55 protein-coding genes, 2 tRNA genes, 2 rRNA genes and 4 pseudogenes are annotated in these 49,094 nt (G+C 33.9%); 12 read left to right on the forward strand and 51 right to left on the reverse strand.

Going from position 1 to position 49,094, the window contains the following annotated elements; translation table 11 throughout:
- Nucleotides 1-43 precede the first annotated feature (43 nt).
- A pseudogene (locus JR053_RS00555) lies at nt 44-292 on the forward strand (transposase); the annotation flags it as partial.
- Nucleotides 293-509: 217 nt separating this feature from the next.
- Here JR053_RS00555 and JR053_RS00560 read toward each other — a convergent pair.
- The 3 genes and pseudogenes from JR053_RS00560 to ppdK form a co-directional block, all read right to left on the reverse strand.
- On the reverse strand, nt 510-1,544 hold the full coding sequence (locus JR053_RS00560; RefSeq protein ID WP_010404763.1) for an efflux RND transporter periplasmic adaptor subunit: 1,035 nt from the start codon (nt 1,542-1,544) through the stop codon (nt 510-512).
- A 257-nt stretch (nt 1,545-1,801) separates the two neighbouring features.
- A pseudogene (locus JR053_RS00565) lies at nt 1,802-3,173 on the reverse strand (hypothetical protein).
- A gap of 184 nt (nt 3,174-3,357) precedes the next feature.
- Complete coding sequence (ppdK, locus tag JR053_RS00570; RefSeq protein WP_010404758.1) at nt 3,358-6,012, reverse strand: pyruvate, phosphate dikinase; 2,655 nt, start codon at nt 6,010-6,012, stop codon at nt 3,358-3,360.
- Nucleotides 6,013-6,559: 547 nt separating this feature from the next.
- Here ppdK and fabG point away from each other — a divergent pair.
- Both fabG and JR053_RS00580 read left to right on the forward strand, forming a co-directional pair.
- Nucleotides 6,560-7,294 (forward strand): 3-oxoacyl-[acyl-carrier-protein] reductase, encoded by a 735-nt coding sequence (fabG, locus tag JR053_RS00575; protein WP_010404744.1) that lies wholly within the window; start codon nt 6,560-6,562, stop codon nt 7,292-7,294.
- Between the two features lie 95 nt (nt 7,295-7,389).
- A complete protein-coding gene (locus JR053_RS00580; RefSeq protein WP_007302562.1) occupies nt 7,390-7,725 on the forward strand; it encodes a TrbC/VirB2 family protein in 336 nt (111 codons plus the stop codon).
- A 1-nt stretch (nt 7,726) separates the two neighbouring features.
- On the opposite strand, the gene JR053_RS00585 is transcribed toward JR053_RS00580, so the two are convergent.
- The 36 genes and pseudogenes from JR053_RS00585 to carA form a co-directional block, all read right to left on the reverse strand.
- Complete coding sequence (locus tag JR053_RS00585; protein WP_010404741.1) at nt 7,727-9,016, reverse strand: M48 family metalloprotease; 1,290 nt, start codon at nt 9,014-9,016, stop codon at nt 7,727-7,729.
- A gap of 71 nt (nt 9,017-9,087) precedes the next feature.
- Entirely contained in the window at nt 9,088-9,732 is a 645-nt protein-coding gene (gene ribB, locus JR053_RS00590; RefSeq protein WP_007302560.1) for a 3,4-dihydroxy-2-butanone-4-phosphate synthase, read from the reverse strand.
- A 3-nt stretch (nt 9,733-9,735) separates the two neighbouring features.
- Nucleotides 9,736-10,230, reverse strand: a complete 495-nt coding sequence (greA, locus tag JR053_RS00595) for a transcription elongation factor GreA (RefSeq protein ID WP_007302559.1) — start codon at nt 10,228-10,230, stop codon at nt 9,736-9,738.
- Between the two features lie 9 nt (nt 10,231-10,239).
- Nucleotides 10,240-11,781 carry a F0F1 ATP synthase subunit alpha gene (gene atpA / locus JR053_RS00600; protein ID WP_010404737.1) on the reverse strand — a complete coding sequence of 514 codons (1,542 nt, stop codon included), beginning with the start codon at nt 11,779-11,781 and terminating at the stop codon, nt 10,240-10,242.
- Nucleotides 11,778-12,326, reverse strand: coding sequence for an ATP synthase F1 subunit delta (atpH, locus tag JR053_RS00605; protein ID WP_007302557.1), 549 nt, complete (start codon nt 12,324-12,326; stop codon nt 11,778-11,780). The genes atpA and atpH overlap by 4 nt, the downstream gene beginning before the upstream one ends.
- A gap of 38 nt (nt 12,327-12,364) precedes the next feature.
- On the reverse strand, nt 12,365-12,718 hold the full coding sequence (locus tag JR053_RS00610) for a YraN family protein (RefSeq protein ID WP_010404733.1): 354 nt from the start codon (nt 12,716-12,718) through the stop codon (nt 12,365-12,367).
- 11 nt (nt 12,719-12,729) lie between these two features.
- Nucleotides 12,730-13,158 (reverse strand): 50S ribosomal protein L17, encoded by a 429-nt coding sequence (gene rplQ / locus JR053_RS00615; RefSeq protein ID WP_010404731.1) that lies wholly within the window; start codon nt 13,156-13,158, stop codon nt 12,730-12,732.
- A 7-nt stretch (nt 13,159-13,165) separates the two neighbouring features.
- Complete coding sequence (locus JR053_RS00620; RefSeq protein WP_010404728.1) at nt 13,166-14,233, reverse strand: DNA-directed RNA polymerase subunit alpha; 1,068 nt, start codon at nt 14,231-14,233, stop codon at nt 13,166-13,168.
- A gap of 20 nt (nt 14,234-14,253) precedes the next feature.
- The gene (gene rpsK, locus JR053_RS00625; protein WP_006012273.1) at nt 14,254-14,640 is read right to left on the reverse strand and encodes a 30S ribosomal protein S11; all 387 of its coding nucleotides are present in this window, start codon (nt 14,638-14,640) and stop codon (nt 14,254-14,256) included.
- A gap of 24 nt (nt 14,641-14,664) precedes the next feature.
- Entirely contained in the window at nt 14,665-15,033 is a 369-nt protein-coding gene (gene rpsM / locus JR053_RS00630) for a 30S ribosomal protein S13 (protein WP_010404723.1), read from the reverse strand.
- Nucleotides 15,034-15,092: 59 nt separating this feature from the next.
- A complete protein-coding gene (locus tag JR053_RS00635; RefSeq protein ID WP_010404720.1) occupies nt 15,093-15,734 on the reverse strand; it encodes an adenylate kinase family protein in 642 nt (213 codons plus the stop codon).
- Nucleotides 15,731-17,059 carry a preprotein translocase subunit SecY gene (gene secY / locus JR053_RS00640; RefSeq protein ID WP_010404717.1) on the reverse strand — a complete coding sequence of 443 codons (1,329 nt, stop codon included), beginning with the start codon at nt 17,057-17,059 and terminating at the stop codon, nt 15,731-15,733. The genes JR053_RS00635 and secY overlap by 4 nt, the downstream gene beginning before the upstream one ends.
- A gap of 3 nt (nt 17,060-17,062) precedes the next feature.
- Nucleotides 17,063-17,533 (reverse strand): 50S ribosomal protein L15, encoded by a 471-nt coding sequence (gene rplO, locus JR053_RS00645; RefSeq protein ID WP_006012263.1) that lies wholly within the window; start codon nt 17,531-17,533, stop codon nt 17,063-17,065.
- Nucleotides 17,534-17,536: 3 nt separating this feature from the next.
- Nucleotides 17,537-18,049, reverse strand: coding sequence for a 30S ribosomal protein S5 (rpsE, locus tag JR053_RS00650; protein ID WP_010404712.1), 513 nt, complete (start codon nt 18,047-18,049; stop codon nt 17,537-17,539).
- 12 nt (nt 18,050-18,061) lie between these two features.
- Nucleotides 18,062-18,434: pseudogene (rplR, locus tag JR053_RS00655) on the reverse strand (50S ribosomal protein L18).
- Between the two features lie 5 nt (nt 18,435-18,439).
- Nucleotides 18,440-18,985: a 50S ribosomal protein L6 gene (gene rplF, locus JR053_RS00660; protein WP_010404706.1), complete on the reverse strand. Its 546-nt coding sequence runs from the start codon at nt 18,983-18,985 to the stop codon at nt 18,440-18,442.
- A gap of 16 nt (nt 18,986-19,001) precedes the next feature.
- Entirely contained in the window at nt 19,002-19,397 is a 396-nt protein-coding gene (gene rpsH, locus JR053_RS00665) for a 30S ribosomal protein S8 (RefSeq protein ID WP_007302546.1), read from the reverse strand.
- 22 nt (nt 19,398-19,419) lie between these two features.
- A complete protein-coding gene (gene rpsN, locus JR053_RS00670; protein ID WP_007302545.1) occupies nt 19,420-19,728 on the reverse strand; it encodes a 30S ribosomal protein S14 in 309 nt (102 codons plus the stop codon).
- A gap of 12 nt (nt 19,729-19,740) precedes the next feature.
- The gene (rplE, locus tag JR053_RS00675; protein WP_010404703.1) at nt 19,741-20,277 is read right to left on the reverse strand and encodes a 50S ribosomal protein L5; all 537 of its coding nucleotides are present in this window, start codon (nt 20,275-20,277) and stop codon (nt 19,741-19,743) included.
- A gap of 6 nt (nt 20,278-20,283) precedes the next feature.
- Entirely contained in the window at nt 20,284-20,601 is a 318-nt protein-coding gene (gene rplX / locus JR053_RS00680; RefSeq protein WP_010404700.1) for a 50S ribosomal protein L24, read from the reverse strand.
- A complete protein-coding gene (rplN, locus tag JR053_RS00685; RefSeq protein WP_007302542.1) occupies nt 20,601-20,960 on the reverse strand; it encodes a 50S ribosomal protein L14 in 360 nt (119 codons plus the stop codon). Before rplN ends, rplX begins: the two co-directional genes overlap by 1 nt.
- A gap of 18 nt (nt 20,961-20,978) precedes the next feature.
- Nucleotides 20,979-21,209, reverse strand: a complete 231-nt coding sequence (rpsQ, locus tag JR053_RS00690) for a 30S ribosomal protein S17 (RefSeq protein ID WP_010404696.1) — start codon at nt 21,207-21,209, stop codon at nt 20,979-20,981.
- Nucleotides 21,202-21,405 carry a 50S ribosomal protein L29 gene (gene rpmC / locus JR053_RS00695; RefSeq protein ID WP_007302540.1) on the reverse strand — a complete coding sequence of 68 codons (204 nt, stop codon included), beginning with the start codon at nt 21,403-21,405 and terminating at the stop codon, nt 21,202-21,204. Before rpmC ends, rpsQ begins: the two co-directional genes overlap by 8 nt.
- Nucleotides 21,406-21,416: 11 nt before the next feature.
- Nucleotides 21,417-21,830: a 50S ribosomal protein L16 gene (gene rplP / locus JR053_RS00700; protein ID WP_006012233.1), complete on the reverse strand. Its 414-nt coding sequence runs from the start codon at nt 21,828-21,830 to the stop codon at nt 21,417-21,419.
- Nucleotides 21,831-21,841: 11 nt separating this feature from the next.
- Nucleotides 21,842-22,462 carry a 30S ribosomal protein S3 gene (rpsC, locus tag JR053_RS00705; protein WP_007302538.1) on the reverse strand — a complete coding sequence of 207 codons (621 nt, stop codon included), beginning with the start codon at nt 22,460-22,462 and terminating at the stop codon, nt 21,842-21,844.
- A gap of 39 nt (nt 22,463-22,501) precedes the next feature.
- Entirely contained in the window at nt 22,502-22,852 is a 351-nt protein-coding gene (gene rplV / locus JR053_RS00710; RefSeq protein ID WP_007302537.1) for a 50S ribosomal protein L22, read from the reverse strand.
- Between the two features lie 9 nt (nt 22,853-22,861).
- The gene (rpsS, locus tag JR053_RS00715) at nt 22,862-23,146 is read right to left on the reverse strand and encodes a 30S ribosomal protein S19 (RefSeq protein WP_010404687.1); all 285 of its coding nucleotides are present in this window, start codon (nt 23,144-23,146) and stop codon (nt 22,862-22,864) included.
- 3 nt (nt 23,147-23,149) lie between these two features.
- Nucleotides 23,150-23,974, reverse strand: a complete 825-nt coding sequence (rplB, locus tag JR053_RS00720; protein ID WP_010404684.1) for a 50S ribosomal protein L2 — start codon at nt 23,972-23,974, stop codon at nt 23,150-23,152.
- 1 nt (nt 23,975) lies between these two features.
- A complete protein-coding gene (locus JR053_RS00725) occupies nt 23,976-24,263 on the reverse strand; it encodes a 50S ribosomal protein L23 (RefSeq protein WP_010404680.1) in 288 nt (95 codons plus the stop codon).
- The gene (gene rplD / locus JR053_RS00730; protein ID WP_006012216.1) at nt 24,260-24,874 is read right to left on the reverse strand and encodes a 50S ribosomal protein L4; all 615 of its coding nucleotides are present in this window, start codon (nt 24,872-24,874) and stop codon (nt 24,260-24,262) included. The genes JR053_RS00725 and rplD overlap by 4 nt, the downstream gene beginning before the upstream one ends.
- Nucleotides 24,875-24,876: 2 nt before the next feature.
- Complete coding sequence (gene rplC / locus JR053_RS00735) at nt 24,877-25,599, reverse strand: 50S ribosomal protein L3 (RefSeq protein WP_029237662.1); 723 nt, start codon at nt 25,597-25,599, stop codon at nt 24,877-24,879.
- A gap of 9 nt (nt 25,600-25,608) precedes the next feature.
- The gene (rpsJ, locus tag JR053_RS00740) at nt 25,609-25,929 is read right to left on the reverse strand and encodes a 30S ribosomal protein S10 (protein WP_012482004.1); all 321 of its coding nucleotides are present in this window, start codon (nt 25,927-25,929) and stop codon (nt 25,609-25,611) included.
- 14 nt (nt 25,930-25,943) lie between these two features.
- On the reverse strand, nt 25,944-27,116 hold the full coding sequence (tuf, locus tag JR053_RS00745) for an elongation factor Tu (RefSeq protein WP_010406834.1): 1,173 nt from the start codon (nt 27,114-27,116) through the stop codon (nt 25,944-25,946).
- Between the two features lie 77 nt (nt 27,117-27,193).
- A tRNA-Gly gene (locus tag JR053_RS00750) sits at nt 27,194-27,264 on the reverse strand.
- Nucleotides 27,265-27,268: 4 nt separating this feature from the next.
- A tRNA-Tyr gene (locus JR053_RS00755) sits at nt 27,269-27,350 on the reverse strand.
- A 109-nt stretch (nt 27,351-27,459) separates the two neighbouring features.
- A complete protein-coding gene (gene carA, locus JR053_RS00760) occupies nt 27,460-28,548 on the reverse strand; it encodes a glutamine-hydrolyzing carbamoyl-phosphate synthase small subunit (protein ID WP_010407192.1) in 1,089 nt (362 codons plus the stop codon).
- Nucleotides 28,549-28,746: 198 nt separating this feature from the next.
- Between carA and JR053_RS00765 the strand changes: the two genes are divergently transcribed.
- Together JR053_RS00765 and JR053_RS00770 are read left to right on the forward strand one after the other, a co-directional pair.
- On the forward strand, nt 28,747-29,463 hold the full coding sequence (locus JR053_RS00765) for an SDR family NAD(P)-dependent oxidoreductase (RefSeq protein ID WP_010407189.1): 717 nt from the start codon (nt 28,747-28,749) through the stop codon (nt 29,461-29,463).
- 132 nt (nt 29,464-29,595) lie between these two features.
- Complete coding sequence (locus JR053_RS00770) at nt 29,596-30,063, forward strand: hypothetical protein (RefSeq protein WP_010407187.1); 468 nt, start codon at nt 29,596-29,598, stop codon at nt 30,061-30,063.
- Between the two features lie 774 nt (nt 30,064-30,837).
- Here the strand turns inward: JR053_RS00770 and fsa are convergent.
- Nucleotides 30,838-31,482, reverse strand: a complete 645-nt coding sequence (gene fsa / locus JR053_RS00775) for a fructose-6-phosphate aldolase (protein WP_007302527.1) — start codon at nt 31,480-31,482, stop codon at nt 30,838-30,840.
- A 409-nt stretch (nt 31,483-31,891) separates the two neighbouring features.
- Here fsa and JR053_RS00780 point away from each other — a divergent pair, with 409 nt between their 5' ends.
- Nucleotides 31,892-34,066 carry a hypothetical protein gene (locus tag JR053_RS00780; RefSeq protein WP_416603238.1) on the forward strand — a complete coding sequence of 725 codons (2,175 nt, stop codon included), beginning with the start codon at nt 31,892-31,894 and terminating at the stop codon, nt 34,064-34,066.
- Nucleotides 34,067-34,427: 361 nt separating this feature from the next.
- Here the strand turns inward: JR053_RS00780 and JR053_RS00785 are convergent, their stop codons facing one another.
- From JR053_RS00785 to pstC, 3 genes are all read right to left on the reverse strand, one after another.
- A complete protein-coding gene (locus tag JR053_RS00785; RefSeq protein ID WP_010404622.1) occupies nt 34,428-34,769 on the reverse strand; it encodes a F0F1 ATP synthase subunit delta/epsilon in 342 nt (113 codons plus the stop codon).
- Between the two features lie 5 nt (nt 34,770-34,774).
- Nucleotides 34,775-36,211, reverse strand: a complete 1,437-nt coding sequence (atpD, locus tag JR053_RS00790; protein WP_029237661.1) for a F0F1 ATP synthase subunit beta — start codon at nt 36,209-36,211, stop codon at nt 34,775-34,777.
- A 94-nt stretch (nt 36,212-36,305) separates the two neighbouring features.
- A complete protein-coding gene (gene pstC, locus JR053_RS00795; protein WP_010404615.1) occupies nt 36,306-37,394 on the reverse strand; it encodes a phosphate ABC transporter permease subunit PstC in 1,089 nt (362 codons plus the stop codon).
- Between the two features lie 107 nt (nt 37,395-37,501).
- Here pstC and rpmH point away from each other — a divergent pair, with 107 nt between their 5' ends.
- The 3 genes from rpmH (at nt 37,502) to JR053_RS00810 (ending at nt 38,280) form a co-directional block, all read left to right on the forward strand.
- A complete protein-coding gene (rpmH, locus tag JR053_RS00800; protein ID WP_010404613.1) occupies nt 37,502-37,636 on the forward strand; it encodes a 50S ribosomal protein L34 in 135 nt (44 codons plus the stop codon).
- Nucleotides 37,620-37,997 carry a ribonuclease P protein component gene (gene rnpA / locus JR053_RS00805; protein ID WP_080589533.1) on the forward strand — a complete coding sequence of 126 codons (378 nt, stop codon included), beginning with the start codon at nt 37,620-37,622 and terminating at the stop codon, nt 37,995-37,997. Before rpmH ends, rnpA begins: the two co-directional genes overlap by 17 nt.
- A 73-nt stretch (nt 37,998-38,070) precedes the next feature.
- Nucleotides 38,071-38,280 carry a hypothetical protein gene (locus JR053_RS00810; protein WP_264374615.1) on the forward strand — a complete coding sequence of 70 codons (210 nt, stop codon included), beginning with the start codon at nt 38,071-38,073 and terminating at the stop codon, nt 38,278-38,280.
- 32 nt (nt 38,281-38,312) lie between these two features.
- Here the strand turns inward: JR053_RS00810 and JR053_RS00815 are convergent.
- The 3 genes and pseudogenes from JR053_RS00815 to JR053_RS00825 form a co-directional block, all read right to left on the reverse strand.
- Nucleotides 38,313-39,123, reverse strand: a pseudogene (locus tag JR053_RS00815) (IS66 family transposase); the annotation flags it as partial.
- 191 nt (nt 39,124-39,314) lie between these two features.
- Nucleotides 39,315-39,421 (reverse strand): 5S ribosomal RNA (rrf, locus tag JR053_RS00820).
- Between the two features lie 67 nt (nt 39,422-39,488).
- Nucleotides 39,489-42,253, reverse strand: a 23S ribosomal RNA gene (locus tag JR053_RS00825).
- A 331-nt stretch (nt 42,254-42,584) separates the two neighbouring features.
- Here JR053_RS00825 and JR053_RS00830 point away from each other — a divergent pair.
- Genes JR053_RS00830 through ruvX form a run of 3 tightly spaced genes read left to right on the forward strand, consistent with a single transcriptional unit; the run spans nt 42,585 to nt 46,013 of the window.
- On the forward strand, nt 42,585-43,655 hold the full coding sequence (locus JR053_RS00830; RefSeq protein ID WP_010404595.1) for a class I SAM-dependent DNA methyltransferase: 1,071 nt from the start codon (nt 42,585-42,587) through the stop codon (nt 43,653-43,655).
- 48 nt (nt 43,656-43,703) lie between these two features.
- Entirely contained in the window at nt 43,704-45,488 is a 1,785-nt protein-coding gene (locus JR053_RS00835; RefSeq protein ID WP_010404591.1) for a ribonucleoside-diphosphate reductase subunit alpha, read from the forward strand.
- A gap of 57 nt (nt 45,489-45,545) precedes the next feature.
- A complete protein-coding gene (gene ruvX / locus JR053_RS00840) occupies nt 45,546-46,013 on the forward strand; it encodes a Holliday junction resolvase RuvX (protein WP_010404588.1) in 468 nt (155 codons plus the stop codon).
- Between the two features lie 25 nt (nt 46,014-46,038).
- Here the strand turns inward: ruvX and ruvC are convergent, their stop codons facing one another.
- The 5 genes from ruvC to JR053_RS00865 form a co-directional block, all read right to left on the reverse strand.
- Entirely contained in the window at nt 46,039-46,527 is a 489-nt protein-coding gene (gene ruvC / locus JR053_RS00845; RefSeq protein ID WP_010404586.1) for a crossover junction endodeoxyribonuclease RuvC, read from the reverse strand.
- Nucleotides 46,528-47,355 carry a cytochrome c oxidase subunit 3 gene (locus JR053_RS00850; RefSeq protein WP_029237660.1) on the reverse strand — a complete coding sequence of 276 codons (828 nt, stop codon included), beginning with the start codon at nt 47,353-47,355 and terminating at the stop codon, nt 46,528-46,530.
- Between the two features lie 47 nt (nt 47,356-47,402).
- A complete protein-coding gene (locus JR053_RS00855) occupies nt 47,403-48,062 on the reverse strand; it encodes a TenA family protein (protein ID WP_139686591.1) in 660 nt (219 codons plus the stop codon).
- A gap of 15 nt (nt 48,063-48,077) precedes the next feature.
- Entirely contained in the window at nt 48,078-48,779 is a 702-nt protein-coding gene (locus JR053_RS00860) for a TenA family protein (protein ID WP_416603244.1), read from the reverse strand.
- A 93-nt stretch (nt 48,780-48,872) separates the two neighbouring features.
- Nucleotides 48,873-49,094: methionine adenosyltransferase domain-containing protein (locus JR053_RS00865; protein WP_416603246.1), on the reverse strand; the 222-nt coding region annotated here is incomplete at its 5' end.

Below are 49,094 nucleotides of genomic sequence, written 5' to 3' on the forward strand. Positions count from 1 at the left end.
GTCAGTTAATTCATGCCTGTCAGATCAAGTCTAAACTATTACATTTAAATATTCCGGCCCTGTAAGAAAGTTAATTTATACCACAAATCCTATTGAGGGACTACATAGACAGATCAGAAAATTTACTAAAACCAAGGGCTCATTTACTAGCACAAATGCCTTGTATAAACAGGTATATTGTGCTATAAAGAAGGCAGGAGAGAAATGGACTATGCCTATACATGATTGGGCTTTAACTATCTCTCAACTTGATATCTTTTTTCCTGGTAGGTTAAAAATCGAGTTGAACTAAAAATGCGATTTGACACAGTTTATTTAACACTCCCAAATCATATAAGATGATAGCAAAATTCCAAACGTAGCTCCACAGCAGTAAATGAAACCTGTTCAACTGTATCTGTTTAGGTGCATGTGAAACCAGTGCTTCCTTTCTTGTCATCCCAGCTTTCATAATGTCATTCGAGTAGCCCCTTCGGTGTCATTCAAGTAACTGACACTGAAGTTATGTCTTAAACCTTATCACCAGGCTTAACAAATAGATGGCCCAATGTTATTAACTTTATAGGCTTATCTTCGTTATTTACCACCACCCAAACACCATCGTTTTCATGATCAACAATTTCTATTGGTGTAAATACTACATAATTATTGTCATCAACAATCTTTATTCCAAGAACACCATCGTCACTTAAGCTTAAGGCCGAAGAAGGAATTTTATATGCAAATCTTTCACCTGAAGGGAGACTTACACTAGCAGTCAGTCCTTGCAAAGATATAATCTCATTATCAGTTACCTTTACCTCCACTCTATAAGATCCAGTTTTAGGCTCAGCAATTTTACTAATAAAACTCACTTCACCTACTAATTCCCTTCCGTCTAGCAAATTAATTTGCGCTGCACTACCCAGTTTTATTTTATTTACTTCATTTTCTGAAACATACAACACTACAAGAACCTGATCAAAATTAACTATGTCAGTTATCTTATGTCCAAGATTAACAAAATCCCCTTCATTTACGTTGATCTTATCTATATAACCATCAATAGGAGATTTAATCGCAGTGTTTTCTAAATCCAATTCTAGCCTTTTTAGGTCAGCTTTTGCACTCTGCAATGCAGTAAAAGCTGATTCCACTCTTATCTGTGCTCCATAGCCTTTTTTATTCAATTTTCGAGAGGAATCATACTCAATTTCACGCTGATTTAATAAAGCTTTGGCTTTCTCAACTTGTGCAACTCTGTCATAATCTTCTATCTTTAAAATTACATCGCCTCTTTTTACTTTTTCACCATCAGACAAATAAATAGCAATAACTTGACCACTTGTTCTTGAGACAAGGCTGACCCTATGCAAGGGATTTACCGTACCAGAAAAATTTAAATATACAGTGCGATTTTGTGGAGTATAATCCTGAGTTTTTACTGAAAAACTACTAATTGGATTATCACTATGAACCGCCTGATCTTTTTTTAAAAATGTACTGTTGATAAAAAACAGTAGAATAAGAGCAATACCAGAAACGATGATTACTTTGTTTCTCATCCTTAAACAGTAAAATTTATTGACCAATCTTGTTAGAAATAACTGCATAAGTTTTCGAATCAGAAGTGTAAGTATAACACAGCTATTGTCACTCTATAAATAGTTTTATATGAGCAAGTTTTCTTACAATAAATAAGTTTTTATTGCAAAAGTGCAATTTTTAATCAAATAAAAAAGTTGTGCATAAAATTTCCATCATATTATATGATGAAAATAAGAATATTGTAACAAAACTAAATATATATTTAAACAGAGCTTTAGCCCATCACTAAACCAACACCCAATTGCTCAACACTATCAATTTTAATTTGTAAAGTGCCCTTTATAAATTTATTAGCCTGGTCTGTACTCATAAAAACTGTATGTTTATTGGGCATTAATTTTTCCATATCTGCTCTATTTTTTTTATCTTGCAAATGAGGTTCGCAAATATAGCTATACTTTTTAAAATCTAGAAGTTTAGCAAAGCCATCACGATCATTCTCATGGTGAAAAGCAACATTTATACCTACTATTTCGTCCGTTTCTTGCAGCTTTCCATCTTTATCTATTTACCTGTGCCTTAGCAAGCGCAACTGTAGGCTTATGGCCATAATTTGCTCCAATAACCCTTCTTATTGAATGTTCTATTGCTATTTTTTGCACTTCAGGACTTTCATCAAACTCTTTCAAAAAATTAAGGTGTAAGTTAATATATTCAGAGTATTTCAATCTGTGTTTTTTATGTATAGTTGGTTTGTAGGACAGTTCATTTGTAGGTGACTTATAGTTTGCAAGAAGCAATTTTTGTTCATATTGCTCATTAAATTTCTTTATCTTTTCAAAATGTCTTTCATATTGAGTCAATCCATCTTTCCCTTTTTTCTCCATCCTTTTCAAGAATTCCTCTACTGGCTCTCGTTTGGCTAGATTAATTTTGCGTGTAAGCGGAATTTGTTTTTTCAAGCTAATCCAATATGGTAAGCAAACAACTTTCGCATCTTTCGAAAATAGACCTTCTAACTTTTTCACTGCATTGTATAAGTTTGCTGATTCTGGTTTATAATGCCCGCTATTATTGTCTATATAAGTTATTTTACCATTTACCACTTTCATTAAACCAGAACATAAAATCGGCTTACCGCCTGCAAGAGTTGAATGACGATAAGCCCATTCGCTTTTGTTAACATTAATATGTTCATGAGTTACTAATTTTCCATCAAGCGTGATAACATAAGCTACACAACCTTTTTTACCCTTACTAATTTTATCAGTTGTATCATATAATTTGCCCTCTAAGTTGTATAACTTAAGTTCCCCATCTTGCTCGCCAATAAATTTTCTTTGATCAAATTGTTCATCAGAGTTAAAATACTTAACCCTTGTATTAGTTCCAGGAATTTTTCTTCCTTCAACTCCAACTTCTGGAAACAAATTATATCGTGGAAAAAAATAAGTAAAATTATTCTCTATCCAATACAGAATCTTATTTATGATACCAAAAACTTTTCTATTACCTAAATCAATAGAGAGTTGCTGTTCCTTTGGTACTGCTAGATGATTGGACTTTGTACCAGACTTGCCAAATTCTTTGGCAGCATATTTAAACTTTTCTAGTAAATATTCCTTACGTTCTTTTGATATTGACATTTTTACCTCACTCACTATTATTTTATCCTATATTATTTTAGACAAAAAGTCAATCTTTCTTAAGATATTAAGAAAAGAAAAAGCAGCAGCAAAATAGCTAAACTGACTTAGATTTATCGACAATTTGAAAAATCATCATTCCGCTACTTGTTAGCGGAATCTATGTTCGCACAGTTAGTTATCGCTATTTACCCAACAAACTTATGCTAAGCTGTGCTGCCACTAATTTTGCAACCAGTACTCTATAAGGCGAGCATGACACATAATCAACCCCTGATTTGATGAAAAACTCTATGGACTGTGGATTCGCTCCATGCTCTCCACATATACCAAGTTTAATTTCTTTTCTGGTTTTTTTGCCCCTTTCGATAGCTATTCTGATTAATTCCCCTACCCCTTCGACATCTAGCACCTCAAAGGGATCGTTTTTGAATATGTTGCTTTCCTTATAAGAATCGAGGAAATTAACTGAATCATCTCGTGAAAGTCCCATAGTTGTTTGTGTTAAATCATTAGTGCCAAAACTAAAAAATTCTGCGTGTTTTGCGAGTTTGTCAGCAATAAGTGCTGCTCTTGGCAGTTCTATCATCGTTCCAATTGAATAGTTCACATCGAAATTTTCGGCTTCTTTCTTTATTAACTCGCATATCAGAATAAACTCTTTCTCACTCATGATAAAAGGAATCATGATTTCAGGTTTCACTTCTATCTTCTTTTCTTTCCTTAATTCACTTGCAGCACTGAGTATTGCCCTAATTTGCATGCCATATATTTCAGGATGAGAAATAGCAAGTCTACAACCTCGATGGCCAAGCATTGGATTTTTTTCTGATAACTGTGCTATTTTATTTTTTACTGATTCAACTGACTTATTCAGTGATTTGGCAATTTTCTCTATAATAGATTGATTGTGGGGCAAAAACTCATGTAGAGGTGGATCAAGTAAACGTATAGTAACCTCCCTGCCCTCCATAATAGAAAATATTTCTTTGAAATCAGACTTTTGCATTTCTTCGAGTTTATTTAATGCATTTGTCCTTTCATTTTCATCATCAGCTATTATCAACTTTTGAATGAATTCGATTCTATCACTAGCAAAAAACATATGTTCTGTGCGACATAATCCTATACCTTCTGAACCGAATTCTTTTGCAATTTTTGCATCTTTTGGAGTATCAGCATTCGCTCTCACCTTCACTGTTTTGATTTCATCTACCCAGTTAATTATCGTTTTGAATTCTTGAGATAATTCAGGCAAAATTGTAGGAAGAATACCAAGCATAACCTCTCCTGTTCCTCCATTGATGGTGATTGATTCACCTTTATTTACTTTTATATCCCCCATAGAAAGAAATTTTTCATCTTTATCAATATAAAGTCCATTTAGACTACAAATGCATGGTTTACCCATTCCACGAGTTACAACAGCGGCATGCGAGGTCATACCTCCTCGCGCTGTTACTATTCCACTTGCAGCATTCATTCCATTAATATCTTCAGGGCTCGTCTCTGATCTTACCAAAATTACTTTTTTACCCTGCTCTGCAGCTTTTTCAGCATCACTTGCACTGAATACTACATATCCAGAAGCAACACCTGGAGAAGCTGGCAGTCCTTTGCCTATTACTTCTTGATCGATTTTAACATCAAGAACTGGATGCAATAAATTGTCAAAAGTTTTTGGATCAATTCTCAATATTCCTTCCTCTTTTGTAATCACTCCTTCGTTTACCATATCAACTATTATGCGAATAGCAGCTTCGGCTGTGCGCTTGCCAGACCTAGTCTGCAAAATCCATAACTTACCGTCCTGTACAGTAAATTCGATATCCTGCATGTCCTTATTATGACTTTCAAGTTTTTCACATACCGCGCATAATTCTCGGTAGACACTTGGTAGCAACTTCTCCATGGTACTTTCTTGCTCCCCGTCAATTGGCATAGGAGTATAAACACCAGAAACCACATCCTCACCCTGAGCATTAACTAAAAACTCACCAAAAAGCTTTTTTTCTCCAGTTGAAGGATTACGTGTAAATACCACGCCGGTTGCAGAATTATCATTTAAATTACCAAAAACCATTGCTTGCACGTTGACCGCTGTTCCAAGGTTTTCAGGAATATTATGTATTCTTCTATAGGAAACAGCCCTATCATTTTTCCAAGAGGCAAATACTGCATTAACTGAGTTTAACAATTGCTCTTCAACGTTCTGCGGGAAATTTTTTCCTATTTTCTCACATACTATCTCTTTAAAATCATTAACAATTTTCTTTAAAACATTAACATCAAGATCAGCTAAGCTTTTTGCTCCACTCTTTTGCTGCTCATTATCAATAACATCTTGAAATAGGTGATGATCAAGCTGTAGTACAACATTGGAGTACATCATGATGAAACGGCAGTAGCTATCGTAAGCAAAACGTTCGCCACTTTTTTTTGCAAGCCCAACAACGGTTTCATCATTTAGACCAACATTTAAAATAGTATCAAGCATGCCCGGCATTGAATTCACACTACCAGAGCGTATGGAAACTAATAAAGGATTATTTGAATCCCCGAATTTACAACCGATGTCACTTTCGAGCATCGCCATGTAGTTTTTTATCTCGTTACGTAGATCACAAGACAATTCATTATCTTGACAATAGGCCTGACAAACAGCAGTGGAAATTGTAAAACCAGGTGGAACAGGAATGCCAATGTTACACATCTCTGCCAGATTTGCTCCCTTCCCTCCTAGTAGATTTCTCATTGCTGCATTACCTTCACAGTTGCTTTGGCTAAAGTAATATATTAACTTTTCTTGCATTTTTTTCGGATTTTCACTAATAAACATACTATACATACTATTCTAATAAATTTGTCAGGCAGGAGTAATAAATTTTGTAAAATTCAGCACAATTAAATAGCCTCTTTTCCTTTCATTCTAGTGTCCCTATTGTCATTCAAGTATTCTTTCCTGTCATCTCAATGACCTCTATGATGTCATTCCTGTTGGAGTATGAATGTAGCCTTATCTCACACTCCTGTCATCCCAGTGCCCAGACACTGGGATCCAGAAGACTGATCAAGTAATAAGAACTAGTCACGCGCTGGCTCTCTTAAATTACTTTAGCTATAAGTGTTAAGAAATTTACCAATCAAAAAAAGGCAAAAAAATCCACATGGTGCTGATTTTATTACTGTAATTGATAATGTGCTAACGCTTAAACGAAGCGTGTTTAGGCTGAATAGAAAAAAATAAAAAAAGGTATGCAGCCGCCATAATTTCGCCAATAAACACAAGATTTGTCAAGAATCTTCTATTAAATGAAAGTTATGAAAAAAATCTATTGCAAGTCTTTTAATATTCTGTTAAGAGCTGGGATAATATAAAAATTATCATGTTCGGATTAGAAGACAGGAAATTTCTGATTACTGGTGCATCAGGCGGAATAGGGCAGGCAATTGTAGAGGTTATGCATAAAGCCGGAGCAACTTTATGTATCTCTGGCACAAAAAAAGAAGTACTAGAAGAAGTTGCTAAAAAATATGAAAAAAACATTCATGTACTCCCTTGTGACTTATCAAATGCTGAGGAGGTAAATCAACTAATAAATGAAGCAGGTGAGTCGATGAAAGGCTTTGATGGGCTCATATGCAATGCAGGCATTACACAAGACAGTTTATTGCTGAGAATGACAGATGAAGCATGGCAAAAGGTGATTGACATTAATTTGAACTCCACGTTTAAGTTAAATAGAGAAGCATGCAGGAAACTGATTAAAAATAATTGGGGAAGAATTATAAATATTTCCTCAATAGTAAGTTTAACAGGCAATGCTGGGCAGGCAAATTATGCAGCTTCTAAAGCTGGAATGATAGCTATGAGCAAATCTATAGCAAAAGAAGTTGCAAGTCGCGGTGTAACAGTAAATTGCATTGCTCCTGGATTTATAGATACTAAAATGACTGAAGTTTTAAATGAAAAACAAAAAGAAAAAATATTAGATAACATTCCAATGAAAAGAATGGGAACAGGGAAAGAAATAGCAGCAGGAGTATTGTTTTTAGCAAGCGACGAAGCAAGATATATAACGGGGCATGTGCTTAACATCAATGGTGGGCTATTTATGTAGCAACACTTATTTATGGACAAACTATGAGTTTTACCCTAAAATAAATATATATATAAATTTAGATTCACACTAGTTTATTACTTGGAGGCAAAAGAATGAGCTATATAATAAAAAAATTTTTTAATGCTTTATGTATAGTGCTGTTTCTCTCTTTTTCAGATTACGCAAATGCTGCTACTGATATAGATGATACAACTGCCCAAGTAATATGCAATATTATTGGTTATATTTGGGGAATAGGTGGGCCACTTATGACTGTAGTCATAATAGGTGCAGCTTTGCTTGCAATATTTGGTAGAATGCCATGGCCAGCTCTCTTTGCCCTAGGTATGTTTTGTGGTGTATTTTTTGGTGCCAAAGCGATTATAATGAAAATTATACCCGATAGCATTAAACAAGATAGTATGTTGAGCAAGTGTGGGGAAAAATAACTTAAAAATCAGGATGTTTTTGTGTGTATTGTTCCTTCATGTCTTCAATCTGTAACAAATAATGACTGTCTTTCGGTAAAGTTTTAATAGCTAACTCAGCGTACTTCATAAATTTCTCTAAATTACCTTCAATACAAGCCTTTTTCGTCAAAGCAAAATAATACATTGCCATATCAGCGCTACGTTTATATGCAATACTTAAATACTTCCAGACAAAGGCGTTATTTGTTTCTACGTTTGCAACCTGCTCTAGGTAAAAAATTGCCTTCTCTATTTCACCGTGTAATAATAAAGTATGAGATAACGCAAGTTTCACTAAATAGTTATTCTTCTCAGATAAATATCTAAGTGATTCTTCATACATTTTTATTGCTTCACTTAAATTTCCAGCTTTGTATAACATCTCCGCTTTTAATTCATATAAATAAGGATCATTGCGTGACTCTTGAATCAATGAATTAACTTTAGTAATAGCCTCTTCGATCTTTCCTTGCCTATAGTGAATTACAGCATTTACATACTTAGAACTACCTTCATATTTATTAGATAACACATGAATAGGAGCAAAGAAAGAGTCTAGCTTTGCAACCATACGCTCAAACTTCAGCAATTTATCTGCAAGGATTGGTTTTATATTGTTTTTAACCTTATAATTCTGTACAGCAAATATACGCTTATCACTAAGTGGGTGAGTGCGGAAATACTCTTCAGTGTTTTCATGCTCAATACTCTTAAAATAGTCAAAAATCTCTTTCATACCCAAATTATCATAGCCAGATTCATCTAGGTATCTTAAAGCATAGCTATCTGCTACACTCTCTTGCTCTTGAGAATAGTTAAAAAACAACCTTGAACTAAGCGTTACACCACTAAGCAAGATTGCACTCGCAACCTGAGGGTTAATGACAATACTAGAAACTAATCCTACCATATAACTAACCATTGCTATTGATTGAAAATAACCTACAGCACTACTCATTTGTAATACATGACCAGCAGATATATGAGCAATTTCATGTGCTAATATACCAAGTAAGACATAAGGTTCAGTCGAATATTGTAAAAGCCCTAAATGAATGAAAATGCTATTATTGTTAATTACAAAAGCATTAATCGATCTATCATCAACTATAAAAACTTTTATTTTATCATTATCAATACCCGCAGCAGAAAATAAAGGTTGCGCTAGATCCTTAACTACCGCTTCCACTTCACTATCTCTAATAATACTAACAGAGTAAGCGCTATTACAGTATACGAAAAAAAATAGTAAAACAAAAAGCTTAGACATGGAAATTCCTTGTTTGTATAACTTTGAGGAATTTTATATTTTAACACTTAAACTATACGAATCTATAAACGCTAGTTTAAATTTTGAACGTAACTGATAAGTTTATCAATGGTAGTTAACTTAATATTATGTTGTTCAGCAAATTCAAGCAACTGGGGTAAGCGCATCATAGAGCCATCATCATTCACTAATTCACAAATAACTGCAGAATGATTACATCCCACTAACTTAGCTATCTCAACACTTGCTTCAGTATGACCAGCACGTTGCTCTACTCCACCCTCATGTGCAATGACAGGAAAAATATGACCGGGAGTTATAATGTCATCCTGAGTTCTATTTTTATCAATAGCAACATGTATAGTTTTTGTTCTATCCTCAGCTGAAACACCCGTAGTAATACCATAACGTGCATCAATTGATGTAGTAAAAGCAGTATGATTTTCACCAACATTTTTTTTTTCCATGAAACTAAGGCCTAACCTTTTCATGTGAACTTTAGTCATTGCTAAACAAACAATCCCTGTACCGTATCTAACCATAAAAGCCACATGTTCTGGCTCTAATTTCTCAGCTAATACAATCAGATCACCTTCATTCTCTCTGTTTTCATCGTCAACTAAAATGAATAATTTACCAGAACTAGCATCCCTCAATACATCTTCCACAGAAGAAATACCGGGTAGACTAATTGAAGGATAAGTTACTTGTACCATGATTTACTTAAACTCAATCTTAACTATTTTATACAATTTCTCTCCATTTGGCACTATCACTTCCACATACTCACCAACTTTTTTGCCAATTAAAGCACTACCGAGTGGTGAATCCGTAGAGATCAACTGCTTTGAAGCATCAGCTTCATACCCACCTACAATTTTATAAACATATTCTATTTCACTGTTATCATCACCGAGCATGCTTACCGTAACAGTTGCACCAAACATTACTGTATCACCAGACAAATTTTTTACTTCTATCACTTCTGCATGTGAAAGTTTACTTTCTACCTCAATTATGCGGCCTTCAATAAAACTTAATCTTTCCCGTGCTGCATGATATTCTGCATTTTCAGATAAATCGCCTTGATCACGAGCATCAGAAATAGCCTGTATGATAGAAGGTTTTTCTTCCTTTAATTTCTCAAGTTCGACTTGCATACTCTCAAAACCTTCCCTTGTAATAGGAAACTTGTTAACAATGGATGAAGTCATAATCACCACCTAAACGCAATTAAATTGAGTGACAAAATCACTCACAATACCAAGAATATCATCTTTTATATCATCATTCATGTCACCTGACAACTTTTTTAAAACTCCAGGGTGAACAGTTTGAAAATAATTGATAAGATCACACTCGAACCTATTGATGTTGCTCACCTGTACCTTATTTAATTGACCATACAGATTAGAAAAGATATACATAAGCAATACTTGCTCTTCTATTTGCATAGGTGAATACTGTTTTTGCTTTAATAATTCAATAAGGTATTTACCTTTGTTTAAGGACAATTGAACAGTAGCATCAAGATCAGAACCAAATTTAGCAAAGTCTTCCAGTTCTCTATATTGGGCCAAACTCAGCTTTATAGAACCAGCAACTTTTTTCACAGATTTCAATTGTGCAGCAGAGCCAACCCGAGAAACCGATAAACCTATATTCACTGCAGGGCGAAATCCTTTGTGAAACAATTCAGACTCAAGAAAAATTTGTCCATCGGTAATTGAAATCACATTAGTTGGAACATATGCAGATACATCACCAGCCTGAGTCTCAATAATCGGCAAAGCAGTCAAAGATCCCTGTCCTTTTTCATCAGACATTTTGGCAGCTCTTTCAAGCAAGCGAGAGTGTACATAGAATATATCTCCAGGATAAGCTTCACGACCAGGAGGACGTCTGAGCAATAAGGACATCTGCCTATATGCCACAGCATGCTTAGATAAATCATCATATACCACCAAGCAATGCATTCCATTATCACGGAAAAATTCTCCAATAGTGCAACCGGTATAAGGTGCTAAAAATTGCATAGGCGCGCAGTCAGATGCGCTAGCCACAACTACAGTTGTATACTCTAATGCTCCACTTTCTTTTAGCTTATTCACCACTTTTGCTACTGTCGAAATTTTTTGTCCAATAGCAACATAAACACAGTAAATTTTTTGATTTTCGTTTACCTCATCATTAATCTTCTTCTGATTGATAATAGTATCAATCGCAATAGTGGTTTTACCAATTTGTCTATCGCCAATAATTAATTCACGTTGCCCTCTACCTATAGGAATCAACAAATCTATAATTTTAATTCCTGTCTGCAGAGGTTCATGCACAGATTTACGGTCAATAATACCTGGCGCTCTAGATTCTATATACATTTTGTTCTTGGCTCTAATTTCTCCGCCATCGTCTATAGGATCGCCTAATGCATTTACAACTCTCCCTAATAATTCATGACCTACAGGCACCTGTACAACATCACCACTACATTTTACAACGTCCCCTTCTTTTACATCACGGTCATTGCCAAGCACAACTATTCCAGCTGTATCATGATCTAAATCAAGAACTATTCCTTCTACACCGCTTGCAAAAGATACCTTTTCACCAAACTTTGCTTTTTCCAGCCCATAGACCAATGTGATACCATCCGTTACTGAAATTACTTCACCTATATTTTCTCGTTTTATAGGATTATCAAATGTCTCAACCTTCTCTTTTATTATGTTTACTACTTCAGAGGCATTTATGCTATTCTTCATATACAATTCCTTATTTTCAACATTTCCATTTTACTCAAATCAACCAATCTATCCAAATAACTCTTAAGCGAAGCATCAATCACGTTAAAACCATACCTAACTACAAAGCCACCTAGTATAGAAGGATCAACCACATGACTGACTTTTATTATTTTACCAAGAAAGTTCAAAGATTCAGTAATTATTTTTATATCAGGTTTCTTTAAAATCTCTGCTGATTTTATAGTAATTTCCAATTCATTTTCACTTTCCCTTACAAGATTTAAGAATTTTTCTAATATAAGGATTAATAAACGGGAGCGCTTGTTTGCAAGTGTAACCATAATAAATTTGACTAAGTTTTCACTCAAGTTCTCCTTTATAGAAAGTATCGCTTCTTTTTTGTGCAAAAGAGAAACCATAGGATGAGATAGATACACAAAAACATCTTGATCTTTAAAAAAAGCTAACAAAAATTCTACTTCTTTTCTTATAATACCTAATCTGCTTCCTGAGACATGAAACAGTGCTCTAGCATAAGATGAAACTAAATTATTGTTTTTCATATTCAATTACCTGTTCTAGTAAATCTAAATTATTTTAGCTACCATTGTTCAATCCAAGCATTTTTTATATAAATAGGTCTTCTCCTTAAGGAAAGAAAACATAAATCATATCTGACTGAATAATCTAAAAAATCAAGATTTTTACTTAAGAAATATTTAGAAGAATTTATAATAGACTGACACTGAAAATGAGATATCGGTACTTCTTTTCCAAATAAACTTGTTTTAACTTCTATAAAAATCAGCTCCCTTTTTTTAGATACAATTAAGTCAATTTCACCCAACTTACAACGGAAGCGACGTTTTATAACATTATAGAATTTCAGCTTTAAATATATCGAAACTAACAATTCTCCAAAGTAACCTACAAAATAGCGTAACCTACTTACCATAAAAAGAATAATTAGCTTTGTGTAACTACTTTGCTTCCTTTTTTATTTTTACTATAAATCTCACCTTTTGCTGAAATATCTCTATCAACTAGCTCTATCACTGCCATTGGAGCGCAATCACCCTTTCGAGTACCAAATTTTATTATTCTAGAATATCCACCTTTACGGTCTTGATAACGATTAGCTAGAACGCTTAATAATTTATCAACTACTAACTTACTATTATGAAGACGTGAAAGCAAAAGCCTTCTACCATGTAAAGAATCGTTATTCTTAGCAATTGTAATAAACTTTTCCACATATGGACGAAGTGCTTTAGCCTTTGGTAAAGTAGTTACAATCTGCTCATGATTAATTAACGAGATAGATAGATTCTTTAACATTGATAACCTATGCTCGGTACAACGAGACAGTTTATTTTTCTTTATTCCATGTTTCATATACTACCTAATCCTCATCAGTATGTTGTTTAGCCAGTTCATCTATATCCTTAGGCGGCCAATTTGGTATATTCATACCCAAAGACAAACCTGAATTATTTAAAATTGCCTTGATTTCATTCAAAGACTTTCGGCCAAAATTAGCAGTTCTTAACATTTCAACTTCCGTCTTTTGCACAAGATCACCTATATAAGTGATATTTTCATTTTTCAGACAGTTATGAGATCTAACAGATAATTCCATTTCATCTACTTTACGCAATAGAACAGGATCATAGCCCAAATCTTTAGCACCACTAGACAAAGAAACCTGCGATTTTTTATAACTCATATCAGAACTAATAAAAGGCTGAAATTGCTCCTGTAATATTCTTGCAGCATAGTCAACAGCTTGACTTGGAGAGATTGTACCATCAGTTTCAATTGACAATATTAGCTTATCTTTATCAGTAACTTGACCAACACGACTATTCTCTACTCTATACGAAACCCTCTCGACAGGACTATATAAAGCATTAACTGGAATAAAACCAATTAAATCTTGTTCATTCATAAGCTTTAAAAATTCATTTTCTTTATATTTATTTACAGGAAGATAACCTTTTCCGCTAGCAACATATATAGTAATGTTAAGCTCCACATCTTGACCTAGTGTACATATCACCAAATCTTTATTAACAATAGAGCATTGGTCATCAGTTTCTATCATTCCAGCTAATACTTGACAAGGCCCTTTAGCGCTCAAATTTAAGCACTTATTAGACGTGTTATTTAACTTACATCTCAACATGCCCATATTTAATGCTATATCAGTTATGTCTTCCCTAACTCCCTGGATCGAAGTAAATTCATGATTCACGCCTTCAATTTTTATTCCATAAACAGCACTACCGCGAAGAGAAGACAACATTACACGCCTTAATGCATGACCCAACGTTAAAGCAAAACCACTTTCCAAAGGTTCTAGAACTATATCACTTTTTTTACTTGAATCACCTGATATTACCTTAATCGCATTAGGCTTAGTTAATCTATCTAAATTTCCAAAGAAAGAGACATTATCACTATAATACATACAAAAACCTTCCAAATATCCTATACTCTTCTTTTTTTCCTTAGTCTACACCCATTATGAGGTATCGCCGTTTTATCTGCAATTGAAGTGACAGTCAATCCACAATTCCGAAGTGCTTTAACTGCAGCTTCTGCACCAAAACCAGGACCACGAATTATTACAGAAACAACCTTCATACCAAATCTCTCTATTACTTTCTTCGCAGCAGAATCGGCAACCTTACCTGCAGCATAAGGTGTGGATTTTCTCGAACCAGAAAAACCACATGCACCAACAGAAGTCTGGTAAAGCGTATTACCACAAACATCAGTCACATTTACAAAAGTATTATTAAAAGTTGCACGAATATGGACAATACCAGTAATAAACCTTTTTGTATTCTTACCAACCGTTTTAACTTTTTTCATAAAAACTCACGATAATAACAAATTTTATTTTTTTCCAGCAATAGGCAATTTAGATCTGCCTTTACGAGTTTTAGCATTAGTATGGGTTCTTTGTCCCCTCACAGGCAAACCTTTTCTATGCCTTAATCCTCTATAGCAACCGATTTCTATTAAAGATTTTATATCCATAGCCACTTTTTTTCTGAGCTCACCCTCTATGACATATTTTTGCCTAATAAAACTACTAATTTTCTCTATATCTTCATCTTGTAATTCTGAAACACGCTTACGCTCATCAATTTTACAGCTACGACAAATTATATTCGCAGTAGTAATACCTATACCATGTATATAAGTTAATGCAAAAGGAATACACTTCTTCACCGGAACATTTATGCCTGCAATACGTGCCACTGATACCTCGATACTTTATTAATAATAACTCTTAATTTATACCATAAAACAACTTATAGTCAAATCAAATTACAAGAAATTTTACTTTCAATCTCTTGCATTACTCTATCAACACTCAAATTAGCGTTAATTGTTAACAACTTGTCCTTATAATACTCGCGCAAACCCTCTATCTGAGAATGATATTCTCTTATCCTCTTATTAATTGCAAGCATATTAGCATCATCAATTCTCTTCTCCAATCTCGTACTTTTACATTTAGCACAAGTAGTATCCTTAAAAGAAGATATACTATATATACTTTTACAATCCAAACAAGTAAGACGATCTTTTAATCTATCAATTGCAATATTATCGTCAAGCTGCAACTCAATTACAAGATCAACATCCCTATTGCATCTTTTTTGCAAAACTTGAGTTAAAAAATGAGCTTGATTTAAATTTCTTGGAAAACCATCTAACAAAAAATCACCATCTATTAATGCAAGCTGGTCACACAATAATTTACATATAACTTCATCTTGAATTAAATTACCAGATTCAACAGTATCCTTTATTCCTTTACCTAATTTACTCCCACTAGATATAATATTCCTTAATAAATCTCCTACTGAAACTAATTTAAAATTATACTTTGCTATTAACAAACTGGACTGAGTACCCTTACCAGAGCCAGGAGGACCAAAAATTGTAATAATCACTTTAGTCTCCTTGTTTTAGACTCATATTTCTTTATCCAACTATCGTACCTATTTGAAAAAACATAAGATTGTACTTGCATAATAGTATCAGTAATAACGTTAACTATAATCAGCAAGCTCGTCCCACCAAAAATAAATGGTATATCATAATGATACCTCATAATTTCAGGTATAGTACATATTACCACCAAATACGCAGACCCAATAAATGTTAATTTAAAAACTATATCTTGAAGATAATCAGAAGTATGTTTTCCAGGCCCTCTACCAGGAATAAAACCACCATTTTTCCTAAGAAAATCAGCATTTTCCTCTGGATTAAATATAAAATTGGTATAGAAAAAATTAAAAAGTACTATGAGTATTAAGTAAGTTATAATGTACATCACTTTATTTGCCATAAAGTAGTTTAAAATAAAATCAGCAATGGCATGACCTTTATAGAAATTTGCAATTGAAATAGGTGTTAATAGAATTGCGTTAGCAAAAATAGTTGGTATTACACCAGATAAATTGATCTTCAATGGAATGTAAGTAAAATCATCATTATGTAATTTTTTAAACTGTTTTTTGGGATATTGAACAATTACCTTTCTATAAGAAGATTCTGTAAAAATGACTAAAAGGAGCAGTAAAAAAAACAATGCTATAACAAAAAGGGTAATGAAAAACGACATACTACCATTTTTATTTAATGTTAGCAGAGATGATAAAGCATTATGTAATTCAGATGTTATGCCAGTAAAAATGATTAATGAGATACCATTGCCTATACCGCTCACACTGATCCGCTCACCAAGCCATATTAAAAATATAGTTCCACCTAAAAGGCTAAAGACACCTATAGTACGAAACATAATACCAGGTTCAACTACAACTAATACCCCTTCCCTATTCATTCTTTCTAACCCTATTAAGATCGTAATTGATTGAAAGATACAAAACACTATAGTCATATAGCGTATATAAGAGTTCATCTTTCGACGTCCTAACTCTCCTTCATTTTTAATTTCATTGATTCCTTTAACGGCAGAAGATAATAATTGCATAACTATGGATGCAACTATGTATGGCATAACGTTTAACGCCAAGATCGTCATTCTAGCTAAAGCGCCACCAGAAAATAAATTAAATACTCCAAAAACACCAGAACTCTCTTTTGGAAATATATCATTGATTATATCAAGATTAACTCCAGGAATAGGAACATAAGTGCCTAAACGATAACAAACTAAAGCCATTAGCGTAAAAAATATACGCTTTAGTAAATCACTTTTATATAACAACGTAGAATCCAAACTATTAAATGCAAATTTACTGCTCATGATTTACGATAGTATTTCTACACTACCACCAACTGAAGCTACAGATCTTTTTGCAGCTTCTGATGCAAAATCAACATGAAACACAAATTTTTCGCTTAATTTACCCTTATTAAGAAGTTTGATTTTACTTTTAACAGATCTGATAAAACCTAATTTATGCAGTAGCTCCTTATCTATGATAGAATCCTTGACTATTTTTTTAGCTTCCATTAAGCACTGTACATCACCAACATTAAATATAGAGTATAAGTTTTTGCGTATAGGCTTAAAACCTCTTTTAGGTAAACGAGTATATATAGACTGCTGTCCACCTTCAAAACCATTTATAGAAACGCCACTTCTCGCTTTTTGCCCTTTATGCCCCCTACCAGATGTTTTACCTTTACCACAACCAATACCTCTACCTAATAATTTAGGCTTCTTTTTCTTAGATAATTTGGTAAACACAGAATTTAATTTTACAGCATCATTCATACTTTACCTATTTCCAACTATCTCACTAATCTTTTTACCCCTCTTACCTGCCACTTGGCGAGGAGATAACATAACATCAAAAGCCTTAAATACTGCACATATAATATTATGGGGATCATTTGATCTAGTAGACTTAGCTACCACATCCTTTATACCTAATACCTCAAAAACCGACCTCATTGCTCCACCAGCAATAATACCTGTTCCAGTTCTTGCAGCTCTTAAAACTATCTCACCAGAACAAAATTTAGCTTTAATATCATGATGTAAAGTTCTACCTTCACGTAAGTACACCCTAATCATCGACTTCTTTGCAGCATTTACAGCTTTCACTCTTGCTTCAGCAACCTCTGCGTGTTTACCTATTCCACATCCTACCCTACCCTTACCATCACCAACAACAACCAAAGTTGAAAATGAAAATCTTCTACCACCTTTAGTAACCGTTGTTACCCTTCGCACTGAAACCAAAAGTTCTGATAAATCATTATTATTTTGTAAATTCTTTACAGCCATATTTAAAACCTTCTAAAATTTAAATCCAGAGCTTCTTAAAGCCTCAGCAAATTGAGAAATCAATCCTGTATACTTATATGCTCCCCGATCAAAGACGAACCGCTGCTGCAATTTTGTACTAGGCAGACGCTCAATCAATAAAGAAGAAACCTGTTTTATAGTTTCAGCATTGACCCTACCTTTACATACATTCCTAATTTTATCATCCAAAGTAGAAGCAGAAGCTAGGGTTATTCCTTTTGCATCGTTAATCAACTGAACGTAAAAATGTTTATTAGACTTAAATACGGATACACGTAAACGTCCAGCGCTCTTATCGAGCTTCGCTCTATTACGAAGTTTCCTTTTTTTCATAGCTACTTAAAAAATTATACAATCTTTTCATTTTAATTACTTCTTTTTATTTACAACCTTACGCAGCATAAATTTGCCTTTTATTACAATACCCTTACCTTTATAAGGATCATATTTTCTAATTTTGCATATATCAGAAGCCACCATATAGACTTTTTGCTTATCCATACCGCGAATCACTAAATGAGTTGGCTTTATACACTTAATCTCAACGTCTTTAGGCACTTTATACTTAATATTATGACTATAACCAAGATATAAAGTCAAATACTTATCATCACATTCTGCTTTATACCCCACACCATTAATCTCAAGATCAACAGAAAAATCATTAACCATACCGTTAATCATGTTATTAATATTACTTCTATAAGTGCCCCATATAGATTTTATTTTATCATAATCATCCCTGCCTTGATCAACAGAAAGTAACAATTGATTATCAACTATCTGACACAGAATGCCACTACACAAGTTCAGCTCTTTTTCTGCCCTAACACTTCTTATTAATACCCTACCATCATTATATTCAACTGAAAGATCAGCAGGAATATTGATAGGTGCGGCACCTATACGAGACATACATTTCTCCTATCATTTAAAATACACGACACAAAACTTCTCCACCAACTTTTAATCTACGTGCATTATAATCGGTCATCACTCCTTTCGGTGTAGATATAATAAAAATTCCAAGACCATTATATGCTTTAGAAATGTCCTTACACTTAGAATAATAACGACAACCGGGCTTTGATACCCTAGCTATATCATTAATCACAGGTGATTTATCATAATACTTCAACTGCACAACAAGCGAAGGGATACTATCACTCTCTTGCTTTTCATAATTAAGAATATACCCTTCCTCTTTTAAGATCTTCAATATAGAAGAATTCACTTTAGAGAATAGGACTCTTGTTTCCCTATGCATTGCCAATTGAGCATTACGTATTCTTGTTAAAAAATCACCAATACCATCAGATAACGACACTATTACACTCCTTATATCACATTTACCAACTAGATTTTGTAACCCCTGGAACTTGTCCAAAAGAACACAAATCACGTAAAACAATCCTACATAAACCAAATTTTCTATATACTCCTCTCGGCCTACCAGTTAAAGCGCATCTATTCCTAATTCTGATTTTAGAAGAATCTCTAGGCAATTTTTTAATCAGCTTACTTTGAGCTGCAAACCTTTTTGCAATAGATAAATCCTTATTATTCATTATAGATTTTAATTCTTCCCTTCTCTCCCTATATTGATCGCATAACTTTATTCTACGAAGATTCTTCTGTATCATGGATTTTTTTGCCATATATATTTTCTCTCAATTATCAAAAAAAGGGAATTTAAGAGCCAGTAATAATTCCTTTGCTTCCTTATCACTAACTGCACTTGTTATAATATTAATATCCATACCTCTAATTTTACTTATTTTATCATAGTCTATTTCTAAAAATGATATATGCTCCTTGATACCAAGGGAAAAATTACCATGACCATCAAATTGCTTCACACTAAACCCTCTAAAATCTTTTTCCCTTGGCAAAGCAATATATATTAATCTTTCTAAGAATTCATACATTTTATTTCTACGCAAAGTCACTTTACAACCTACAGTTGCACCTTTTCTAATTTTGAAACCAGAAATAGATTTTTTTGCAAAGGTTAACACAGGCTTTTGCCCAGCAATCAAATGTAGATTATCAAATGGCTCATTTATCGCTTTATTGTCCGTAGCAGCATCTCCAACGCCCATATTGATACACACCTTGACAAGTTTAGGCACTTGCATTACATTGCTGTAATTAAACTTATCCTTTAAGGATTTTACTATATTATCTTTATACAATTGTTTAAACATATCAACCTAATCTATCACTTCTCCAGAAACTTTTGCAAAACGCACTTTTCTACCATCTATAATCTTAAATCCTACTTTAGTTGGAGTTTTACACTTAGGATCCAATATTGCAACATTGGATACATCAATAGCTAACTCTTTATTCAATATACCACCACCACTACCAGCTCTTGGTTTAGTATGTCTCTTACACACATTTACGCCAGAAACAACTACTTTCTTTTTAGCATCACGTATTATAACTTTGATTACCTTACCAATTTTTCTCTTATCTTTACCAGTTAAAACTATAATATCATCACCACTTTTTATTTTAGCACTCATTATAAAACCTCATCAGCTAATGACATTATTTTCATAAAAGAACCAGATAACAACTTTTTTACTGGACCAAACACCCGAGTGCCAAGTGGTTCACCTTGATCATTAATTAAAACCACAGCATTGCTAGAAAAACGAATTACAGAACCATCAGATTTCTTAACACTATTTTTTACTCTAACAACAACTGCTTTATATACTTTTCCTTTTTCAACTTTACCTTTTGGGTTAATAGACTTAGTAGATATAATAATCGTATCACCTACAGATGCAGATTTCCTACCACCTAACAAGCCAATACAAAGCACTGCACGCGCACCAGAATTATCAGCTACTTCTAACAATGTATTTTTTTGAATCATATAAATACCTATTCCTTTTTAGCTATTGATAACAACCCATTTTTTAGTAACAGAAATAGGCTTATGTTCCTGTATTAAAACCCTATCTCCCTTTTTGCAACTATTATTCTCATCATGTGCTGTATACTTCTTGTATTTTTTAATAACTTTTTTATACAGCCTATCCTTATACACTTGTAACACCGAAACCTTTACAGTCTTATCAGACTCAGCATTAGTTACGACACCACAAAAAACCTTCTTAGGCATTTTTTCCCTCTCTCTTTCTTCTATTTAATACAGTTAGACTACGAGCTATGCTCTTTCTTATTAAGCTAAAACGCGAAAAATTGTTGCACTGGCCCAGCTTTTTTTGAAAAGCCAAATTAACAAATTCTTTCCTCAAATTCACAAGAAGTTCATGTAATCCTTGTGAAGATTCTGATTCAAATTTAACTATATCCATTGCAACTCCATTCAATTATGATTAGATATAAATTTACACTTCATAGGAAGCTTAGCAGTCGCTTTTTCAAGCGCCAATCTTGCTAAATGCATGGGAACATCACTACTAATTTCAAACAAAACCCTACCGGGCTTAGCTTTAAATACCCAAAATTCAACACTACCTTTCCCTTTACCCATACGTACATCTGCTGGCTTTTTACTAACCGGGGTATCAGGAAAAATTCTTATCCACACTTTACCAGAGCGTTTTAACGTTCTAGATATTACGCGCCTTGCAGTTTCAATATGCTTAGACTGAACCTTACCTACTTCCATAGCTTTTAATCCATAATCTCCAAAAGACAGCGTGCTACCACCCTTAGCATTACCCTTGATTCTCCCCTTAAATACCTTTTTATATTTACTCTTTTTGGGAACAAACATTTCAATATACCTTAACTACCAACATAAACCCAAACTTTAACTCCTATAATACCACATATAGTCTTCGCTTCACAAAAAGCATAATCTATATTAGCACGCAAAGTGTGTAAAGGCAAACGACCTTCTTTGTACCATTCAGTACGAGCTATTTCAGCTCCGCCAAGACGCCCAGAACAACTTACTTTAATACCCTCAGCACCCATCTTCAAACAATTTTGAATAGCTTTTTTCATCGCTCTTCTACATGAAATCCTTTTTTCTAGCTGATGTGTAATACTCCTTGATATTAAAACTGCATCTATTTCAGACTTTTTAACTCCTACTACATTCACTTCAACACTACTTTCTACTTTTTTAGCTATTTTTTGCTTTATCTTCTCAACATCCAAACCTTTCTTACCTATTATAACCCCAGGTTTAGAAGAATGTATTATTACAGACACTAAAGTAACTGTACGCTCTACAGTTACTTTAGAAATACCAGCATGCTTAAAGGATTCATTTATATAACTGCGAATAAATAGATCTTGATGCAATTTCTGTTTATAATCGTCCGTAGCACACCAAACAGAATCCCAGGTATTACTATTTATTTGCAATCTAAATACTTTAGGATTAACCTTCTGTCCCATATTTTTACACTTTCCTTATTAATTTTCCATTTCTATAAATCATACAATTTCTTTCAATTTTATAGTTATATTACTATAAAATTTGCTCATTCTATTAGCCCTACCCATAGCTTTTGGATATACTCTACGCAAAGTAAGTGACTTACCTATTAAAATTTCCTTTATATATAAATTATCAACGTTCAATCCATAATTATTTTGAGCATTAGCAATTGCAGAATTCAACACCTTCATTATAAAACCGGCAGCCTTTTTTTCACAAAATCTTAATTGTACATTAGCAAAAGAAACTTTTTTATTACGCACTAAATCAGCAACCAAATTTAATTTGCGAGGAGTTGATCTTAAAACCTTAGAACCAGCCTCAACTATTATATCCCTATTTTTCATATCAATTGCCTACCTTCTTGTTGCCTTTTTATCACCACCATGCCCAGTAAATTTACGAGTAGGTGAAAATTCACCGAATTTATGACCTATCATATTCTGATTATCAACACTAACAGGAATGTAATCTTTACCATTATAAACAGCAAATTTTAAACCCAAACAATTAGGAAGAATTACAGAAGCCCTGGAATGAATTTTTATCACCTTATTAATAGAACCCTCTTTTAAAGCTCTCTGAACTAATCTTAGTACAGATGGGTGTAAAAAAGGTGGTTTCCATACAGATCTACTCATAAATTAACCTTTCAATTTTTTTATATACTTATCACTAGATTTATTTTTTTTCCTAGTTTTGTTTCCTTTTGTTGCAACACCCCAAGGAGTAACAGGATGACGACCGCCAGAAGTTTTTCCCTCTCCACCTCCATGAGGATGGTCAACCGGATTCATTGCAACTCCACGTACAGCAGGTCTAATCCCAAGCCACCTACTTCTCCCAGCTTTACCCAACTTTCTATTCTTATGGTCAGGGTTAGATACTACACCAATAGTAGCCTTGCAAGAAGATAAAATCAACCTAATTTGACCAGACCTGAGTCGTAATAAAACATATTGGCCATCACGACCAACGATTTGCGCATAACAACCAGCAGCCCTAGCAATCGCAGCACCATTACCTGGCTTCAGCTCAACATTATGAACGAAAGAACCAACAGGTATATGCTTGAGTAGTAAACAATTCCCTGGCAAAATATCAGCATCATCTCCAGCTGTCACAACATCACCAGGCTTCATACCTTGAGGAGCTAATATATAAGATTTAATATCATCTTCCTTATATGATATTAATGCTAAAAACCCACTTCTATTTGGATCATACTCTATTTTCTCAACTATACCTTGATCACTTCTGTTACGTTTAAAATCTATAACTCTATACTTCTTCTTGTGACCACCACCCCTGTGACGAGTTGTAATTCTACCATGATTATTTCTTCCACCACTGGATTTCTTACCAAATACAAGAGACTTCTCCGGCTTATCTTTTGATAAACCAATTTTACTTATTAATATAGTCCCACGAGAAGACGGAGTAACAGGATTAAAAAATTTCATACCCATATTAAACGCTCATTATATCTAATTTTTGACCATCTATCAAAGAAAAATAAACCTTTTTTCTCTGTTTTTTACAACCAACCACACCCCTGAAACGTCTATATTTAGGTTTAACTCTAATAACATTTATAGAAGAAATTCTGACATTAAATAAAGACTCTATTGCCGATTTTATTTGACGCTTATTTACATTTACAAAAACATACAAAGAGTATTTATTAAACTTCTCTCTTAAAAGAGAAGCCTTTTCTGTGATTACAGGAGATTTTATTATATTATTATATTTAATCATAACAATCTACCTTCAAGATGCTTTAAAGTGTCTTTTGTTAACATCACGCATTCATGATTCAATATATCAAAAACATTTAACCCAATAGGTTTGATTAAATCTACATAATGCAAATTTTTAGCAGCACGTAACAAATCATCTCCATAATCACCAACTATTAAAAAAGAAGAAAATTTAAAATTTTTAATATATTCACACATTTTAGATGTTTTCTTCACATCAACATTTAAACTATCAAGAACAATAACTTGATTATTTAAATATTTTAGAGATAAAGCAATTTTCAAACCAAATTTACGTACTTTTTTATTAAGAGAATAAGCATGACTCCTCACAACAGGACCAAAAATAATTCCACCACCTCTAAACTGAGGAGATCGCAAGCTCCCCTGTCTCGCCCTACCGGTACGTTTTTGACCATACGGCTTAGCTGTTGTACCAGAAACATCACTGATACCCTTTGTTTTATGAGCACCAACTCTTCTCTTTGCTAATTGCCATCTCACTATATCATGCAAAATACTCAATTTTTGCTTGGCAGAAAATATCAAGGGATTAAGCTCAACACTACCTACATTATTATTAGATAGATCAACTAATTCACATTCCATAACTAACTCACCAAATTATTAGCATCATCACTCATATTCAACAGCAGACCTGCTGGAAAAGGAACATCTTTATGTAAAGGCTTTTTAACCGCATCTCTCACAAAAACATAAGAGTTTTTAAACCCAGGAACATTATTACCCTTTACAGCAATTATGCTATTTTCATAATCAATGGATAATATTTTCATATTCTGTACAGTTACTCTGCTATTACCTAAATGACCAGCCATTTTCTTCCCCTTGAATACTCTACCAGGATCTTGACATTGACCAGTAGAACCTTGTGATCTATGAGCAATAGAAACGCCATGAGATGCCCTAAGCCCACTGAAGTTATGCCGCTTCATCACACCAGCAAACCCTTTACCTAAAGAATAACCCGTAATGTCAAGATATTGACCAACTACAAAATGATTAACCCCCACCTTTTTACCACATTCTATTCCGAATAGATCAGTTAATCTACTTTCGTATAATTTACATTTACTATTTATACCCTTTTTCTTTAAATATTCCAACTGAGGTTTTGCTATTTTTTTTAAATCTCCTGTGCCTAAAATGACTGAATTGTAGCCACATTTATCTTGTCCTTTTATATCGATAATATAAGTTTCGCTGAGATGCAATAAGGTTACAGCCATGCGACTATTATCAAAATACATAGCAGTATGGCCAACATTCGTCATTAACAAACCAATCCTCCTAAGCGAATTTATTCTCTTCATTTCCTTTTCCTAAATATTAACTTCCTTAACCTTTAAATCCACTTCTACACCAGCAGAAAAAGATAAATCTGCAAGCATCTTCATCATAGTAGAAGTAGGATTATGTACAATAATTAACCGCTTAGAAATTCTCATTTCAAATTGCTCACGAGATTTTTTATCAACATGAGGAGACCTATTAACAGTAAATTTAGAATCTTTTCTTGGCAACGCAATCGGACCAGATAAATCTGCATTAAACTGCTTTAATTGATCAATAAACTCGCGAATACACTTTTCCAACAAAGAACAATCGAAAGCTTTGATTCTAATATATATATCTTGCTTCATCTTAGTTATTATACTCATTCTAAAATTTCCGAAACAACGCCAGAACCAACAGTTCTACCACCTTCTCTTATCGCAAAACGTAATCCTTTATCCATTGCTATTGGTACTTGCAACTCCACTTCTATACTTACATTGTCCCCTGGCATTACCATCTCCTTTCCATCTAGCAATTTTATGCTCCCAGTTACATCCGTTGTCCTTAAATAAAACTGTGGCTGATAATTTCCAAAAAATGGTGTATGCCTTCCTCCTTCTTCTTTCTTCAATATATACACCTCCGCATTAAATTTCTTATGCGGGGTTATTGTCCCTGGTTTTGCCAATACTTGCCCTCTCTCCACTTCTTCTCTCTTTGTTCCTCTTAGTAGTATTCCTACATTGAGTCCTGCACTTCCCTTATCTAGCAACTTCTTAAACATCTCAACACCAGTACATATCGTCTTTTGCGTCGCTTTCAGACCTATTATCTCTATCTCATCCCCTGCCTTTATCTCCCCCTTCTCTATTCTTCCTGTTACTACCGTCCCTCGGCCCGATATTGAAAATACATCTTCTATTGGCAACAAAAACGGCAAATCTACAGGCCTTGGAGGTACTGCCACATACTCATCTAACTTCTCCATCAATTTATCTATTGATTTCTTTCCATACTCACTACTATCATCCTCTAATGCTTTTAACGCAGACCCAACTATCACAGGCACTTCATCACCTGGAAATCCATACTTACTCAGCAACTCTCTCACTTCCATTTCTACCAAATCTATCATATCAGCATCAGCAACATCAGCTTTATTTATATATACCACGATATATCCAACACCCACCTGTTTTGCCAGCAATATATGCTCTCTCGTTTGTGGCATCGGCCCATCAACCCCTGACACTACCAATATCGCTGCATCCATCTGTGCTGCACCTACTATCATATTCTTTACATAATCAGCATGTCCAGGGCAATCAACGTGTGCATAGTGTCTCTTTTCTGTTTGATATTCAACATGCGCTGTTGCTATTGTTATACCTCTCTTTCTTTCTTCTGGCGCTTTATCTATTTGATCATATGCTACAAAATTACCATAATGCTTTGTTATCGCCGCTGTTAACGTTGTCTTCCCATGATCCACATGTCCTATCGTTCCCACGTTTACATGCGGCTTTCCAAATGCTTCTACTATCGCTGTCATAATCTTAACTCTTCTACCTAAAATACAAATACATCAATAAATAATATGTTGATTTTATATAAATACAACAAAAAAAGAGCGGATAGTGGGAATCGAACCCACGTCACTAGCTTGGAAGGCTAGAGCTCTACCATTGAGCTATACCCGCACAATGGAGGAGGTAGGATTCGAACCTACGTACGCAATGCGGACAGATTTACAGTCTGTTACCTTTAACCACTCGGTCACTCCTCCACAAAAATCTGTTAAGAGAACACTACCTTAACTTAAGTTTTATTATTCCTAATATTAAACATCCAAATCCAAAAGATCAAGTAATAAAAGCTAATCTAACTGAAATCAGTTAGATTTTACTTTTATATAACAAAATATTGTCAATAAAACGCCCAAATAAATAATGTGAATCATGTGTACCTGGCGCTTCTTCTGGATGGTATTGAGTAGAAAAGACTGGGTAATCCTTCATCATTATCCCCTCTACACTATTATCAAATAGAGAAATATGAGTAACTTCAACGTTACTTGGAAGAGAAGCTGAATCAACAACAAAACCATGATTTTGGCTAGTTATCTCAACTTTTTTACTCTCCAGATCATAAACTGGATGATTACTCCCTCGATGACCAATATCCATCTTGACAGTCTTTGCTCCCAAAGTAACTGCAAGTAATTGATGGCCCAGGCATATGCCAAAAACTGGTATTTTAGATTTCACAATAATTTCTATTTCTGAAATTACACTCTCTCCTATCTCTTGTGGATCACCAGGGCCATTTGAAAGCACTATACCATCTGGATTCATGCTTAATATTTTGTGAGCAAAACCTGTATCTGGTTTGACTAATTCAACCGTACAATCAAGTTCTACTAAGCGTGAGATTATACTATTTTTTATACCGAAATCAACAATTACAATCCTATATTTTGCATTAAGAGCGCTTTGAAAGTTATTACTTAAACTGACTTTCTTAGTTATTTCTATTCCATTTACAGATTTGTATTTCTTCAATTCATCTAATATATGTGCCTCACTTGACGGACATATCATTCCATTTTGAGATCCATGTTTTCTCAAATATCTCGTCAAAGCTCTAGTATCAATTCCCGATATCCCAACTACATTATTTTTCTCCAACCAATCATTTAAACTAATATATGAAGAAGAGTGAGACATAGGAGAAAGTTCACGCATAACCACACCACTTGCAAAAACTTTTTCTCCTTCATTATCTTTGTGATTTATTCCAACATTACCAATATGAGGAAAAGTGAACGCTATTATTTGATCAGCAAAAGAAGGATCGGTTATAGTATGCTGATAACCTGTCATACCAGTGGTAAAACAAACTTCACCTATACATTTGCCTCTTTTACCTACCGATTTTCCCAAAAAGCACTTGCCATCTTGTAAAACTAAAGCTGCATCCTGCATTTAATTCTCTCAACTCATTTAAAATATTATATAAGATAAATTACAAGTAAGCAAATACTAAACTTCCCTTTAAGTTTATATAAAATTCAAAATTATAAGTAGCTTTCTTTTTTTATTATTTAGCAAAATTATAGCAAACTTAACTTGTGTGAATAGGCAATAGTCATTACATTCATACTTCACGTTATGTAAATTCACATGGATAGAAAAACTTGTCTCATTACAGGAGCATCATCTGGCATTGGAGAAAGTCTAGCACGGTTGCTCATTAAAGATGGATGGTTTGTGGTTGGCATTGCAAGGCGCACTGAAAAACTGGAAAAATTAAAAGAAGAATTAGGTAGTAATTTTTTACCTATAACATGTGATGTAAGCAAAAGTGAAAATATTAAAAACTCGTCTGATTTTTTAAAAAAGCAAAATATTATACCAAATCTCTTTTTTCTTAATGCAGGATGTGGCGAAATAGAAGATAAGTTTCATACCAACATTCATAGAAAAACATTTGAAACCAATTATTTTGGCGTTATCAACTGGATTGAAGAATGGATTCATCATAATTCCTTGGCAACTTTTGCGGTTATATCTTCTCTTGTTGCTATGCATGCAACACCACATGCTTCTGCATACTGTGCCAGCAAAGCAGCACTAAAAAGTTGTTTTCAATCACTAAAAATCCAACATGCTAACAGTAGCACAAAGTTTATCACCATAATGCCAGGGCCAGTAAAAACAGATATGTTTAAGTCTAATAAACCACTTCCCTTCATATGGGAGCCAGAAAAAGCTGCAGCATATATTTTAAAAAGTATATTTAAAGGAAAGAAAGTTATAGCGTTTCCAATTTTCTGGCGGTTATTTTTTCATATTTTACAAATTCTTCCCACTAAAATGACTGCAAGAATCTTACGATAATCACCAAATCTACCATCTTGTAAAGCTAAAGCTCTTCAAAACTCAATCGCAAGCTTCTCCACACAAAAACATCTTGACTATCGCATGTTTCATATTATATGAATAAACTGTTAATGAAAGTGGAGGGTTGCAATGCCTAATAATACAGATCAGTCTAAAAAAATAAATGAGAAATGGTTATTTATAGGAGGTGCTTCACTGTTTCTTGTAATAATGCTACCATCAATTTTTCTCTTAGCAAAAATAGCTATGATGTTTGTTATAATCTCAACTACAGCAATAGCAATAAAAATTGCCTCAAAAGCAATATCAAACGTTTTAGAGGATAAAGAGAATCAATCAACACAAAATAAAATTATAAACCTAGCTATTGGAGCAGTGTCCATACTTGCAGGTGGGATATCATTACTTATTACAGCAAAAGTTGGTTTCATCGCAATATGTTCAACTATAGCTATTTTAGCTCTGTATGAATATATTAAAGATGAAAAAATAGGTAAGGATATAAATGATAAATTCGATGAAATAGCTAATAATACAACTGAGTTTTGCGTCAACAGCATTGAAAAACTTATTCCATCACAAAGTTGTGAAGTGTAATCTTTTGTTTATAAATTTTTAGATGCATGGCTAACGTATAAACACTGAAATCAGCACTTCCTTTCTTGTTATCCTAGTAATGGCTTCCATCATCAAAAATGTTGTATTACTTTTATACTCGCAAATCTAACTGGATTCCAATGCTGGAATGACATTACCTTGAATGGAAATCGGTGCGTGATGTACATCTGTATATAGATTAAATATGTCATTCAGTTTGTTATCATTCTAGTACTGCCATTCTATAGGTAACAGCTGTACCTGGAGCTCCTCTCTTGTCATTCCAGCACTGGAATCCAGAAAACTTAATTTCAAACCAGTACTTTCCCTCTTTTCATCCCAATTTCCAAAATGTTACTCCAGTACTGAAATCCAGCTTTTTTATAACTATCGAAAACACTGTATTACTTTACAAATTTAACTAGATATAATTACTGGCATGGCACGTTCGTAAAATTACGATAAAAAATTACTTGACAAACTCTAATAGTTTTGTTACCATGCACAGTGAAGGTGTTCTAGAGCTCGGAATCTATCTTCGTCTGCAGACTTTTCAATTCAATTAATCTATAATCTTCAGTTAAAATATATTTTAGCTATACTTCGGTCGTAGCTGTATACATTTTTCTCAATCTTTTTTATTAGTGGAGGACTATCATGTTTAAAACACTGAATTACGCATATCATTGACCTACATGTCTTTAAAGGACAGATGGTACCTATGTCCTTTTTATATAAATTATTGTGTTTTTATGTCTTTTTTAGCAATGTCATTTATTGTTTTACGCCCCAGTCTTTTTCAAATATTGCGAGCCCTTGATCAGTAAGTGGATGATTAATTAACTGTCTAAGTATTTTTGCTGGCACAGTAATTGAATGAGCACCGAGCCGTGCAGCTTCTATTACATGTGCTGGACTTCTTACTGATGCAACAAGAACTTTTGTCTTAAAATTATAATTAGAATATATAGTGCATATATCTTCTATTAGCGATAAGCCATCATAGCTTATATCATCAAGGCGACCAACAAAGGGAGAAATAAAACAAGCACCGGCCTTAGCGGCAAACAGTGCTTGTCCAGGAGAAAAACATAATGTGATATTAGCAGGTATTTTATGTTCTGTCCACAACTTTTTACAAGAAATTAATCCTTCATGTGTAAGGGGTAACTTTACTACGATATTACTAGCGATTTTCGCTAACTTAAGGCCTTCCTTAACCATATCTTCATGGCTATCTGCAACAACTTCAACACTAACAGGTCCTTTTATAATAGAACATATTTCGCTTACTAAATCTTCGTACTTATCTTTATGTCCAGATTTTGCTATTAAAGAAGGATTAGTTGTTATACCATCAATGAACTCTTTTAGCTCCTTAATTTCATTCAAATCAACACTATCAAGAAAAATTTCCATATTATTGTCCTATTAAAAACCTATTTTTACAAAATATTGTCATCTTTGAAAAGTATTAAATAAAATCGGATTTTTAACTCAACTCAATTTTCAGTCCGTTAGGAAAGAAAATATTGCACTGAGACACAGTATAGCGCTTTCCTTAATTGGTTGCATTTTATTAACAAAATTAGCATAACCAATTTCTGAAGTTTACTAGCTTTACGTTCAATAGAAATTCTTGCATAGCCTAAAACTTAGTGCTACTATTAGTATAGTAACACAAATAGGTAGTGAGGAACAATAAACAAGATGACTAAGTTCGAGTTTAACGCTCGCAATTAAATTCAACTAAAAAGGTTAATATAAAAGGAGTTAATCACTCCTAAAGTAAATATATTATCAGAACAATAGTAATAAGGGGTATACTATGTCAACAAATTTCCCGACATTGAAAAACATATTAGCAGAGCTGAAAAGAAAAAATAGCATTACTGTTTTAGAAGAACATTGTCAGGAAAAATGGGAGGTTTATGACTTGCTCATGGATTTAACAAATGATGAAAATTTTAAGCAAGCATATATAGATCTATCTTTCAACAAGAGCTTTAAAAAAAACTTTATAGAATTAGCAAATCAGGCAAAAAAAGCTGTAAGTAAGTATTTTAGAGACAAAGACATAGACCTTCGAGCTTTTTATGTAGAAACTAACAATTCTGATAAAGTGTTAAACATTAATCTTATTAATTACAATAGAAGTGAGCCAATAAGAATTAGTGATATCTTACAGCAAGAAAGGGATATTAGCACATTGAATATCTATTGCGATAAAAAGCATGACATATACGCTTACCGAAAAGGTAAGGAAAGACATTATGAATTTAAAGAGGGTGCATATTATGAAATGACAAGCACTTGGCCTGTGCAGGACAAGGATGGGAAAACTTTTACCTGTACTATGGTTATGAATGTAAGTAATTCTGGTATAACTAAAGTACTACAGTTTAATGGTAAAGATTTTGAATCGCCACCTGAGGAGTTTTTGGAATTAATAAGACAAAATGAAGAATTATATATTCAAGGTCTCTCTCTACATGACGCTGTAAAAGCATTATTGAAAAAGAACAAAAATGCTAACATTGCACCGGCTGTTAGTAATCTGCAAAATAACGAACATATCGTAATCAATCAAGACGAAAAGATGAAAGATCTTGAAAATGATGCTAAAAGCAATCCTATTCTTTCTTTCACTAGCAACAATGTATCAGAGGTTAATCCACAGCAGATTGCAACTCAGGCAATTGCAACTCAAACAGAAGTTAATTCACAACAACTAGATCAAAAGCTTACAAAAGCTGAGCAAGAAATTAGAGAATTAAATGAACTGAGGAACAATTTACATCATAGGCTCGAAGAGGCCAAGCAAGAATTTGAAAAGCATAATAGTGATTTACAGAATGAACTTGGAGAAGAAAAGCAAAAAAATGCAAAATTGCAAGCTGAACTGACACAAAAAAATGAAAAGCTAGCAAATATGTCAACAGAGCTGCAAGAAAGAGCGCAAGAACTTGAAGGTGCATATGAAGAAAAGAAAGACCTGAAGAAAAAGCTGGAAGTTGCTAATGCAGAAAAAGAAGAGTTGACAAGTGAGGTAAGAAAATTGCAAGAGGAATTAGACCAGCTGTTAAGTAATTGCATAATAAAGCAAAAAAAATCAGAACAGGAACTCATGGAGGCTAAACAAGAAATTGAAGAATTAGAGAAGTGCAATAGTGATTTACAGAATAAACTTGAAGAAGAAAAGCAAAAAAACGTAAAATTGCAAATTGGACTAACACAAAAAGATGAGAAGCTAGAAAATATATCAACAGAGCTGCAAGAGAAAATACAAGAACTTGAAAGTGCACATGAAGGAAAGAAAGATCTAGAGAAAAAGTTAACAATTGCTAATGCAAAAAATGAAAAACTGGAAGATAAATTGAAACAGTTTAAAAAAGCGGAAGAGGAAGCAGAAGATATATTAAATGAAAATTGGAAAGATATACAGAATTTAAAATTTACAATTCTACGCTTAGATGATAAGTACAACACAAATCTGGAATCTTATAAACAAGAGGTAGATCAGCTAAAGCAGGAATATGAAGAGTTAAAGAACAAGGTAGAGCTTAAAGATGAGCAAATTAAGAAGTATAAGCAACAGTTGTCGCAGAAGAGAGAAGAAACAAAAGAGAATCAATTACTGACAAAGATTAAAGAATTGGAAGAATGTAATGAGCACTTGACAGAAATAATTGGAAATAAAGCTCTGGAAATTGAAAGAATAACTGGAGAAAGAAAAGAGCTAAACGGTACAGTGCAATACTTAAATAGCCAAGTAGAACTGTTAAGTCCAGTAATTGATCAAGTACTTGTTAATAAAAAGGAAGTTTTTGATAATAATTCAAAAATGTTTTACCAGCTTACAGAGAAAATTGATGATTCAGAAAAAAAATCTAGGTCTTTAAGCCTTGATAGCGCATTTCATAGCGATCACTGTAATTCACTTCTAGACTTAATCAGCAGTCCCTCAAAGGTGTGTAGCCAAAGTCAGCGTGGAAATGTTTAAAGATGCACATGAGACCAGCGGCTTCTTTATTCAAGTAGCCCCTCTTGTCATCCGAGTAGTGTAACACATAGCTGTACGAACATTGCAATACGGCACATAATAAACAATGTCATGCCAGTGCGTGACACTGGGATCTAGTTTTTGGACATTGTTTTTGACATATGTCCTTAAGAACTATTGTTTACTGCATAATTTGCAAATACTTTTTATATCTGGATCCCAGTGTCACGCACTGGGATGACAAGAAGGAAGATACTGGAATGACATCTTCCCTGAACCATAATGTTCGTACAGTTGTGTGTCAGCTACTTGAAGTGGGAATGACAAGAGTAAACTCATTTCTTGAACACAAAAAGAGCCCCTAAAGAGATTTGACATCAAGATAACTTAAATATATACCAACTCTCTTATTTTTTAATGATTCCTCATCATGAGTCAAATGATCAAAAACCTGAATTTGATTCGTTATAATGCTACAATTATTATTTGCAACCTCTAATATACCATTATCAATTACAACTTTTTCCTTTGTCTGGTTACTCATTTGAACAGTAATTATACCAGGCAATAAATAAATTAAGTAAGGAGAATGGTAAGCTAAAATCACTAGCTCTCCTTCAAGCCCATTCACTGAAAGCGAAACCACTTCATCGAATGAAATTCGATTATCAGGAGAAAAAAATTGCACCTTAAAAGTGTTCATAATCTTTAATGTCCGGCTCCAACTTCAGCTTTTATTGATTCAGCCTTTTCTATTGCTTCACTTATACTTCCCACCATATAAAAAGCAGCTTCTGGCAGGTGATCATATTTACCTTCAATAATTCCTTTAAAACTAGAAATAGTATCAGAAAGTGAAACAAATTTGCCAGACATGCCAGTAAATACCTCCGCAACATGAAAAGGTTGAGAAAGAAACTTCTGAATTTTACGAGCTCTATCAACAATAATTTTATCTTCATCAGATAGTTCATCCATACCAAGTATTGCGATAATATCTTGCAGCGACTTATAAGTTTGCAATATACGTTTCACTTCAGAAGCCACATTATAATGCTCTTCACCAATGATTTCAGCAGATAAAGACTGAGAAGTTGAGTCAAGTGGATCAACAGCAGGATATATACCCATTTCAGCTATCTGCCTTGACAACACTGTGGTTGCATCAAGATGAGAGAATGTCGTTGCTGGAGCTGGATCGGTCAAATCGTCTGCAGGAACATATATAGCCTGTACAGAAGTAATAGAACCAGCAGTAGTTGAGGCTATTCTCTCTTGCATAGCGCCCATATCAGTCGCAAGAGTTGGCTGATAACCAACAGCCGACGGTATTCTTCCAAGCAAAGCAGAAATTTCAGAGCCAGCTTGAGTAAAACGGAAGATATTATCTACAAAAAATAGAACATCTTGATTTTCATGATCACGAAAATACTCCGCCATAGTTAGTGCTGTTAAAGCAACCCTAGCCCTTGCTCCAGGAGGTTCATTCATTTGACCATAAACCAAAACGGCTTGAGATTTTTCGTGCTCATTTATATCTATTACATTCGAAGTAATCATCTCGTTATAAAGATCATTACCTTCACGCGTTCTCTCTCCTACTCCAGCAAACACAGAAAATCCTTTATGAGCTTTTGCTATGTTGTTAATCAGCTCCATTATCAGAACTGTTTTACCAACACCAGCTCCACCAAATAAGCCAATTTTTCCTCCTTTAAGATAAGGAGCAAGAAGATCTATAACCTTTATTCCTGTAACTAAAACCTCTTCCTGTATCTTCTGCTCGGTAAAACTTGGAGGTGATCTATGTATAGGTTCTAAATTATACTTTCCTTTTAAAGGACCACACTCATCTATAAGCTCTCCTACAACATTAAAAATCCTTCCTAAAGTTGAGCGCCCAACCGGAACTGATATTGGTGCACCTGTATCAACAAACTCATCACCTCTTGACATACCATCTGTGCTATCCATAGCAATGCAACGAACTATATTGTCACCTATATGTTGTGAAACCTCTAAAACTAGCTCCTTGCCCTTACATTTTAGTTTGCTTTTCAAAGCATTAAATATCTTAGGTAACTCGCCTTCAAATTTTAGATCAACAACTGCTTGAGTTATCTTAACCGTTCTACCTATATTCATCTCTTTCATCACCTAACACTATAATTCTATAAAAGAACTTCTAAAAAATAAATCTTATATTATTAACAGAAATTTTGCAATATTAAAACACTTACTAGTTACGTTTCATTATAAATAGTGCAAATGCATTCAATAGCCAAGTAATAACAAACAGCACCAAACTAAGCGCATAAGCAGCAAGAGTTTGCACACTATTGAAATCCTGATCTCCGGTAAGTAATGTAGCAATTTGTACAGTGATAGTAGTAACTGAATTGAGAGGATTAAAGGTCAAATTTGCATTGATTCCCACAGCCATTAGTACAATCATTGTTTCACCTATCACCCTTGAAATTGATAATAAAACTGCACTTAAAATTGTAGGCATTGCATAAGGTATTGTTATATGCCATATAGTTTCCGCTGGTGTTGCGCCAAGCGCCATAAAACCATAACGTAAACTTTTTGGAACAGATCTTATAGCATCTTCAAGCAAAGAAATAATAAAAGGAAGAATCATTATTCCAGTCGATAAACCAGCAATCAAAGCACTTTCTGAGTGTATACTTAGATTAAAAAAATTCGCTACCTGCTTTATAAAAAAAGACAAAAATACAACTGAGAAGTATCCATATACAACAGTAGGAATAGCAGACAAAACCTGTAAGGCTGTATTAATAACATAACGCACTTTTTCACTCGCATACTCACTAATATATATTGCAGAAAATAAACCAAGCGGCACCGCAACTAACATTGCTACAATAGTTATAAGTAATGTCCCCACTAAAAGTGGCGCTATACCAAAACACCCCACCTCTCCTTCACCAATAATAGCTACATTATGCTTCCATTTTAAGCAAAATAAGAATTCTGAAATAGCTACTTTATTAAAAAAAGAAATGGACTGAACAAAAATAGATAGCATTATAAATAAAGTGATAAAAAGTGATATTGCTAAAGCCATAAATAACAAAAATTTTACCATCTTATTTCTTTTACCTTTAAAGATAAAAATCAGCATAAAAAAAAGTAACGCTATAGAAATAGAAGTTATAAAATAACCATCATAGAATGCTAACAAACAAGGTAGCATCCACATACAACTCAAATATATATAAGACTTAACTTTACTTACTGCTTGAAACTTACTCAAACAAAATAAAAGGATTAGTAAAACAGGTACGCCTATAATTAAATTCATTTTTCCATATATCAAATTTTATTCAACAAGAATGCCATAGAAGTTGACCATTATTTGACAATAGAGAAAAATAATTTAAAATAAATAGTTATATTAATATAAAAACAATGAAAAGAACATTTCAACCAAAAAATTTAAAAAAAAAGCACAAACATGGATTTCGTTCACGTATGTCAACAAAAGCTGGAAGAAAAATTCTTAATAAGCGTCGCTCATTAGGGTGTAATAAATTATGCGCATAGTAAGCATAAAAAAAAAGAGTTTTCCTTTGCTTTTAAAAACAGATTAGCACCTGACAGTCTTTTTTATCGAGGGGTATATATATCACTATATGCTATAAAAGAAAGAGAACCTGAAAAGTATATTCATGTTATTAGAGTAGGTCTGGCTATCAGTAAAAAAGTCGGAAAAGCAGCAAAAAGAAATAAAATAAAAAGGCAATTACGAATGCTAGCTAAAGTTAGCATTTCTAATATAAGTAATGTAGGATACTATTACATAATACTAACCCATAAAAACATTATGCAAGCAGGCTATAAAAATTTACAAAAAGACCTCAATATTTGCTTAAAGAAAGATAAAATAAGAAGAAATTTTCACTAAAGTATTTACAGATATATTTTTTATGATAAGATAAGTAAACTTTTTAAAATAAATTAATAGATGTGGGTGCTTGATGGTAGAGAGTATAAGAAAAGAAGATAAAAAGCTCGATACAAATAATGCTGAAGAGAGTTTTTATGAATATAGAAAGTCTAGCTATCGTACACAATGGGGAATGGCATTTGAACAAAGCCAATACTTAGAACAAAATAAGGATAATCCTAGAGGGAAGTTGCTAAATTTAAATATAGAAGCAACTTATTACAATAAGAGAATAGTTTGATAAAAGTAAAAGTACCCGTTCAAGGGAGTGGTTCAAGAAACGATAGGCAGGGGATTGTATAGTTCTCTTTGTTTCCATGTTAAGTATAATGAAATTATCCTTTCAAATTCCTAGCTCTGATTACGTAAAATATGAGCTTTTACAGTAAATGATATAATGCCTAATTTGCTGTTCAGCGCGATAGTGGAATACTTTCTGGTTTACTTAAAAAATTTCACATCATTCTTTCAGATTTTAAAATATTTTTCGCAACTTGAAAAGCTCCAGTTGCTTCAGATAGGTAGCTTCAAGTAATACCTTATACGTTTTGCAACTTTCTTACACTTCTGTTTCATTTTTTAATAAAGCTTTTTTTAGCATAAATAATTCAGTGGATGCGTTTTTTAAGTAACAGCCCAGAATTTTAACTTCAATAGTCCAGCTATGTTTCAAAGTACCTGTCAGCGACTATTACGATTGCAACATACACTGTCTTTTAAATCTTCTTTCCCTTTAAAACTTGCAGTATTGCTTCAGCACTAACCAAGTTTACCTTTATTATAACACGTTGATGCGCAAAACCTCACTTTTCTTATTCGATTTGCTCATACACCTTTTTGCATTTTGAGGGAATTCTATATTCACTATTTGATACGCTTTCAATTCACATTAAAAACATCACTTATAATTTTCACGTTTTGAATTTTTATAAAATCCACTGAGTGCTACAATTATCACCTAACTATTGGACCAAATGTATCTGCTTTTTGGTAGTTTGCTACTTCTTCTTTCTCCTCATCTCCAACAACTTAATTAATATTCAATTATATAAAGTTTGATTTTCGGAAGATCAATTGTTTGATGATTTGTTAAATGTTGCTATCTCTCCTCCTCATTTGCAAATAGGTGACAAATTCTACTTTTAAATTTTCTACTTTTATTTTAAAGTTTTCGCAAAATTCTAAAAGATCAGTTATATTACCTCACAGCTACTCTATGTTTACCTTGTTTCATCGCTCTACTGAACAGATATAAATAAAAAGAAATTTTTATAAACTTGGCAACGACCTACTTTCCCTTTTTAAGTATCATCGGCGCTAAAAAGTTTCACTTCCGAGTTCGAAATGAGATCGGGTGGTTCATTTTTGCTATAGTCACCAAGTCAATAAAAATTTCTGACTTAACAAATTTCAATTTAATATTTAACACTGCATATACACATATAGAAAGGAAATAAATCAATCAGGCTATTAGTACTAGTTAGCTTCACATGTTACCATGCTTCCACACCTAGCCTATCAACGTGGTAGTCTTCCACGGCCTTAATTGGGAAATCTTTTTGAAGAGGGTTTCTTGCTTATATGCTTTCAGCAATTATCCCATCTATACATAGCTACCCAGCGATGCTATTGGCATAACAGCTGGTACACCAGAGGTATATCCATCTCGGTCCTCTCGTACTAGAGTCAGATCTTCTCAAATTTCCTTCACCCACGGCAGATAGAAACCGAACTGTCTCACGACGTTCTAAACCCAACTCACGTAACACTTTAATCGGCGAACAGCCGAACCCTTGGGACCTTCTCCAGCCCCAGGATGTGATGAGTCGACATCGAGGTGCCAAACGGTGTCGTCGATATGAACTCTCGAACACCATCAGCCTGTTATCCCCGGCGTACCTTTTATCCGTTGAGCGATGACCCTTCCATACAGAATCACCGGATCACTATGACCGACTTTCGTCTCTGCTTGGCTTGTCAGCCTCGCAGTCAGGCAAGCTTATGCCATTGTACTATCAAGCTGATTTCCGACCAGCTCTAGCTTACCTTCGCACGCCTCCGTTACTTTTTAGGAGGCGACCGCCCCAGTCAAACTACCCACCATACAATGTCCTAGTTCCAGATAATGAAACATAGTTAGATATCAAAAGTGTAAAGGGTGGTATCTCAAGGTTGACTCCATTATAGCTAGCGCCATAACTTCAAAGTCTCCCACCTATCCTGCACATCACACTTTTAATAGCAATGTAAAGCTATAGTAAAGGTGCACGGGGTCTCTTCGTCTAACCGCGGGTACCCCGCATCTGCACGGGGAATTCAATTTCGCTGAAGTGATGTTGGAGACAGTGGAGAAATCGTTACGCCATTCGTGCGGGTCGGAACTTACCCGACAAGGAATTTCGCTACCTTAGGACCGTCAGTGTTACGGCCGCCGTTTACTGGGGCTTCAATTCAGAGCTTGCACCCCTCCTATTAACCTTCCAGCACCGGGCAGGCGTCAGACCCTATACTTCCACTTACGTGTTTGCAGAGTCCTGTGTTTTTAGTAAACAGTCGCTACTCCCTATTTTGTGCCACCTACTCATAGTTGCCTAAAAGCAGGTTACCCTTCTTCCGAAGTTACAGGTATAATTTGCCGAGTTCCTTCAACATCATTCTTTCAACACCTTAGTATACTCTACTCATCCACCAGTGTCGGTTTACGGTACGGCCTCATAAATATAAGTGCTATTTCCTGGAGCTTCTTTTAAGCATAGATCAATCCAATAAGACCTATACAAATACAAAACCCGTCACACTTAAGAGGTTTAGGAATATTAACCTAATTGCCATCGACTACTCCTTTACGGACTCGCCTTAGGAACCGACTAACCCTACGCAGATTAACTTAACGTAGGAACCCTTAGATTTTTGGTGAGAGTGTTTTTCACACTCTTTTACGCTACTTATGTCAGCATTCTCACTTCCGATATCTCCAGCAGTTTTCACAAACCGCCTTCACAGACTTACGGAACGCTCCGCTACCGCGCCTATTAATCGAAATTAATAAGCACCCACATCTTCGGTATACAGCTTTAGCCCCGGTACATTTTCGGTGCAGAAAAACTTATTTAGACAAGTGAGCTGTTACGCTTTCTTTAAAGGATGGCTGCTTCCAAGCCAACCTCCTAGCTGTAATGGTTTTTCCACTTCCTTCCCCACTTAGCTGTAATTTTGGGACCTTAGATAGTGATCTGGGCTGTTTCCCTTTCCACCACGGACTTAGCACCCGTAGTGTGTCTGCTGTATAATTAATTGTTGGTATTCGGAGTTTGGTTAGATTTGGTAAGATGATGAATCCCCCTAGTCTATCCAGTGCTCTACCCCCAACAACATACATACAACGCTCTACCTAAATAGATTTCGCGGAGAACCAGCTATTTCCAAGTTTGATTGGCCTTTCACCCCTAATCACAACTCATCCAATAATGTTGCAACATTAACTGGTTCGATCCTTCAGTATGTTTTACCATACCTTCAATCTGGTCATGACTAGATCACTTGGTTTCGGGCCTAATCCATAAAACTAAACGCCCTATTCAGACTTGCTTTCGCTACGCCTACACCTACCGGCTTAAGCTTGCTTCATAGATTAACTCGCTGACCCATTATGCAAAAGGTACGCTGTCACTCTAAATATCAATAAATTGATATAGAGCTCCAACTGTTTGTAAGCACTTGATTTCAGATTCTATTTCACTCCCCTCCCGGGGTTCTTTTCACCTTTCCCTCACGGTACTTGTTCACTATCGGTCGTTAAGGAGTATTTAGGCTTGGAGGATGGTCCCCCCATATTCAAACAGGATTTCACGTGCCCCGCTCTACTCAAGGATTTAAAAACTTTCTATTTATACAGGACTATCACCTCCTATGGTTACCATTTCCAGAGTATTCTAATTCTTATTTTTAAATCACTAGCCTTTTCCGCTTTCGCTCGTCACTACTAACAGAATCTCGGTTGATTTCTTTTCCTTTGGCTACTTAGATATTTCAGTTCACCAAGTTTGCTTTATATACTTAGTATATAATAACTAGCTAAGCTAGTTGGGTTTCCCCATTCGGAAATCTGCGGATCAAAATTTGTTGACAATTTCCCACAGCTTATCGCAGCCTGCCACGTCCTTCATCGCCTCTTAACGCCAAGGCATCCATCAAGTGCTCTTAATAATTTATTTATCTGACTATATGTAGAATATGCAGAGTTAAATATTAACTTACAATTGAATTGAGATTAAATAATCTCTACCATAAAACTTTTCAAACATCTAAAAACTAATCTTTTATATGTTACAATCTGATAAATCATATGTCAACGCCTTTTTACACAAAACATTTACCTATTATTATCAACAACAATATACCAGCAATCTTAAACAGTACAATCTGAGAAATATTCGACAAATTGATATGTACAGAAAAATTAATGAAAAAGATATTTTGTAAGATAAAATGTGTTAAAATTAGTTACCTAAAAATGAAAATGAACATTTGGAGTATTTCTAATGTATGAAAAGTAATCTATCTTTTATAAAAAACTTTGCTTTAAATTGTATATCTAAGCTCACTGGCTTATTAAATATTAAAAAAGTAAAAAATTTCATTATGGATAAATACAATACTCTCCATAAAGAAATTGTAGTGTTTCTTGAAAAATCTAAAAACCTGTTAAATACCAACATTGAAATCGGGTTATATCACTTCTATAAAGGTAATATATCAGATGCAAAGTTAAGATTTTGGTTAATTAGCATATTCTACCCCAATTTACCTCTAGTCTGTTATAATATTGGAAGATGTCATTTTGCAGTAGGAAATACTAATAAAGCTTATAATTATTTAACAAAGACACTAAAATTAGATAATAGTCACAAAGAAGCTTCTTACTACTTAAAAAAAATAACAAACACATCAGATATCGTAGAATTGCCTGAAAATCTCATAAAACAATATTTTGATTACACAGGTGAATATTTTGTTGAGCATTGGCTAATTGCCAAACAATACAGAGGGCATGAACTAGTACACATGATAATTACAAAAGTCTTTAACAACTCCACTTCTAAACTGAATATACTCGACCTTGGTTGCGGTACTGGAATATGTGGTCACTTCCTAAAAATAAGTAATATTAGAAGTCGCATAACAGGAGTTGACATCTCAAATAGAATGCTCAATATTGCAAGAGGATGCCTTATAAAAGGTAAACCTGTTTACGATGAGTTAATACATACAGAAATGAAAGAGTTTCTTAAACAAGAGAAGAACCAGCAGTATGATGTAATTATCTTTGCTGAAGTGCTACACTATCTACATGATTTTCTAGCAGAATTGGAACTAGCAAAAGGATTGACAAACAAAAAAGGGGTTATTGTATGTTTAGTAAGAAGAAAGGAAGGTAAAGGTATTGACTTTGTAAACAAAGGAGATTATTTTCGTCATTCAGAAGATTATATTCAGCATGTTGCAAAAGAAACAAATATGCAAATAAGTCAAATGAGTTACTGTAAAATATATGGCAGTCAGGTTGATGGTATCTTATTTGCATTACAACATCCACAAACAAATTCAACAACTTAATCGAGAAATCGCTCAAATAAATTTCTATATTATCATAAAAGGAGCCTTATGAATTACATTACTATTAATTACGCAAAAGATAGTAAATTAACCGATTTTGGAAAAGCAGTTCTATTGGATAGGTATTTAATAGAAAATGAAAGTTATCAAGATCTCTTTATACGTATTGCTAATTACTATTCTGATGATAGAAAACATGCACAACGTCTTTATGATTACATGAGCAACTTGTGGTTCATGCCTTCAACACCAATACTTAGTAACGGCGGTACCAAAAGAGGATTGCCTATTTCCTGCTTTCTTAATGAAACTGAAGATAGCTTGAAGGGAATAGTTGATCTATGGAATGAAAATGTTTGGCTCGCTGCACGTGGTGGTGGAATAGGTAGTTATTGGGGAAATTTACGTTCAATTGGTGAAAGTGTCAAAGGTAGCGGTAAAACATCAGGAATTGTGCCATTTATCGTAGTACAAAACGCTCTGACGCTTGCAATCAGCCAAGGATCCTTAAGAAGAGGAAGCTCAGCAGTTTATCTTCCTGTATGGCATCCAGAAATAGAAGAGTTTCTAGATTTACGTAAGCCAACTGGTGGTGACCCAAATCGCAAAGCATTAAATATACATCATGCTGTAATAGTAACAGATAAGTTTATGCAAGCTGTTGAAGATGATCAAGAATGGGATTTAATAAGCCCTCATAACAATAAAGTTATTTCAACAGTAAAAGCACGGGATATATGGATTAAAATATTAACAGCAAGAATTGAAACTGGAGAACCTTATATTATCTTTCTTAATGCAACAAATAACAATAAACCAGAACCTTACAAAAAGCTCAATTTAGATATCAAAATGTCAAACCTATGCAGTGAAATAACTTTAACTACAGGTTACGATCACCTGAACAAGTCGCGCACTGCTGTATGTTGTTTATCATCCGTAAATCTTGAATACTACGAAGAATGGAAAGATAATGAGCTTTTCATAGAAGATATAATGCGTTTTCTTGATAATGTATTAGAGGATTTCATAAACCAAGCACCAAATGAAATACAGCGAGCAAAATATTCCGCAATAAGAGAGCGTAGTATCGGTCTTGGCGTGATGGGTTTTCATTCATTTTTACAAAGTAAAATGGTTCCTTTTGAATCAGTAACAGCCCAACAATGGAATAAAAAAGTATTTAAGCATTTGCGCGAGCAAGCAGATGTAGTTTCTAAAAAATTAGCAGAAGAAAAAGGGCCATGTCTTGACGCTAAAGAAATCGATCTAATGGAAAGGTTTACACATAAGCTCGCTATTGCTCCAACTGCCTCAATTTCGATTATCGCAGGCAACACTTCTCCTGGAATAGAGCCGTATGCAGCAAACGTATTTATACAGAAGACACTTACAGGTTCATTTGTAGTACGAAATAAATTCTTGCAAAAACTACTAGCAGAAAAAAATCAAGACAATGATGAAACATGGTCCTCAATTTCAACAAATGAGGGTTCTGTTCAGCATTTAGATTTTCTTAGCAAGCATGAAAAACTGACATTTAAAACAGCATACGAACTTGATCAACAATGGATCATAGAACATGCAAGTGATAGAACTCCTTATATTTGTCAATCTCAATCAGTAAATCTGTTCTTACCTGCCAATGTGCATAAACGTTACTTACACAAAATACATATGCTTGCTTGGAAAAAAGGATTAAAAAGCTTGTATTATTGCAGATCACAATCAATGCAGAGAGCTGACAAGGTCTCACATGACATATTCAAAAAAAGTGAAATATTGCAACAAAAAACAGATATTAATTATGATGAATGTCTATCATGCCAGTAGACTGTACATAACTTACTGTCACAAAAATACAATTGTACAAAAGTTATGTTTTCATAGATGCTACATAGAAATCCAGATGAATTTCTAAAGTCTATTCCAAGAGATAAACGTATAATGTGCCTTGATATGGGAGAAAAACAAATAGGCATAGCATTTAGTGATAAAACACAGCTTATAGCTACAGCTCATAGTATATATTATAGAAGAAATATGAGCAAAGATTTAGGTTATCTAAATAGAGTGCTTAAAGAAAATGAAGCTGGATCAATGGTAATAGGACTACCATTCACAATAGATGAACAAGAGACCGAATGGTGCAAAGTAATAATCCAGTTTGCAAATAAAATAATAAAAAAATGCAAAGTACACATATACCTACAAGACGAAAGTCTATCAACATCTCTTGCAACTCACGCACTAAAAATTACTGGAATATCAATCACAAAATCAAAAAAAATAGATGATAAAATTGCTGCATGTATTATTCTACAACAAACATTAGATAAGATAAACGCCATCAAATAGTTTTTTAAACTGAATTCATGTAAAACTACTCAATAAAACAAAAATTTCTCGTATAAGCATGACAAATTGCTGTAGCAAGAGCATCAGCAGTATGGTGACATTTTATATTTGAGCTTTTAACTATTTGCTTGACCATAAATATAATCTGACCCTTATCAGCATGACCATTTCCAGTAATGCTCTTTTTTATATAGTTTGCATCATATTCATTCATGGGTAAATCCGTCATTCGTAATATTAAAATTGCAATTGCTCTTGCATATCCTAAAGTTAGCGAAGATTTTGGATTCTTATTAATAAAAATTTTTTCCACAGCAGCTTCATTTGGAGAGTATAGGAAAATTACTTTCTTTAATTGTTCAAAAATTATATGTAGACGTTCACCTACACCCAATTTACCATCAGTTGATATGGTACCGCCACCCAAAAATTTAATATTATTCTTTTCTTCCAGTCTAATAATGGCCCAACCAGTCTTACTCATCCCTGGATCTAGGCCTATTATTTTAATCACTTAATAAAGGCTTAACCAATAAATAAACAGAAATAAAAATATCCAGACTAGATCGACAAAGTGCCAATACCAAGAAGCAAACTCAAAGCATAAGTGATCTTGAGGTGTAAATTGATCTTTTCGAGCTCTAAATAAACATACTGACAAAAATATTATACCTATTATAACATGCACACAATGAAAACCAGTAATCATGTAAAAGTTGGATGTATAGATAAGTTTCTCTCCCGCTTCTTGTAGAGAAAAACTTGCTTCATAATACTCAATTGCTTGCACTATTATAAAGAACATCCCAAGCAATATAGTTATAGACAGCATTTTAATCATGCTTTTTTTATCATTTTCAAGTAAAAAATGATGTGCTGAAGTAATTGTTGTACCAGAAAGCAATAATATTAGTGTATTCATAAATGGTAACGACCACGGATCCGGTGGTAAAATCCCTTCAGGGGGCCATTCAACTTTTTTTGTAGGAGAAAACGCTTCAAATAAAAAAACCGGATCAAGCCAGGCTTTAAAGAATGAACAAAAGAACGCTATAAAAAACACAACTTCCGAGAGGATAAATAAGTACATTGCAAGCTTGAGTCCATGTTTTACAATGGCAGTATGGCATTTATCATAAATTGCTTCTCTTATTACATCTCTCCACCAATAAAACAGTACACCTGATACTGCAGAGATTCCTAAAACTAAACCAAATATTCCAGAAGTTTGTTTATGAAATACACCAACTAACCCAAGTGCAAGAACAAGAATTGCTACTGATATAGCAATTGGCCAGGGACTTGGGTCTACTAAATGAAAATCATGTCCTTTACTTTTCATATCATCTTCAAAAATACGTACCAAGCATACAAATTAGCTTAAAATTGTCAATATTTCTTAAAATCTCGATCAAATTCTGAAAAATTATATGCGCTATTCCAAAAATCTAACTCAAATTGTGCGCTTATCCTAAATAACTCAAGCATTCTACTTCTTTCTTTTTCTCCTACTTTTTGGCAATACTCATCAACAATATGTTCTAAAGTAGTGCACCCATACTCCATTAAACTACCACTATAAAAATCAAACCAATCCTTATACCTGTTATTTTCCTTGAACCCACTTTTCATACTATCAGTAACAGTTTTGTATATAAACATGCAAGAATATAAAACTGTTACAGTTTCATAGATATCACTATATGAGACAGATAAAAGAAAATTGGTAAAATTAAAACATACAGGAGATTTTTTTCCGCGTCTCACACCGTATATAGTAAAGTAGTGATCACACAAGAACTTATTAACAGCTATTGACCCTTGCGCTACTTTGGCAAGTGGAATTACATTACTACAATCTTCTATTCTGGACGCAATAATCAATATGGTACGAATGTAATCGTCTAAAAACAACGTGTCTTGCTGGATATAGAATTTAAAGTTCTCTATATTTAAAGTACCTTCCATCAACTCAACATTAAAAGGATGATTAGTTAAATCTCTTAAAAGATTTGATCCATAGCAATTCTTAATTATATTACTAAACATGCAAAACACTCAAAATCAAGGTTCTGACACGAGTAACTCTATATTAGATTCTAAGTCGCGACCTGCATTATAATATATCTCATTCCAAAATTCCATTTCAAGCTGCATCCCACTACGAAAGAATTCTAACATATTCCTTTGCTCATTATCATTGGATTTTTTATATAGACTGTTCATAATGTTAGTTACATCATCAATCATGGTATTTGCTGCATCAGAGTTAAAAAAATCTATCCATTTTTGATATTTGTTATCAGCAACAGTTTTACCTTTCGCAATATGACGTACAACTATTTGATATATACAAAAGCACGGGTAAGAAGCTGCTAAACCTTCAGCAACAGAATTGTGATGTGCAACACGTACAAAGAAGTTAGTAAAAGCTGAGCAAGACTTCGACTTTTTGTGGCTATCAGACAAATCGCAATCTGCAAAATGTTCTCTATAGTAATCTCGTGTGGCAAAAGTACCCACAGCTACACAAACTAGTTTATTCATTATTTCAACGTCATTAAATTTAGCTGCAATAATCAATAAAGCACGAGTGCAGTCTACTACATACAAAAAATCCTGCTGAAGATAAAATTTGAACTTTTCATAATCTAGCGTATTATTCATCAACTCAACATTGAAAGGATGTCCTTTTATTTTTTCAATAAGATCGGATGATTCTCTTATAGCAATATCGTAAAACTCTTCTTTCGGTTTGTTAGACATTGTATAAACCTCATAAATATAAAAGCTGCTAGAATTAGTATAAAAAGCTACTTACACTAATAATAAGTTATTATATCAGTATCGAGCTATAAATCAAAACTTTAAAGCAGCTTTACTTTTATCTTCTATATTAAATTCTCTACAAAAATCTGTAGATAGTTCCACACCTTCCCAAGAAAATCCACCATCATTTTCTAGCTTTTTACCGAAATGTCCATAGCAGGCTGTACGTTTATATATAGGACGATTAAGTGATAAATGTCTGATTATGTGTAATAGTTTAGACTTGATCTGACAAGCAAACAAAGTAAGATA

It is taken from the genome of Wolbachia endosymbiont of Nasonia vitripennis (assembly GCF_048054115.1).
Lineage (GTDB): Bacteria > Pseudomonadota > Alphaproteobacteria > Rickettsiales > Anaplasmataceae > Wolbachia.

What these genes read in the sequence shown, in the direction of transcription:
- JR053_RS00860 (WP_416603244.1), bottom strand. Translation starts at nt 48,779, where the DNA reads ATGTCTAACAAACCGAAAGAAGAGTTTTACGATATTGCTATAAGAGAA.
- rpsE (WP_010404712.1), bottom strand. Translation starts at nt 18,049, where the DNA reads ATGGCTGTAAAGAATTTACAAAATAATAATGATTTATCAGAACTTTTG.
- rplC (WP_029237662.1), bottom strand. Translation starts at nt 25,599, where the DNA reads ATGAAGAGAATAAATTCGCTTAGGAGGATTGGTTTGTTAATGACGAAT.
- JR053_RS00770 (WP_010407187.1), top strand. Translation starts at nt 29,596, where the DNA reads ATGCCTAATAATACAGATCAGTCTAAAAAAATAAATGAGAAATGGTTA.
- rplO (WP_006012263.1), bottom strand. Translation starts at nt 17,533, where the DNA reads ATGAATGATGCTGTAAAATTAAATTCTGTGTTTACCAAATTATCTAAG.
- atpA (WP_010404737.1), bottom strand. Translation starts at nt 11,781, where the DNA reads ATGAAGAATAGCATAAATGCCTCTGAAGTAGTAAACATAATAAAAGAG.
- pstC (WP_010404615.1), bottom strand. Translation starts at nt 37,394, where the DNA reads ATGAATTTAATTATAGGCGTACCTGTTTTACTAATCCTTTTATTTTGT.
- rplQ (WP_010404731.1), bottom strand. Translation starts at nt 13,158, where the DNA reads ATGAAACATGGAATAAAGAAAAATAAACTGTCTCGTTGTACCGAGCAT.
- rplP (WP_006012233.1), bottom strand. Translation starts at nt 21,830, where the DNA reads ATGTTTGTTCCCAAAAAGAGTAAATATAAAAAGGTATTTAAGGGGAGA.
- JR053_RS00855 (WP_139686591.1), bottom strand. Translation starts at nt 48,062, where the DNA reads ATGTTTAGTAATATAATTAAGAATTGCTATGGATCAAATCTTTTAAGA.
- tuf (WP_010406834.1), bottom strand. Translation starts at nt 27,116, where the DNA reads ATGACAGCGATAGTAGAAGCATTTGGAAAGCCGCATGTAAACGTGGGA.
- greA (WP_007302559.1), bottom strand. Translation starts at nt 10,230, where the DNA reads ATGACTTCATCCATTGTTAACAAGTTTCCTATTACAAGGGAAGGTTTT.
- rplD (WP_006012216.1), bottom strand. Translation starts at nt 24,874, where the DNA reads ATGGAATGTGAATTAGTTGATCTATCTAATAATAATGTAGGTAGTGTT.
- JR053_RS00610 (WP_010404733.1), bottom strand. Translation starts at nt 12,718, where the DNA reads ATGGTAAGTAGGTTACGCTATTTTGTAGGTTACTTTGGAGAATTGTTA.
- rplE (WP_010404703.1), bottom strand. Translation starts at nt 20,277, where the DNA reads ATGTTTAAACAATTGTATAAAGATAATATAGTAAAATCCTTAAAGGAT.
- rpsC (WP_007302538.1), bottom strand. Translation starts at nt 22,462, where the DNA reads ATGGGACAGAAGGTTAATCCTAAAGTATTTAGATTGCAAATAAATAGT.
- JR053_RS00560 (WP_010404763.1), bottom strand. Translation starts at nt 1,544, where the DNA reads ATGAGAAACAAAGTAATCATCGTTTCTGGTATTGCTCTTATTCTACTG.
- JR053_RS00580 (WP_007302562.1), top strand. Translation starts at nt 7,390, where the DNA reads ATGAGCTATATAATAAAAAAATTTTTTAATGCTTTATGTATAGTGCTG.
- fsa (WP_007302527.1), bottom strand. Translation starts at nt 31,482, where the DNA reads ATGGAAATTTTTCTTGATAGTGTTGATTTGAATGAAATTAAGGAGCTA.
- atpD (WP_029237661.1), bottom strand. Translation starts at nt 36,211, where the DNA reads ATGAATATAGGTAGAACGGTTAAGATAACTCAAGCAGTTGTTGATCTA.
- rplB (WP_010404684.1), bottom strand. Translation starts at nt 23,974, where the DNA reads ATGGGTATGAAATTTTTTAATCCTGTTACTCCGTCTTCTCGTGGGACT.
- rpmC (WP_007302540.1), bottom strand. Translation starts at nt 21,405, where the DNA reads ATGGATATAGTTAAATTTGAATCAGAATCTTCACAAGGATTACATGAA.
- secY (WP_010404717.1), bottom strand. Translation starts at nt 17,059, where the DNA reads ATGAGCAGTAAATTTGCATTTAATAGTTTGGATTCTACGTTGTTATAT.
- rpsK (WP_006012273.1), bottom strand. Translation starts at nt 14,640, where the DNA reads ATGAAAAAAGTTAAAACGGTTGGTAAGAATACAAAAAGGTTTATTACT.
- JR053_RS00850 (WP_029237660.1), bottom strand. Translation starts at nt 47,355, where the DNA reads ATGAAAAGTAAAGGACATGATTTTCATTTAGTAGACCCAAGTCCCTGG.
- rpsN (WP_007302545.1), bottom strand. Translation starts at nt 19,728, where the DNA reads ATGGCAAAAAAATCCATGATACAGAAGAATCTTCGTAGAATAAAGTTA.
- rplF (WP_010404706.1), bottom strand. Translation starts at nt 18,985, where the DNA reads ATGTCTCGTATAGGTGCCGCACCTATCAATATTCCTGCTGATCTTTCA.
- JR053_RS00780 (WP_416603238.1), top strand. Translation starts at nt 31,892, where the DNA reads ATGTCAACAAATTTCCCGACATTGAAAAACATATTAGCAGAGCTGAAA.
- ppdK (WP_010404758.1), bottom strand. Translation starts at nt 6,012, where the DNA reads ATGTTTATTAGTGAAAATCCGAAAAAAATGCAAGAAAAGTTAATATAT.
- rpmH (WP_010404613.1), top strand. Translation starts at nt 37,502, where the DNA reads ATGAAAAGAACATTTCAACCAAAAAATTTAAAAAAAAAGCACAAACAT.
- JR053_RS00810 (WP_264374615.1), top strand. Translation starts at nt 38,071, where the DNA reads ATGGTAGAGAGTATAAGAAAAGAAGATAAAAAGCTCGATACAAATAAT.
- rpsJ (WP_012482004.1), bottom strand. Translation starts at nt 25,929, where the DNA reads ATGAAGCAAGATATATATATTAGAATCAAAGCTTTCGATTGTTCTTTG.
- ribB (WP_007302560.1), bottom strand. Translation starts at nt 9,732, where the DNA reads ATGGTACAAGTAACTTATCCTTCAATTAGTCTACCCGGTATTTCTTCT.
- atpH (WP_007302557.1), bottom strand. Translation starts at nt 12,326, where the DNA reads ATGAAAAACAATAATTTAGTTTCATCTTATGCTAGAGCACTGTTTCAT.
- rplV (WP_007302537.1), bottom strand. Translation starts at nt 22,852, where the DNA reads ATGAAAAATAGGGATATAATAGTTGAGGCTGGTTCTAAGGTTTTAAGA.
- rplN (WP_007302542.1), bottom strand. Translation starts at nt 20,960, where the DNA reads ATGATTCAAAAAAATACATTGTTAGAAGTAGCTGATAATTCTGGTGCG.
- JR053_RS00585 (WP_010404741.1), bottom strand. Translation starts at nt 9,016, where the DNA reads ATGTCTAAGCTTTTTGTTTTACTATTTTTTTTCGTATACTGTAATAGC.
- JR053_RS00785 (WP_010404622.1), bottom strand. Translation starts at nt 34,769, where the DNA reads ATGAACACTTTTAAGGTGCAATTTTTTTCTCCTGATAATCGAATTTCA.
- JR053_RS00830 (WP_010404595.1), top strand. Translation starts at nt 42,585, where the DNA reads ATGAAAAGTAATCTATCTTTTATAAAAAACTTTGCTTTAAATTGTATA.
- rpsS (WP_010404687.1), bottom strand. Translation starts at nt 23,146, where the DNA reads ATGAGTAGATCTGTATGGAAACCACCTTTTTTACACCCATCTGTACTA.
- fabG (WP_010404744.1), top strand. Translation starts at nt 6,560, where the DNA reads ATGTTCGGATTAGAAGACAGGAAATTTCTGATTACTGGTGCATCAGGC.
- JR053_RS00835 (WP_010404591.1), top strand. Translation starts at nt 43,704, where the DNA reads ATGAATTACATTACTATTAATTACGCAAAAGATAGTAAATTAACCGAT.
- JR053_RS00725 (WP_010404680.1), bottom strand. Translation starts at nt 24,263, where the DNA reads ATGATTAAATATAATAATATAATAAAATCTCCTGTAATCACAGAAAAG.
- rpsQ (WP_010404696.1), bottom strand. Translation starts at nt 21,209, where the DNA reads ATGCCTAAGAAGGTTTTTTGTGGTGTCGTAACTAATGCTGAGTCTGAT.
- ruvX (WP_010404588.1), top strand. Translation starts at nt 45,546, where the DNA reads ATGCTACATAGAAATCCAGATGAATTTCTAAAGTCTATTCCAAGAGAT.
- rplX (WP_010404700.1), bottom strand. Translation starts at nt 20,601, where the DNA reads ATGAGTGCTAAAATAAAAAGTGGTGATGATATTATAGTTTTAACTGGT.
- JR053_RS00620 (WP_010404728.1), bottom strand. Translation starts at nt 14,233, where the DNA reads ATGTATTATAGTGATAATGTCTCTTTCTTTGGAAATTTAGATAGATTA.
- JR053_RS00765 (WP_010407189.1), top strand. Translation starts at nt 28,747, where the DNA reads ATGGATAGAAAAACTTGTCTCATTACAGGAGCATCATCTGGCATTGGA.
- carA (WP_010407192.1), bottom strand. Translation starts at nt 28,548, where the DNA reads ATGCAGGATGCAGCTTTAGTTTTACAAGATGGCAAGTGCTTTTTGGGA.